The organism is Leptolyngbya sp. UWPOB_LEPTO1 (assembly GCF_017302695.1).
Classification (GTDB): Bacteria; Cyanobacteriota; Cyanobacteriia; order Leptolyngbyales; family Leptolyngbyaceae; genus Leptolyngbya; species Leptolyngbya boryana.
In genome coordinates, this window is sequence record NZ_JAFLCJ010000014.1 from 1 (window position 1) to 57671 (window position 57671).

A 57671-nucleotide genomic window follows, 5' to 3' on the forward strand; every position below is an offset into this window, starting at 1 on the left:
TCCTCAGCTCCAACCTCCCCGAGCTGATCCCCTATCTCGCCTTTGTCCTGTTCCGGATTCCGCTGCCGCTGACCATTCTCCAGATCCTGGCAGTCGACCTCGGCACCGACATGCTGCCGGCGCTTCTGCCCAAACCCTCCTCACCCCCTCCTCCAACCGTCTCCTCTTCCCCACCAAACCTGGAGAAGTCCAAGTCCGTTCCGTCCAACCGATTACCCTCCAACAAGCGCTAGACCTTGCAGAACGCAACAACCGCGATTTAGAAATCGCCCGTCTGCAAGTTGAACAAAGCCGTGCTGCCATTCGAGAAGCGCGTGCAGGAAACTTTCCCACACTTGCACTGACATCCAACCTCACCCGTTCTGGAAGTGCTTTCATCACTCAAGACACCCAACAAAATAGCTTTCTAGAGCAACTGGGCATCCAAAGTCAGAGCGGCAGCTCCACACGAACAGCGTTCGGTCTGGGCGCACAGCTAAACTACGACATTTTTACGTCAGGGCTACGTCCAGCTCAGATTGAAGCAGCAGAACGGCGATCTCGCACGGCTGAATTGCAATTGGAACAAACTCGCGAAGAACTGCGGCTGCAAGTTTCCAATGATTACTACAACTTGCAGAATGCAGACTCTCAAGTTGCGATTAACGAAGCAGCAGTCCGAAATGCAGAAGCTAACCTGCGAGACTCGAGAGCGCAAGAAACAGCCGGACTAGGAACTCGATTTGACACCTTGCGTGCAGAAGTTAACTTAGCCAATGCTCAGCAGCAACTTCGCAACTCCCAAGCGACCCAGGAGATCAATCGCCGACAACTGGCTCAGCGGCTCAGTTTATCTGAAACCGCGACGCTGACCGCGGCTGATCCAGTTCAGCCTGCAGGAACGTGGACGATTCCATTGGAAGATAGCATCGTCTTGGCTTATAAAAATCGAGCAGAACTCGAAGAACAGCTTGTGCAGCGTGAAATTAGCCAAGCTCAAATTCGGGCTGCACGAGCGCAAAATGGAGTCACTCTTGGCTTTGTCGCCTCGTATGATTTCAGTCGCTCTGGAACCGTTGATACCGATGCTAATAATTCCGACAATTACAGCCTAGGACTGCAAGCACGTTGGAATCTTTTTGATGGCGGGGCAACTAATGCTCAAATTAGCCAGCGAGAACGCGATCTCGAGATTGCCGAAGCCCGATTTGCTCAAAACCGCAATCAAATCCGCTTCCAAGTCGAGCAAGCTTTCGCGAACCTCCAAGCCAACTTTGCCAATATCAATACGACTCAGCAATCGGTCGCCCAGGCAGAAGAAGCGCTGAGATTGGCAATTCTGCGCTTCCAGGCTGGAGTCGGTACACAAACCGATCGAATTAGTGCTGAAGCAGCCCTGACTCAAGCTCAGGGAAACCGTGTTAGCGCCATCATCGGTTACAACCAAGCCCTCGCTCAACTACGACGTGCTGTGAGTAACATTCGCCCATAAGTGGCGCGATTTTCTAAATACCCGTCACAATAAAAGCTTGAGCCTTCTCGATCGCTATTGTCTCCCTAAATCGTCCCATGACTCACTCTCTACTTAATCTCTTCTGGATGCGTGCCTTAATGATTTCAGGGTTGGGCTGGCTCGTCGGACTCGGTGCGATCCGTTCTGTCCACGCTCAAGCCCCAACCGATCCTTTGCCTGCGGTCAAACCTGCTGCTCCTGCTGCGGTTGAGATTGCGCCACCCGTTCAAGTTGCCCCTGCGGTTGAAGTTGCCCCTGTGGAGGGGGATACGTTTATTGACAAAACCGACTATGACTTAGGTGCAACTGAACGATCGACTCCGACTCCGACCGTGATTGCGAAACCTCCAGCGTCGATCGTGTCTCCTCGGTATCGTGCGCCTGCTGAATCGGTGAGTATGGCTCCGGTTGAAGTGGGCGGCTTTAACTTGTCCGTCACGGGAATTAACTGGGCAGGAGCAGCACAATCCAACCCGATTGGCTCCGCTTACGGCACTGTTCAAAATTATTACAATCGCAGTGTTCGCCCGATCGGACGCATTGGGAACGGTGATCTCAGGTTAATTTTTCCGTTAGCGATTCCGGCTCCGATCACATCCATGTTTGGTTGGCGAGTTCATCCAATCACGGGCAATACGAGATTACACACAGGAACTGATATTGGAGCAGCATTGGGTACTCCTGTTTTAGCCGCGTTAACAGGTCGCGTCATTCTCTCTGATTTCTTTGGGGGCTATGGTTTATCGGTTGCGCTAGAACACAATGCAGGCGCACAACAGACACTCTATGCTCACTTATCAGAGATCTTTGTCAAACCGGGCGATATTGTGAAACAGGGTACGGTGATTGGGCGAGTGGGGAGTACAGGCAATTCGACTGGACCTCACTTGCACTTTGAGGTGCGCCAGCAGACGACCGAAGGTTGGGTGGCAATGGATGCAGGAGTCGTCTTAGAAACGGCGATGGCAGAATTAGTGAAATCGATGCAGGTGGCTCAAAAGCCTGTTCAGTCGAACCGTCAATAGGCGCATTTGCTAGCCCGACGTGGAATGGGGAGATAGGGAGACTAAATTCAGATTGCTCCCTATCTCCCCATCTTTCTATCTGATTGATTGCCGTGAACTACTCGGTGAAAAGAGATCTGCTCTACAGCATCGTTCATTCCCTCAACTCTCGAACATCGAAGAGTTGAGGTTGTCGCTGTAATTTCCGAACTCAAGGGATATGTCTTAAGCCTTCTCACGCTACACATGCCCCGAATTACTGAGGCTTCTGATACATTGAAAAGCCCTTGCCATAACTTCTAGAAGATTGTTTAATCGATTGAAATTGTGAACGTTTAGTGAACAAATCAACCGAGCATTGTGTCCTGAATTTAAAGATGAGACCTGAATTTTGTAGAAGGCGATGAGAGGTAGGTCTGCAACTATAGCAATTGATTGTGAGTGTAAATATGTCTATCCGATTGTGTTTTAAAATCGTACTCTTGTCCGCTGGATTGTGTCTGCTTTCTTCTACGGCATCTCTGAGTCATGCGACTCCGCTGCTGCTTGCTCAATCTTCTCGACAAGCAACAGCATCAGCAGAATCAAAGGTTAATCAAGGATTACAACAAATTCAGCAAGGAAGATTGAATGAAGCGATCGCTTCATTTCGCGAAGCAGCTAAGCTCAATCCGCGTCTTGCTGCGGCTCACTATAATTTGGGGTTAGCATTACGTCAAGCTGGACAACTTCAGCCCTCAGCCGATGCGTTTCATCAAGCCACCAAAGCCGATCCAAATTTTGCACTAGCATTTGCAAATCTGGGTGCTGCGTTGCTAGAAGGCAATAATATCAAGCAAGCAAGAGACTACTTAGCAAGAGCAATCGAACTTGATCCGAAGTCGGGTGTGGCTCAGTATAATCTGGGCTTAGTTCTGATGCAGGAGAAGAACTATGATGCTGCAGTGCAAGCGTTTCAGAAATCAGCCAATCTAAGTTTGAATGCTCCGGAGCCTTTATTTCAGATCGGACAAGCCTATCAGCAGCAAGGAAAATTGAATGAAGCGATGTCTGCGTTTCAGCAAGCGATTCAGCGCAATCCGAACTATGTCGAAGCACACTATAGCTTAGGTTTAGTCTCTTACTATCAGGGTAAACTAGACCAAGCTTTGAATGGGTTTCGCAAAGCAACCCAGATCAATCCGAAGTTTGCAACGGGTTACTATGCCGCAGGTTTAGTATTTGTTCGGCAGAAGAATTTGCCTGAAGCTGAACGGGTGTTGCGATATGCCAGAGATCTCTTTTCTAGTCAAGGGAATACAGCTTGGGCGAAGAAGACAGAACAGCAGCTTGAGCAAGTGAAACGGATTGAACGCGGGGAGATGCGCCCACAATAGATACGCCCAAAGATGTGTGAGGAAAGTTTCGGTTTCTCCTCGACTAGGCTTAACTCGATACGTGAGCGATGCGTGGGCTGAGCGTAGTCGCAACTCAACCCCACGATTCACTCGATCGCGCTAAACAAATCGATGCTGAAATTCACAGATCAAATCTACTCGACCTTTGCGCAACATTGCCGGATCAAGCCGTTCCGTCGTATTGCAAGTCATCAGCACGACTAATTTTTGCTCTAGCTCAAAGTTACCAACGCTCACCACACTCTGATACAACGTTCCATCGAGCAAGCTCAAAATATGCTCTGTCTTATTACTCGCCTGAGCAATCTCCGTTGAGCGATCCTGTGCTAAGTTATCTGCCTCATTGATAATCAGACAAATCCGCTCTAGATAAGCAGGCGGCACAAAATTCTCGACTGCATCGTGATCCAAAATGAAAATCACGTAGCCTAATGGCACGAGAATTTCTTTCGCGATCGCTTGCGTCCAAGCAGTCTTTCCAGTTCCCGGATCACCATGCACTAAGACGGCGAGACGATCTTGCGTCATGACCGTTTGCTGCACCGCATCACTAAAGGCTTGAATCTCCTCTGGAAAGTCACGGGTACTAAACTGAGCATGAATTTGACCTACACGGTTCTGATACCCACTTAGCATCACTGCTAAGCCATAGGTCGCCTTTTGAATCAACGGAGCCATATTCTTCGCCATCAGCGTCCAGTACCGCCGACCGCGATCGACATAGTCAATTTGCAACCACGCATCATGGCTTGACCAATAGGCATAAACGGTACTCACTACATCAAGACGTTCCCACTGATCAAATCGATCGGGTGGAAAGTAAAACCAGCGATCGAGATAGTTCTGAGTAATCAAATCTGGACGACCTAAGATTTCCAGCATTTTCCGAATTGCCGTTTCCTGCAATCGATTCAAAGCATAATCGATCGGAATGCTGCTACGGCTCACAACTTGCCGCATCGGAGTTTCTACACTCAAGCTATCGATATAGTGGTGATCCGGACAGGGTGGCTCAGGCGTGAGATAGTTCCAAACCTGATCTAGTTCTCCACGCGTATAAGACGAGCAAAGATTGATTACATTTGACCACCAAGCTTGATAGCTCCGTCCTAGAGAATCTGTAATCGTACTCACTGCACCCATCATGCGGCGATTCAGTTCATCCCCGTCGTTCTGTACAAGGTGCAAAAAATAATTCCAGTCAAAATCTCGATTCAGCGGTCGCCATCCCGCTGCTAGTAAGTTTTGCCCTTGCTGTTGACTATGCTGAAATTGATTGTATTGATTGAAGTTGAAGTCTGACATAAGATTTCAGAACGATTTTAAATTGGGTTCGACCCAAGTAGAACGAGCAAGCGGTGAAAACAAACAATCGCGGCTGTAATATTCAAACAACACTGCCGGATCAGCGTAGTGATGAATGAGTTGATTGGCTAAGTTCAGTAAAGAATCATGAATATCAACATGATTGAGATCGGTTTGAATGAGGTGAATCCAAAATAACGTAATTGTTTCGTGATAGCCGCCAGTTGGAGTTGATTCAATCCCGTGTGCATGATTATAGCGTTGGATGCCAAAGCGGATTTTCTCTACTGCAGTGCGAGGAGATCGAATTAAATACCACAATGCAACGGTTAAATGTGCTGTATGTGTCCAGTGTTCTCTCGCTAAACGACAATCCTCAAACGCTCGAACCAATTCAGTAATTTCATCTTCTGACGTATACATGAGCAAACTACTGATATACTACATATATAATACAATTACTGTCAACGGGTTTCGGATACAATCCTGAAGTCTTTTAGTCATCAGTTGCAATGGTCAAACCTCGAATTTGGCGATCGACATTCATCGGGCTTCTCATGGTGATGAGCGTGATCGTTACCAATTGTGCCTCACAAAATACAACTCCGACGGCTCCGGGAGTTTTAGTCTATGCAGCCAGTGGGCAGCCGACCAATTTAGAACCCGGAAATATCACTGACGGAAATTCTCTGATTGTTCAGAATCAAATCTACAATCGCTTGATCCAATTCAAGCCTGGAACTGCGGACTTAGAGCCGAGTTTAGCAACGTCTTGGAGCGTCTCAAAAGATGGTAAAACTTGGACATTCAAGCTGCGCAAAGGTGTGAAATTCCATGACGGCACCGAGTTTAATGCACAAGCAGTGAAGTTTAATGTCGATCGCTGGTGGGATAAAAAGAATCCGAATGGATTTCGCAATGCGGGCAAAAGCTACGAAATTTGGGGTCAGATTTTTGGCGGTTACAAAGGTGAACCTGATTCACTCGTTCAGGATGTCAAAGTGATCAATCCTTTGACGATTCAATTCGTTTTGAAACAGCCGTTTGCTGCTTTTCCAACCGCGATCGCATCTTCTTACTTTGGCATTGCGAGTCCAACTGCAATTCAGAAAGCAGGGGCGAACTATGGAACACCTGCAAGCGGAGCAATTGGAACAGGGGCATTTGTATTCAAAGGGTGGCAAAGTGGCGATCGCATTACGCTTGAGAAAAATCCGAACTATTGGAAGCCAAACTTACCTCAGTCAAATCAGCTTGTGATGCGGTTTGTAACGGATTCTGGCGCAAGACTTGCACAAGTTAGAGCAGGACAAGTTGATTTTACAGTTGAGCTAGCACCTGATCAAAAGCAAGAAATTGAGCAAGATCAGAATTTAGCAGTGATGAATCGTCCTTCGTTTAATGTCGGCTACTTAGCATTAAATCCGAGCTTTAAGCAGCTTTCTGATGTGCGAGTGCGACAAGCGATCGCACATGCCATTAACCGAGAAGCGCTGGTGCAAGCGTTTTGGAAAGGATCAGCCCAAACAACGCCGCATTTTCTTCCGCCGTCTCTGGATTGGGCAACGTCACCTAAGGTCAAAGGCTATGACTACAATCCTGACAAAGCAAAAGAGTTACTCAAACAAGCAGGATTTGCCAATGGCTTTGAGATCGACTTGTGGTACATGCCTGTAGCACGCCCTTATTTTCCCACACCAAAAGCGATCGCAGAAGCGTTTGCCGCCGACCTACAAGCTGTGGGAATTAAAGCAAATCTGAAAACAAAAGATTGGGCAGCTTATCTTGCCGATCGCAATAAAAAACCGGGCTATCCAATGTTTATGTTGGGCTGGACAGGAGATTATGGTGATCCAGATACATTTTACTATCCACACTTTGGCCCAGGTAGCACAACCGATTTAGGCAACTGGAAAAACGATCGAGTCATTCAACTGCTGAATCAAGCTCGATTGACAGGCGATCGGACTCGTCGTGCAAAACTTTATGCTGAAGTAGATGAAATTATTCAGCGCGAAGCGGTGCGATTATCGATCGTGCATTCTGATCCGTTATTAGTGCAGCGAAAATCGATCGCCGGATGGACACCTAGCCCATTAGGAACTGAGCCATTTGAAGCGATTCGCAAACAATAATTTTGGTACGAACCAAAACTGCCATCAGTCGAGGATTCGGGGCAACATAGACCCCGTATAAATTCCCACCTCAGCCATCAATGGAGTGTGATTCTAAGCTAAAATCTGAATGCGCACCTGTTTCATAGTCCGAAATCATGCTCTTAGAACTTTCAGGTCGAACGAAATATGCACTCTTAGCGATGTTGGAATTGGCTTCAGTCTATGAGACAGGGGAAACATTACAGATTCGACAGATTGCAGCATCACAGAATATTCCCGATCGCTATTTAGAGCAGTTACTCGCGACCCTAAGACGAGCTACTCTTATTTCGAGTGAGCGGGGCAAAAAAGGGGGATATTTTCTCTCTCGCCATCCTCGCAGAATCACAATTTTGGAGATTGTGAACTGTATGGAAGGAGAAGAACCTGCAACGTCTGCTGAAGGTAGTTCTGAATCTGCTGCAATGCAAGCAATCACTGGCTTTTGGCAAAAGGTTAAACAAGCAGCTGATGAGGTTTTAGAAACTCATTCCTTACAAGATCTGCTAGAGCAGCGCAATCATTTTCAGCAGCCGATTACAATGTATTACATCTAAACGGCTGCCTTCAGTTGATAGAGTGTCTATTTCAAAAATCGATTTCAATCGATCGTTGAACCCGTAGTTAGAAACATCAGCCTCAGTCCAGGTGCAAAATCGGGCGTCAGAACTTGTGTCTGACATGCCTGTAACAGCCTATGCAACAGAGGTTTACAAAGCACACTTATTTATTCACTTAACTCAATCAGACTCACCCTCTAGTTCGTAGTCGATCGTACTGAAATCTTAGGTCAAGTCTCAGCTAATGAATAGAGAAAACATTAGATGTTTTCTTGTGTTTTCTCACGTCTGACCTATCTCTACGTTTGCCCTACTCTCTAGAAACTTAAGCATGAGTACTACCACCAGTAACCCTCCTATCTCGAATGAAGTTGCCTTACGAATCGCTCTAGCTGCTAGAGTTTTGCCTGAAATTTCGCTCACTGAGTTGATTGAAGCACTCCAAGATAATGTTGGAGAAGTTTTGAATGAAGCAGCACTCAGCCGCATTACAGTTACAAACTTAAAAACTGCCTTTGGACAGACTTATGATCTAGATGGTGAAGAAGAAGGCGAAGATGCGAATGCAGGCGACATTGCTGCGCTCAAAGAAGCGGTTCGGATTCTCTGGGGTGCAAAAGATGAAGCTGAGGCACTTCCGACGATCGAGCCTTATCAAGATGGTGAAATGCCACACTCTGTTCGGATTGCAGTTGCTTCTAACAATCGCGAACTGCTTGATGGTCACTTCGGATCTTGTTTGCGGTACTTGGTCTACCAACTTTCTGCTACAACGCTTAAATTAATTGATATTCGCTCAGCACTCGAAGCTGATCTATCCGACGATCGCAATGGATTTCGCATCAATCTGATTCGAGATTGCCAGGTTGTGTATATTGTCTCAATCGGTGGCCCTGCTGCTGCCAAGGTTGTGCAAGCCGCTATTTATCCCATGAAGATGATTGAAGGCGGTGAAGCAAGAGCGATTCTCGCTGATTTACAAACCGTCATTGCAACGGCTCCGCCGCCTTGGATAGCAAAAGTTTTAGGGGTTGCGGAAGGCAATCGTGTTAAAAATTACAAGGCAACCTAACTGTGCGAATCTGATGGAGTAGTTCCAAATGAATCTGCAATACAAAAGTTAATCGTGCTCCACAGTTTACCTTGGGGACTTTGAAAATTCGAGAATTCTCGAATTTTGAGGAATCTTTGAACTTTCAAGTCCTCCAAAATGGAACATTTAGCTTAGTAGATAGTAGAGTGCGATCGCAGTTAGCTCAGTAGATGATGAATGTGCGATCGCGCTCTTTGCCAGCAAACTGCTCCCGGCTTAGAAATCTTATCTATCTGCAAGTCAATCTGTATCTTTCATTCGTATCTAAGCTAACTGCTCGATCTTATATTTCTTCATGATTTTTGTAATCGTACATTCGTCGATTCTAAGTTTATTGAGCGAGGTACATCAGATACTTCAATTGCGTAACTTGAACGAGCCTCTAACAAGCCTATCTACTAGATGAATTACTTCTTAGCTGCACGACAAAGAAGTAATTCATCTGGCAAAGAAATGTTTCAGATTCCTTCTAGCTCTAACAAATGCGCTTAAATAAGCAACTATGGTAGATTCATTGCTCTGAGCACAACCTGAGAGCAGATTTTTCAAAAGCTCAGTAGTCGAATAAGTAAGTTTGTATCTTAGTAAACCTACTGGGAGAGACTAGCTTGTCACTTTCATTCGATTCTGACTCAGGATTCAACAGTAAAAGCCTTGTACATCAAAAATCAGGGGGATTATGGAAACAACTGGACGTACTGAAGCCGCACAAGCTCCGCTCCACGCAGTATCCGCTCAACCAGAATCAAAAATAGCTCGAATTACACGATCACTGAAAAAACTAGGATTGATCCTTCCGAGTTCTGCTTGGCTCAGTCTTGCAGGTCTTGTACTCGCTGCATCAACCTTAATCACTCATGTTCCATCTGCTCAAGCTGCGCAATATGTTAGAGTGAGCAGCGGAATTTCTGCCCTAAACGTTCGGAACGGCCCTGGAACGGGATATAGCTTAAACGGCAGACCACTTTATCCGGGCGAAACTGTGCGCGTTGTCCAGCAGTCAGGAGGATGGTATCAATTACCCGATGGCGGATGGTTCTCAGCAGCGTATACAACGACGGGTTCTGGCGGCAGTTCTGGCGGAGTTGGCGGCGGTGGTAGCGCAATTACAACCAGAGTAACTACGACAACGACAGTCAACGTTCGGAACGGCCCTGGAACAGGGTATAGCTTAAACGGCAGACCACTTTATCCGGGCGAAACTGTGCGCGTTGTCCAGCAGTCAGGAGGTTGGTATCAATTACCCGACGGAGGATGGTTCTCGGCAGCGTATACAACGACGGGTTCTGGCGGCAGTTCTGGCGGAGTTGGCGGTGGTGGAAGCCCTATCAGCGGCGGAACGCCCATCAATCGAACTGTAAGAGCGACTACTTGGGTAAACGTCCGGAATGGCCCTGGGGTGAACTATAGCTTGAATGGCAGACCGCTGAATGCAGGTGAAACTGTACGAGTCGTGCGTCAGTCGGGAGGTTGGTATCAATTACCCGACGGAGGATGGTTCTCGGCAGCGTATGCTCAGTAGTTCGTTCTAGTAATAGGAGATTCAGGAGCAATTGCTCCTGAATTTTTGCGTTAAAAGCGTAAGGGCGATCGCATACTCTGATGTTCAGAGTCCGTCATGCTAGTTGCACGATCGAGAAAAGGCATTGGATCGACAGCGTAAGTATGATCATCTGCACCTTGGCGAATCTCATAGTGCAGATGTGGCCCAGTTGAATTTCCATTATTGCCAATGTCAGCAATTCGTTGACCGGGGTTCACAGTTTGACCGGGTTTAACATAAGCTTTACTGATGTGGGCTAGCAGGTGAATTTGCCCCTGCTGATCACGGATCTTGATATGCCATCCATAGCCCCATTCATAGCTCGTTTCATCTTGTTCGCGACCAACATAGAACACAACACCGCAAACTGGGCTATTAATTGGATCACCAATTCTTCCGTCGAAATCTACACCCGTATGTAACCGAGTTTGACCTAGATTAAACGAATCGGGAACTTGTCCAAAGCCTTGATTAATGACTGGGATCGGAACGGGATAGACAGGGGCGCAATTCGCAGATTGAGTTGGAGATGGGAGCGGTGCTGTTCGGCTGAGATTGGCTCTGGGCTGTGAAGATGCAGCGAGAATCCGAACGAGATCGCCTCGAACCCAGCCCTCGATGCCAGAGCGATTAGATTGCATTCTGTACCAGGTGTAGCCATCTCTGCCTTGAATTTGGTCAAGAATTTGAATCCCATCCCCTGCGACAGCGAAGCCTGCGAGAGTCGCAGAAGTCGAAGGGCGAGTTCGGACATTGATTTGCCCGGTGCGATCGCTAGCGATGAGTTCGGCAGGTTGGGCCGCGATCGAGGCTCCTTGCCAGTCGAACGTTACGATCAAAACAAGGCTCAACAGAGACAGAATCAAGCTTTTCGCTAAGATTCGCTTGGGGCGATTCAGTTTCATAAGGGATGCATTCTGGGGGTAGGGACAAGGGCGAGCAAAAACACATTTATCTTCACCCCATTCTCGTCATTCAACACCAGATCGGGAAATTTAGTCTAAATCTGTGGGATCACTCATCCGTTGAGGTTGACCAATCTGAAGGCGACTTTTTCTGTCAAGTTCAACATTCTTTAGGTTTTGAAGCCTCCCCCGCTCATACACTATGAGAACACACATTTAACCTGAAGCCTGTAATGCACCCGCGTGTTATCTGTCTCGGCGAAATTCTCTTCGATCGCATTTCCAACCAGCCAGGACTCCCCCTCGAAGCAGTCACCACTTGGACAGATTATCCGGGTGGTGCTCCTGCCAATGTCGCCTGTGCCTTAACTAAACTTGGCACACCCAGCGCATTCGTTGGAGCCGTTGGAGATGATGACTTAGGTCGATCTCTGACCGAGTTACTCAATACGCTCAAAGTCGATACGAGCGGTGTGCAAATCTATCCCGCTCCAACTCGGACAGTCCTGGTGTTGCGATCACAAACCAACGATCGTAGTTTCGTCGCGTTCGGCGAGAACCGCGATACGAGCGAATTTGCAGATACACAACTTCAAGGCGATCTCATTCCGGTCGAATTGTTTCAACATGCAGATTATCTGGTGCTTGGAACTTTATTGATGGCTTATCCGCGCAGTCGAGTCGCGATCGAGCGGGCTTTACAACTTGCCGAACAGTTTTTTGTCAAAGTCGTCTTAGACGTCAATTGGCGACCTGTGTTTTGGAAAGACCAGAACATTGCACCTGCACTGATTCATGACTTAATCAAGCGGGCAGATTTTCTCAAAATGGCAGAAGAAGAAGCCGCATGGTTATTTGATACAACTGATCCGGGTGTGATTGCTCATCGCGTCGAATCCCTAGAAGGCGTGCTAGTAACCGCAGGCGAAAAAGGATGTAGCTACTGCCTCAATCAGCGAGAAGGAAAGATTCCAGCTTTCTCGATCGACGTTGAAGACACAACAGGCGCAGGCGATAGCTTCTTAGCTGGATTTGTACATCAACTTTGCCAGCACCAACTGTCTGAAATTAGCCAAGATGCAGAACATATTGTCAAATATGCCAGTGCTGCGGGTGCGTTAACGACCTTAAAAGCAGGCGCGATCGCCGCTCAACCGACCGGGGCAGAAGTCGATGCTTTCTTATTTTTAGATCAACAGGCGAGCTAAGTGATGGGAATCGAAATTGAGCGAAAATTCTTAGTGATTGGAGATGAATGGCGCGCGCTTGCACCAGGCACTCTCTATCGACAAGGCTACATTCCAACGCTAGAAAGTACAGTGAGAATTCGGATTATTGACGATCGAGGATTTATCACGATTAAAGGCATGACTCAAGGCATTTCGCGATCGGAGTTTGAGTATGAAATTCCGCTCACGGATGCTGCACAAATGTTAGATACACTCTGCAAACCGCCACTGATTGAAAAATATCGGCACAAAATTTCACTGAATGGCTTAGTTTGGGAAGTCGATGAGTTCTTAGGGCAGAATCAAGGATTAATCATGGCAGAGGTTGAACTAAAAAGCGCCGATCAGTCGATCAATCTGCCCGAATGGATTGGAGAAGATGTTTCTCACGACCCGCGCTATTACAACTCCAATTTAGCGAAGCATCCGTTTAGTACGTGGTAACGCTCTGCACTAGCAAAACACACTCAATTTCAATTCCTGAGCCAGTTTTTCAACTAGAAAAAGTCCAGCAACAGAATTTCCAATCCGATCGATCGCTGGACTATAGCAAGCGATCACGCCTTGTTTTGGCACGATGGCGAGCAGCGCTCCACTCACGCCCGACTTCATCGGCAAGCCAACCTTTACAGCGAAAATTCCAGACACTTCATACAATCCGCAGGTCAACATCAGGGCTGAAACCGTCTGCTGGTGCAAGTGAGAAATTTCTGGATGCGGTTTTGCCAGCAATAACCCCAGTTGTGCTAAATCTGCGATCGTTCCTGACAAACAGCAAAGCTGATTATACGTATCCAGCGCCAGATCTGAACGATCCAGCAAGTCACTCTGAACAAGTAAATCCGCGATCGCACGATTGGTTTCATTCGGCAGCGATCGTACCGAATTCAGCGCGTTTTGATCCAATTCAATTTGAGTGTGAGCGAGATCGTTCAACCATTTGCAAAATGCGGCACAGCGGTCTGAACCGGAAGCTTTGGGCATCAGACCTGTAAGCGCGATCGCGCCGCTATTGATCATAGGATTGCGAGGACGGCTATGATCCGCTTTCAGTTGCACGATCGAATGAAATGGCAAATCCGAAGGTTGCATCCCCACTTGCTGAAAGACGCGCTCAGCACCGACCTGCTCTAGAAGATAAAGCAGCAAAAACGGCTTAATGACGCTCATCAGCACAAAAGGCTGAGCGACATCACCCGCGGCTAGCGTTTGAGTTTCAGCCAAAACTTGAGCCGCAAGCAGGCGCGAATCAACCTGCGCCAACTGCGGAATATAATCTGGAAGCCGTCCTTGCAGCGTAAACCGTCGTGCTTGGATAACCCAAGCATCGAAATCAGCTTGTGTGAGAACTGCCAGAGTCATGAGGAACCGAAGTTTAGAGAAGAAGCCAACAGGAGTATAGCCTCATTCGTTCTGCTTTCCTTAGACTTGATTAAATTCTTCGGTGCGTTCGCTGTAATCGATCGGTAAAACAACCATCAAGTTTTCATTGGGGCGAGGAATATAGTGCGATGATAGAAACAGTTTGTCGCCTTCTTTGTAAGCCGTCATTTTTTTGGCAGCTTCTAATCCAGCTTCAACGGAGATTTTGACTTCTGAAACATCGCCTCGAACGACGATCGTAATATAAGCGCCGCTAACACGTTCCATTTCAACTAATGTCACTCGTGCGGCTTTGACCATGACATCTGCAACCGCAAGCGCCGGGGGTAAACCCCGCACTTCTACCATTCCGACTGCCTTAGCCATCCTCTAAACTCCCTTCCATATTGCGCGCAATATATAGATTATTACAGTTTGGTCTATGGATGGCGAAACTCGGGTCGTTGCTTCCGCTGTTCATTCTGATTAGAAAATCTAATCTATTTGCGCCGTTTGCGATGCACTAAGCCACCGAGCATAATGGCAATTCCTGAACCGAGCAGAGTAGAAGGTTCTGGAACAGCGGTTGCATCGACTGCAAGCCGAGCAGCACGAGCTGTAGAGTTAGCGAAGGGGATCGCTCTAGGAGTGAGATCGACTCTGGTGATGCGAACAGAAGCACTGGCTGAGGTGGTGTTATCTCCGAAGAAAACGAAATTTGGTAAATTGTACGGCAAGCCTTCGGGTGAGTAGTTACGCAGGCTTCCGGTGAGAATGGGAGTCTGGAAATTGCCGTTTGCGAAGAGTCCATAGTAATTGCCTTGCACAGAGAGGTCGTAGCGAACAGCACGCACTGGATTAAATGAAGTGCCTTCTGCATGAGTAAATCGAGGCGGTTTGGTCGCTCCGTCGTTTTGTGCCCAGATGCGATCGCTCAATTTCGCATCACTTGCCCAGAATCCCAGTTCGATACCGCGCCGATCAGAACTCAAAGCGATAATGCTAAATCCTGATCGAGCAGGATTTTGATGGGCTTCAGACAATAGTTGGAGATTGAAGCCCAATGTATATCCTTTGGTACGATCGAGGGTGCGAAAAATTGAATATCCGCCTTGGAGAGTGTTGGATGCTCTTGTGTTGAAGGTTGTCCCACCATTGCTGACGATTTCAGTGCCGGGAGGTGTCACGCTTGTCCAACCTTGTTTGGCAAATGAGGTATTACGTGAACCATCGTATAGATTTAGAGTCTGTGCTTGTACCTGGGTTGCGGCGAGTGTCAAACTCAAGCCTGCAAGGATTCCGACTGCTGTTCTCATTCTTCTTTCCCTCTAAGTAATGATTCGGGATAGAAGCGCCCTGCCAGTAGCAGAATACACCTAAAAAACAGGGATTTTATAATTCTTGAGAAATTGATGCGATCGCAGTTTAGTTTTCCGCTTGCTTCGCATTGTGCATTCGTATGTTTAGTGCGAAAGCACTCGTGCTACAAACGTTAAGTCTGTTGATGTTTGAGCTTGAACCAAAGCGATCGTAGTTTCCAAAACTTACTACTTTCCATCGCTTCAATTCGCGTTCTTAAAGCAGCATTCTCCGCTTGCAACTGCATTTCTCGCTGAATCTGCTGTTCCACAAAATTTTGATGTCCGACAATCTGAGGAATCGCTTGACGATTATGCGATCGACCTTTGATCCAAAATGCCTGATCTGGTCCGACTCGCTCTAAAACAGGCTTCTCATGATGTCGGTCGCAGAAATCATAAAACGCCTCTCGACACCCTTCCCAATAGCCAAAATCATCCAGAACAATACAGCCACCCGTCACAATGCGAGGATAAAACGTTTCTAAAACCAACGTCACCGAATCGTACCAATCCGCATCACAATGCAGCAACGCGACCTTCTCAGGCAATTCCGCTTGGAAAGTCGTTTCAAACCACCCTTTTCTAATCGTATACGACTGCTCATCCGTACCCACCGTGTGCAAAATCGTTTTGAGATCCTCAATCGTGCCCACACATTCCCCGACCCAAACCTTCGCATCATCCCCATCTTTTGCAGTTGTCGGTGGCATTCCTGCAAAACTGTCGTACAGCCAGAGATGTCGGTCTTCCAGAAACGTTGAAATTACGGCTGCTGAGCCGCCCTTGTAAGTTCCACACTCCACAAAGTCACCGTCGATCTGATTCAAATTCAGGTATTCGCAAAGTGCAGCCAGATTCGTCAGACGATCGGAAGTACACAGGGTATAAGGTTGAACTTGCTGAAGTAACAATGGGTCAAGAGACATAAAGCATTAGAGTTCGATAAGCGTTTCGTCTGGAGTTGAACTAGAGCGGTAAATCTCAAAAGTAGGATTGAGATTCACAATGCCTGCCCAGAGAATCGCATTGGGGTTTTGGAGAATTTTGAGCACAGCAGTATTATGAAGCATCGTCAAAACTCGTTTGAATTGATGTTCACTGAAGCCACCCTCTGCGATGCCGATTGTAATCGTATAATCTCCAGCCAGTAGAGGTAGATGAAACTGAAATCGAGCTTCGATCGAGCTACCTGCTTCGACCGCTCCAATGCTGTGCTTCATGCAGAATGTATTCGACTCAAACACGACTTCTCCTGTACGATTTCGCATTCGGAATCCTACATGCGGATCTTCCATGCGCTCTAGAAAGGTGAGTCCGATCGCCAGCTGAACGTTAGAATCACTAAAGGCAGATTGGATCACGTGATTGTCCGCATCGAGAAACTGCACATACTTCAATTGCACTGATGTTGAAGTGATAGCAGCATCAGTACTCGCTTGGGGCATTTGAATCGCAATGCGCTCCGGAGCTTGATCTTGTTTTTGGAGAAGCTTCGCTTCGTACAGGTCAACGACTTGCCGGGGAGTTGCATCGAGAATGACTCTGCCATGTTCTAGCAAAATCGCGCGATCGCACAACTTGCACACGGCACTCGAATCATGCGAGACAAAGAGTAACGTTACGCCTGCTTCTCGTAACTCCCTCAGTCGAATAAAGCATTTCTGCTGAAAGTAGACATCTCCTACTGCCAGCGCTTCATCAACAATGAGAATATCCGGATCAGTATTGACAGCCACGGCAAACGCTAACCGGACAAACATACCGCTCGAATAGGTTTTCACGGGCTGATCGATGAAGTCTCCAATGTCGGCAAACTCAACGATCGTGTCAAATTTCTGCTCAATCTCAGCCTGACTCAGCCCTAAAATCCTGCCGTTAAAAAAGACATTCTGCCGTCCTGTAAACTCTGGATTAAAACCACTTCCAAGTTCTAGCAATGCGGAAATTCGACCATTGACAGTTAACTGTCCGGCGGTCGGAGTCAAGGTCTGAGTAATCACCTGCAGCAGCGTGCTTTTTCCGGCTCCATTCTGCCCGACAATGCCGATCGTTTCGCCTCTGAAAATTTCTAAATCAATCTCTTGGATTGCCCAAAATGGTACAGCCCGACTTTTCCCAGGCAGCAAGATCTCTTTTAAGCGATCGACCGGACGCGCATACCGCTTAAAACACTTTGAAACACCTTTGAGAGAAATTGCAACCTCAGCCATAGAGTTCATCCTACACAACATCAGCAAACGCTGGACGCAATCGCCGATAAACGAATAGCCCAATGGCAAACGTGAGCATGGAAACGCCCCACAACACGCCCAATTCTTCCCAATGATGCATCCGACCGACCAACACTAAATCACGATACACTTCGACGATCGTGGTCATCGGATTCAACCAGAACACCAAAAATCGCCATCCTTCAGGAATGAGTGAAGATGGATAAACGATCGGAGTCAAGTAAAACCACAAATTCAGAATCACCGTAATCGTTTGCGGAATGTCTCTCAAAAACACCGTCAATCCTGCTACGAGATACCCTAAACCCGCTGTGAGCAGCAATTGAGGAATCCAAATGATCGGAAATAACAGCACCGAAGTGTGAATCAGTTTGGCGGTAAATGCCACAAATGTAATCAGTAAGATAATTCCAAACGAGCTTTCGACCAATGCTGTACAAATGGGCACCAGCGGCAGCAGCCCTAGCGGAAATACGACTTTCTTGATCAAATTCGGCTGACTAATCACCGACGTGGTTGCCCCTGTGAATCCTGCGACAAAGGCTGTCCAAGGAATCAGCCCCGCAAACATCCACAGCCCAAACGTAAAGTCATTCGCAGGCAACCCCCGAAAATTGAGTTTGATTTGCAGAACAATCGAAAATAAGTATGTATATACTAATAGCTGCGCAAGTTGATTTAAGATCGCCCAAAAATTTCCGAGGATTGATCCTTTATATTTTGCTTCTAGATCGCGTTTAACCAAGGTTTTGAGCAGATCAAACTTGATCCAAAAAGATTGAGGAATCGGCAATCGGCGCACTGCTCGATCGCGTTGCCGTGTGCTGAAAGTAACGAATTTACGCGCCACGATTTTCAATGGATTTTTCACACCTCTCACCCTAGTTCAACGCAATTGCGTCTTCGTCAGGATATCAGTTTAGGCGCACATGTTCGATCGCGTGCAAAATTGCCGATCGTTGCTCATCGTCATATTGCCATCGGCGTAAAAAATCTCGATAGGTTCCATCTGACTCGATCGAGGTTTTTAATTCCATGAGCTGACGATCGACGCTTTTCGACATCATGCGGCGAATTAAATAAGTGCTGCGCCGCTGTACTCTGGCTGAACCCTCTGCCAATTCTGGCTTTTGATTGCGCGTATGGGTCAAGATCATGGCGGTTGACATGGCTAAATTCTTCGTCAGCAGATCCGCGACTTTCTCTTCAGCAGGAAGCAATCCTAGTACAACGTGAAAGCCAATTTCATCCATCAATTCCCGATCGTCGCTTAAATAAGTGACAAAAAAACCGCGTGCGCCGTTCTCAGTTTGTACTAACGCAGTTATGATCCTTTCAAGTTCAGGTTCCGAGACGTGACCCTGTTCGACCTCGGCAAGGAGTGATTGGGTTAGCTCGATCGCGCCTTCAAACGAGATCGAGTCGGGAATTGCAAAGCGAGAAGGAATCTCCATATTCACGATCTCTCTAAAGTTGATGGTTCTCAACAATTATGGCGATCATTTCCTCTAAAAAACAGCCCAACGATCGAGATAAAGCTGCTGCGCCCGCTGACAAGGTGAGCGTCATGGCGCAAGCTGTCTCCCAAGCTGTCTCCCATGGCAAGCCTGAGAAGACAACCATTCTTCAAGCTGAGCCGGAGCCTGAAGAACGCAGCAAACAAGAAGAAAAAATCCGTCCCCAATGTCTGACGGAATATATTGGACAGAAAGATCTAAAAGATGTTTTAGATATTGCGATTCGCGCCGCTAAGTCTCGCCAAGAGCCATTAGATCACCTTTTACTCTACGGCCCTCCCGGACTGGGTAAAACCACAATGTCGCTGATTTTGGCGCAAGAAATGGGCGTGAAATGTAAGATTGCCAGCGCTCCTGCGCTCGAACGCCCGCGCGACATTATGGGTTTACTGATTAGCCTGCAACCGGGGGATGTGCTGTTCATTGATGAAATTCATCGCCTTGCCAAAGTCGCTGAAGAATTGCTCTACCCGGCAATGGAAGATTTTCGGGTAGACATTCCTCTCGGCAAAGGGAAAAGTGCCAAAATGCAATCGATGAGCTTGCCGCCTTTTACTCTAGTAGGAGCCACAACGCGAGTCGGTGCGTTGACTTCGCCATTGCGCGATCGCTTTGGCTTAATCCAACGCCTGCGATTTTACGAAATCGATGAACTGACTGAAATCGTCTTGCGTACGGCTGCACTGCTGAAAATGAACATTACCCAGTCGGGTGGAGAAGAGATTGCTCGCCGCGCCCGTGGAACCCCTCGGATTGCCAATCGCTTGCTCAAACGAGTCCGCGACTTTGCTGAAGTGAAAGCCTTTCGAGAAATCGATCGAGACATTGCCGCCGAAGCCCTGCAACTGTTCAACGTCGATCCTTGTGGTTTAGATTGGACGGATCGCCGCTTGCTCAGTTTCATGATCGAACGACACAACGGTGGTCCCGTCGGACTTGAAACGCTAGCTGCGTCCACGGGTGAAGACGCTCAAACGATCGAGGAAGTTTACGAACCCTATCTGATGCAAATCGGGTATCTTAGCCGTACCCCACGGGGTCGAGTGGCAACTGCGGCTGCTTGGAAACATTTGGGCTATACCCCACCCGACACTCATCAAATGACACTTTTACCGTAGGAGATGTTCATGATTCGCTGTTTGCTCAAATCTCTGTTGATGGTTGCGATCGCGTTTTTCATCGCTTGGCAACCTGTTCTTGCTGAAGAAGAACCCATAACTGCTGCAACTCTGTTTGAGCAACTTTCGACTCTAAAACAGCAAGCCTTTGAATCGACCAACAAAGGTGACTTTACCAAAGCTGAAGCATATTGGTCAGAACTGCTAGAATTGCTGCCAGATAATCCCGCCATTTGGAGCAATCGCGGCAATTCCAAAGTGAGTCAAAACAAGTTAGAAAGTGCGATCGCAGATTTCAATAAAGCGATCGAGCTTGATCCGAATGCCCCTGATCCATATCTGAATCGGGGCGCTGCAATGGAAGGATTGGGAAAATTTGAAAGCGCGATCGCCGATTACAACAAAGTTCTCGAACTTGATCCCAATGATCCGGCTGCCTATAACAATCGAGGCAGTGCTGAAGCCGCATTAGGACAGTGGGAAGTGGCAGTAAAAGATTTTCAAAAAGCAGCGGATGCTGCTCCAGACTATGCGTTTGCTCGTGCCAACTATGCATTAGCTCAGTACCAACTTGGCAACATTGAAGATGCCATTCGGACAATGCGAAATTTAGTTCGCAAGTATCCAAAATTTGCCGATATGCGGGCAGCGCTCACGGCTGCACTGTGGGTTGAAGGCAAGCAGGGCGAAGCAGAGAGCCAGTGGGTTTCAGCAGTCGGATTAGATAAGCGGTACAAAGACATTGAATGGGTGAAAAACGTGCGCCGCTGGCCGCCAACCATGTCGAGTGCTTTGGAGAAGTTTCTCAGCCTCAAATCTTAGAACAATGGCTCTACTTTGAAACTATATAAGCTCAAAAATTCGATGGTTGAGCAGTATTGCGAACTCTGAACTATCCGCAACTCAACTTGAGCATAAGGTTAAGAGTTCACCACGATCAATCTGATGGGGAGAGCGGAGAAAGACCTAAAATCATAGTCCTGCTCCCCATCGTCCCACCTCTCCACTCTACAAAGTCAGCATCGTCAACTAGCCGTTCTCACCGCAGGCAACCTCAGATATCGGAAGACCATGAATTATTCGGATGCAATATTTAAAGAAATGTAATGAAAGTTGCAAAAAATCCGATCCGTTCATTCTATGGAATTGGGAGCCTTTAGGTTAGACGAGATCTCTAGGTTAGGGAGGAAGCGCGATCGTGCCACCCATGTTGCAGATTCAACTTCTTGGTGGGTTTGACTTATCCTACGGCGACCAATCGTGGACGAGGGCGATTTCAGAACGGCTTCAGTCTTTGCTGGCTTATCTAGCATTGAATCGGCAAAGGGCACAATCTCGCCAACACTTAGCCTATCTATTTTGGGGAGACTCGAGCGATCCGCAGGCTCGAACTAACCTACGTAAAGAGTTATACAATCTGCGGCAAAACCTACCCAATGTAGAACAGATTGTACGGATCGAGCCAAAAACGCTCTCATGGTCGCCAACTATTCCTTTTGCGCTAGATGTGATGGAATTTGAGAATGCGGTAGCACAAAACCAACTTGAACGTGCGATCGCGCTCTATCGAGGTCAATTATTGCCCAGTTGCGACGATGACTGGATTTTCCCAGAACGAGATCGATTGCAGCAATTGTATGTTCGAGCCTTAGAGCAATTGATCGAACAACTCAAAAACCAGCAAGACTATCGTTTAGCTTTAAACTACGCACAACAGCTATCACGGGTCGATCCGCTCAACGAATCGACCTACTGCACCTTGATGCAATTGCATGATTTGAGTGGCGATCGCGCTAATGCACTGCAGGTTTATCACCACTGTATGACGATGCTGCGCGAGGAGTTAGGCGTTGATCCGAGTCCTACCACTCGTAGATTCTATGAACAATTGCTACTAGAAGAAGAATCACCCATCGGCTCATCTCCAATTCAGCCAAGGGTACATCTCCCCCTATCGCTGCCGTCACAATCCGCCTTGCCAATGGTCGGACGGAACCACGAGTGGCATTTAATTCAAGAATGGTCAGCGATCGCTGACCCCCAAGTTCTACTCCTCACTGGTGAACCTGGGATTGGCAAAACTCGACTTCTAGAAGAACTTCGAGAAACAACCCCTTTTGCGCTCTGGGGACGGGGATTTGCGGCTGAAATGCTACGACCCTACGGCATCTGGATCGATGCATTGCGATCGGTACGGCTCCTCAATCCTGTCCCAGCAGAATTAGGCTTCTTACTGCCCGAAATCGGACAACCGAGCAAAGCCCCACCGGATCGAAGCCATTTGTTTGATGCGGTCGTGCAATTGCTAGCAAACTGGGCAGCACAAACCCCCTTACTGGTGATGCTCGATGATATTCAGTGGATAGATGAAGGCTCATCCGCCTTACTGCACTATGCGAGTCGCTTGTTGACTCATCTCCCGGTTAAATTTGCTTGTACGGCTCGTTCTGGAGAACTCTCCAAAAATGCCGCGATTTCGCAAGTTCTTCGATCGCTTCGACGGGAGCAACGTTTAAATACGATTGAACTCCAACCCTTCGATCGGGGTAACACAGCAGCCTTGATTCATGCAGCCAATACCGATCATCCATTTGAGATGTCTCTAGAACTCATCGATCGAGTTTTTCGAGATAGTGGCGGCAATCCTCTCTTTGTGCTGGAGATAGCACGAGCATTGTCTCAGCGGCAATCTCATGCAACGGATTTGGCAGCGTTGATTCGCGATCGCTTAGACCAATTAGAGGACAAAGCGCGTGACCTTTTACCCTGGGCAGCCGCGCTCGGACGAAGTTTCAAGCCTGCAATGGTCGCTCAGGTGGCAGACTATCCGTTGCCGGAGTTATTCAGCGCGATCGCGCAACTAGAGCAACAAAGCATTATCCGTCCCAGTGCGACAGGTGAAAATGAACTAGGCTATGACTTTGCCCATGATGTCGTGCGCCAAGTTGTGTATCAACACATTTCAGAGCCGCGCCGCCAGTTGATGCATTGGCAGATTGCTCACCGGCTCAACCAAATCGCAACGCTAGATCATTCTTTCGCAGGAGATATTACTCATCATGCGGTGCTAGGAGGAGATCATGCACTCGCTGCCTCTCATGCCTTGCCTGCCGCAGAACGCTGCTTAAAATTATTTGCTTATGCGGAAGCAACAGTTCTCGCAGAGCGGGGGGTGCAGTCGTGTCAATGGCTCGATCAGCGCTCTCGTATTCCCTTACAGTTGAGGTTACTCCGAGTCTGGGCGATCGCAGGTGTCAAGCACGATCTCGCTGTGCAGATCGAAACTCAGGTTCATCAACTGATGGCAGAAGCAAATCGATTAGGCTTGAATGACGATGCCGCAATCGGACACGAAACTTTAAACGTTCTATATTACGAGCAGGGCAATTACGTTCAACTGCATCAACATTCCCTGCGATCAACAGAAGTGAGTCGTGCCGCTAGCCCTGCGACAGCCGCTAGAGTGTTAGCGCTGAGTGGCTCCTGCTTGACAGAATTGGGACAGGATATGATTCGGGCAGAAGCACTCCTCCTAGAAGCCCAATCCTTGGCGAATCGGGTCGGACTAGAGCAGTGTGATATCCATAGTGGATTAGGAGGGATTGAACTACACAAGGCGAACTATGATGCAGCGCGAACTTTCTTGCAACAGGCATTGCAACTCGCGCAACGCGATCGTGATCGTTGGCGAGAATGTAACTGTTTAATGGGGTTAATCATGACCGAATTAGAAGCAGGCGATCCGAGCGCTGCTTTGTCTTACTGTTCAACGATGACGCATCTTGTTGCCCAGATTGAAGGCAAAGAGAGTGAAAACGCTATAGCAGCAGCCTTAGCAGCGCTTGCCCATTATCAGCTTCAGCGCCCCGAAGCCAATTTAGAAGCCGCGATCGTCAAACTGCAACAACTGGATATCAAGCGAATGCTAGCTTACATCCTGATTGGAGCAGCAGAAGTAGATTTTGCTCAGGAACGATTTGAATTAGCGGCTCTTCGAGCCGAGGAAGCTTTACAAGCGGCGCAAACGATGAAGCATCCGAGCGAGATTGCGATCGCTGGAGCGCTGCTGATTCAAAGTGTTTTAGCATTAAAGCACGCCGAACGGGCAATAGGAGTATTTGAAACCTTACACCATCGGATTGATCGCCGTTTGCTCAGTGTCCGCGCTCAAACTCAGGTTGATTGCATGACGCAACAACTACAGCCCTTAATGAAAAAACGTAAACTTTCTAGTTGAGGTCGTTATGTCACTCGTGATTGTTGAAACTGTTGCCGAACAACCACTGACCGATGCTTACTTAGAAGAAGCCGTTGAAATTGCGTTGCCCTGTCTACAAGCTCGTGGGATCACCTGGCTTCATTCCCTCCTGTCTCGCGATCGTGCTCAAATGATCTGTCTTTACGATTCTCCCGATGCTGCGACTGTGCGGAACGCCTACGCTCATCTAGGAGTTCAAAAACGGGCAATCTGGTCAGGGGAAATGATTCCAAACCGTTCTCGCCCTCAACCCAACTCGGCGGATCGCTCTGTCATCGAAGCACACTCTCCTGCTTCGAGCGCACCAGACTGGAACAGAATTCACCAACAATTTTCTCAATGCTGCAGAGAGTTAGGAGTGAACTGGTTACGCTCCTATTTGTCGCTCGATCGTACTTCTGCGGTCTATGAACTAGAGGGATTGGATGCAGAAACGATTCGCGACGTTTCTCGAAAATTGGGCACTTCCTTTGATCGCATCTGGTCGGCTCACCTGCTGATGCCCTAACCCAGAAGGGTTTTAGAGTTGGAACGCTTTGGCAACGGTTTAGGAACGGCGAGATCGCTACCTTTAAGTTCAGATGAATTTTCAAGGAGCGTCCGATGACAACCCAAACTTTTGATACCACCAAAGCAGAAGCCTTTGCAGGAAGAATGTTCGAGATTTTCAACAGTGCCGCTTTGTCGCTGATGATGTCGATCGGACATCGGACTCAATTGTTTGACACAATGGCAGAATTGCCGCCCTCGACCAGTCAGCAAGTTGCTGCGGCTGCTGGGCTGAACGAACGCTATGTGCGCGAATGGCTCGGTGCAATGGTCACAGGTGGATTCGTAACCTACAATCCACTGACTCAAACCTATGTGCTGCCTATAGAGTATGCTGCTTTTTTGACGCGATCTGCTACACCGAACAATCTGGCTCTTGTTGCTCAATACATCCCGGTGCTTGCCTCGGTCGAAGAGCAAGTAATCGAGTGTTTCTATAAAGGTGGCGGTGTTCCCTATTCTGAGTTCCAGCGATTTCACGAGGTGATGGCGGAAGACAGTAGTCAATCGACAGTAACAGCACTATTCGATCAGATCTTACCGCTCGTTCCGGGACTGACTGAAGCACTAGAACAAGGCATTGATGTCCTCGATCTCGGGTGTGGGAGTGGACGGGCACTGAGCACCCTTGCCGCGAACTTCCCCAAGAGTCGCTTTACGGGCTATGACTTTTCGGAGGTGACGATCGCGACTGCAAACCATGAAGCGCGATCGCAAAATCTCAGCAATATTCGATTTCAAGTGCAAGATGCCGCTACTTTGAACGAGCACGATCGCTACGATCTAATCACAACGTTTGATGCAATTCACGACCAAGCACGACCGGACATCGTGCTACGCAATATCTATCAAGCCCTACGAAGCGATGGGGTTTACTTGATGCAAGACATTCATGCTTCCAGCCAGGTCGAGGGCAACCTAGAGCATCCGATCGCACCCTGGCTTTATACCATTTCTTGTATGCATTGTATGACGGTTTCTTTGGCTTATGGCGGTATGGGTCTGGGAACGGTGTGGGGCAATGAGCAAGCATTAAAAATGTTAGCTGAAGCGGGATTCAAGCGGGTCGAACTCAAACAAGTGCCCCAAGATTTTCTGAACGATTACTACATCACTTACAAGCAATAGCCCTATGTGCCAACTCTGCGGACTTGCAGCACGGTATGCCCGTGTTCGCCAGGATTCTCTTGTTCAAAATCTTAGTCAATTTGCAACTGTAATTCAAACAAAAGCATCGACTGAGACAAAGCCAAATCAACCAGTCACTAACCTAGGAGAAAACTAGGAGACTCCTGTTTGACCCCACTAGTTTTGCAGGGTGAGACAAATTTAGGTGAATTAGGCATCAACACCCTGCAATCTCGTTATGCCACAACGTCAAGTTCACCTGAGTGTGAGCGCAATGGGACTTGCACTTATTTGTTGCCTTTCAACATATTTGTTGCCTTTCAACACCGCGTCGGGTGGCAACATGTGGAAGTCACCGAACACCGGACGAATGCTGATTTTGCTCGTTGGCTTTAACGCCTAGTCGAGGAATAGTTTCTCATGGCTATCAAGATTCGCTTAGTTCTCGGCAATCTCAATGATCAGAAAGCCACCCTGGACTGGCACTTTACGAGTACTGATGCCAAGCGTCTTTATCCAGAAATTCACCTCTCATCATCAACGGGGCAGACGATTAGGTGCTGAGATTTTTAGGGGGCTTCGCGTATATCAATTTCTGTTTCTGATTTTGTTACGCTGACATTCAGAACCCGGAGTCTTTGCCATTGTAGCTATTATCCGTAGATTGAAATTCATTGCTTATGATTCGTTTTACCCGGTTCTCTGTTCTCCTCACACTACTAACAGTTACAGGATTGCAGTCTTATCCAGCGATCGAGCTTCCAGCCGTTGCTCAAACTTCTATTTGCACTCCAGATCAAACGTTAGATACTGATGAATATGCGCTGCGCGATCAGGCTCGTGTTGCACTAGACAATGGTGATCTGGCAACAACGGTGCGAACTTTAAGAGAAGCTTTGTTGATCACACCGCGAACGCAATATCCTCATAATACAGTCGAGCAGTGGCTTTTAGAAGACAACAACGGGACTCGAATTGAGCAGTTGCTGAAATTTTCTGACAAAAAACAGACGACGCAAATCTTAGATCAGCTTTATCAAATTACGCAACGGCTGAAACCAAACCATAGCTCAATTAAAACTCGTGCCTTCGCTGCGATCGCAAAATCCTACATTGTTCTCAATCAGTTCCCATCTGCGATCAATGCTCTCAATCAAGCTCGTGATGCTGTGCGTTTTGTTCAGGGGACAACTGAAAAAGCAGATCGGTTACTCGATATTGCCGCAGGATATGCTGCATTGCCTCAACCGCAAATCGCTCAAACCAGTCTCACCCAAGCTGAGAAAGCAATTCAGCAGATTCAGCAATCCGATCGAGCTGTCCGACTCGTTCGACTCGCAACACTTCATGCTGAAGATGAGAATTTTACGCAAGCAAAAGCGATCGCGGCTAAGCTGCCTAAAAATTCAGAATCACACGCGATCGTATTTAGAGCAATTGCTGAGAACTACATCAGAATTAAGCAATTAGGCAATGCAGATCAAGCGATTCAAACCATTACACATCCGATGCAAAAAGCGATCGCACTTGGAAAAGTTGCCGTAGCTTATGAGCATGCTCAACAACCAGGAATAGCGACAAAACGGTTTGATCAGGCAATGGCGATTGCTGCCACTCCAAACCTAGTGAGTGGTTTCTATACTTCAGAAATGCTGAGAAGAGATCTCGTCGTCAATCTAGTCGAGGTAGGTCGAAGAGATGCAGCAAGACAGCTTGCTATCAATTCTGAGATGCCATCTTTCAAGAAAGAAGCTTACAAGGTCATTCTTTTGGCTGATGTTCGTGCAAATGAGCCAGTCAAAGCGAAGAAACTGCTTTCTCAGCAATTGACTGAGATCCTGAATCAGCAAGATAGCAGTTGGCACAGATTTGAACTTGTTAATCTGATAAACACTGCGACTGAAGCGGAGCAGTTTGATTGGTTTATCCAAGAATGGAATCGCATTTCAAAGGTTGATTTTGGTCTGACGGATCAAGATGTTGAGAGAATCACGACATCTCATGCTCAGAAAGGTCGGCATCTGCAAGCTTTGCAGTGGACAGAAAAGTTGCCGATCGCGAATCGCCCAGTTTTGCAGATTCGATTGAAATCTGCGATCGCGCTAGCTGCTCATCAATCTGGACAAACAGCTTGGGCAAAGAACTTGCTTCAGACCACTGAGCAGCAAATTAGCGCATTGATCAAAGCATCCCGTGACCGACTTCAGCGTGAGGGCGGCGACACGAACGAGCCAGATGACATTGAATACATTGGTGTCGGAGTACTTGCCCTTTCTTACGCTCAGATAGGAGATACTGGAACGACTCAGAGATTGCTCGATCGCGTTGTTAAGAGCAAGATGAATCAGAATGATATGCAGCTAGGTGGACGAATAGACAATCCGTTTGAACTGTTTCGAGAAGCCAATCAGATAGATGGAGCCTTTCAGCTTGCAAACGGTTCTGTGTTGCCTGAAAAGCGCTTTCAACGCCTACAGACAGTTGCAGGAATGGCATTAGCGCAAAATCGATTTGATATGGCAACTTCCATTGTGCCTCGATTAAATTCAGCCAGTGGTCAAACTCAATTACTGCTGGCGATCGCTCAACGCTACACCCAACTCAAACAGACCGATAAAGCGCTTCCTTTCCTCGCTCAAGCCTTCAAAGTTGCTCAAACGATTCCAGGAGAAGAATCTCAGTTTGATCGATTGGGTGCAGAGGGGGGAACGGTGATCGAGATGGAGAATGATCGCGGAAGTTTGATTGAAGCGATCGCGGTTCAGTACGCTCGATTGAAGCAACCCGCTCAGGCTTTGAAAGTTGCGAATACTTTGAAAGAGAAGAAGACTCGCGATCAAGCACTCGAAAAGGTGAGATGTGCAATTTCAAGCTAGTCGAGAAAATTTCCCTGGGTTTTCAGTTCGTTGCGGTTTAGCCTAGGAATTCTATCCACGGGCTAAACCCACTTTGCTGAGGAAAACTATTCTGATTCAAAGTTACGCGATCGCGGTTTGCATTTGCTCACGATCGCAAAATCCTATACCGATTCAACGTAATCTCCTCGACCAATGCACAAACTTTTCCCGGTCACACTTCTCAGTCTGCAACTCGTTGGTCTGCCTTCGATGAGTCTGGCGCAGGTTAAGCCAGCCTGCATCAGTCCCTATGGTGGAGACGATCGCGCGATTCCGTTAAGTGATCCTGAATTGGCGAAAAGTCAGCAAGGAAAAGAAATGGCAGAAATTGCGATCGCATTTCTCAAAGCAGGTCAACCAGAACGCGCCGCTCAGGTCAACGAGCAGATGCGATCGCGCTTCAAGCTCGCCCCTAAAGATCTCTCAACCTTAGTCATGATTCAGTCTCTTATCGCTGGAGATCAAGCTGCTGCAACGGCACATGTGCCTAAGCTCAACCTGACTGGATTTGGAGATATTGATGCGATCTTTCTCGCGGCGCGGACTCTACCTGTTCAAGATCAAGCCGATTGGATACTGAACGTGGTCGATCAACTCCCGATCAAAAACGGCAAATTGCTGTGGTGGATTGTACTAGCGGAGTTATATCCCAATCAACCTATCACTCTAAAAATTGCAGCAAAGATTCGCTCTGTGCTGACCCAAGACGATCAACTTTCCGAATGGGTGAATTTAGCAGTCGTCTATCGTCAAGCAGGAGATTTTCAGGCAGCCCGATCTCTACTCGAATCCCTAGCAGATCAAGCGCGATCGGAACCTCGCAACCTATCTAATCGGCTCAGGATGATTCAAGAATTTGCTCGCATCGGACAGCGCGATCGCGCACGGGCTGAACTCATGAAACTCAACATCGAAACAGGATCAAATAGCCTGTCTGTGAACCCTGACTTGACCCATCACTTAAGCCTTGCTTATGCTGCTATTGGAGATTTAAGCACAGTTGAAAATTTGATTCAAAAGCTCCCAGTTCAAGCTGATCCGGATTCCTTTAGCTTCCATCGTCAAGATTCAACCCGATCCGCGATCGCGCGACAATTTGCAGAACAAAAAAATGTTCAACAAAGCCAACGATTTCTACTCTCGATCAAAGATGCGAAGCTACAACAAGAGACGGCTCAACGGATCATCCAGCGTTTCCTTCAAACAGAACAATGGGCATCCGCAGCGGCAATTTCATCATTAGCAGAACCGAAATTACAAGCGATGGTGGCTTACAAAGCAGCACTGGCAAATCAATCCGCACTCAGCGATCGTGTGATCCCAACCATGCGCGGCAACAATGGAGATCTGATTCGCCTACTTCAGACTACATCCGCACTCAATCAGGTCGGATACCAAACGAAAGCACGCACCTTACTGCAAGAAGCCTTATCTTTAGCAACTCAGCAAAACATTCAGCCCCTTTTGCCGACGATTGCAGTTCAGTTTGCAGAAGCGGGCGATTTTGAGCAGGCAAATCAACTGCTCGATCGACAATTGCGAAGCTTTGAGCAACGATCGCAAAAACCGAAATTTCCAGCGTTTGAACCTTTGCTACCCGTCTCACCCACTCCTCCTGACGAATCCGCTTTATGGCGATTTTTTGAGTATGTCCGGCTGAGTGCCTCATCCTTTCGACCCGAAAAACCTACTCCGCAAGTTACCGCAATTCCAGTTCAGCCCTCGATCGCAGGAACAGCAGCCATTAACCTCGGCAGTTTTGCAACCTTCTATAGTCGCGCCCGCAATTTTACAAAAGCAGATCAACTGATCCAAAAGATTCCCGACCAGTACTGTACTTTCAAAGCATCAATCATTCAATTTGCTGTGTTAGAAGCCATTGCAGCAAATCAGCCAGAGGTAGCGCAGTCCCTTTTAGCGCAACTTTCTCGGTCTGCTCAGCATCAAGATTTTGTTCGGGCAAATTTAATTGCGATCGCGAATCTCTATCTCACGCAAAAGCAATCTGAAAAAGCAATTCCTCTTTTAGAACGATCCTTGAATCTGATCCAAAAATAGGAGAATCTGAAGGCGCAAAATGGAGAGAGGAGAGAGATGGGGAGAACCCAACCTTAGATTACTCCCTATCCCCCTATCAGCTTAATTGCTGTGAACTACGAGTCGTACTAAAGATTCCATCTCCAGTTAATCACTTCAGGTTGATCAATCCCATGTTCATACGCATACTGGCGACATTGAATTTGCATGTTTTTGAACTTTTCTTTCGCATGAGCGCCCGTTGTTCTGAGTCTGGGAACGCGATCGATAACATCCATTGCGAGACTAAAGCGATCGATATTATTGTTAATCGCCAGTTCCAGAGGTGTGTTGATATTGCCTTTCTCTTTGTAGCCTCGGACATGCAGATTTGCGTGATTCGTCCGACGGTAAGCCAGACGGTGAATCAACCAAGGATAGCCGTGGAAGTTGAAAATGATCGGTTTATCAGTTGTGAACAGACTGTCAAAATCTCGATCGCTTAATCCATGCGGATGCTCTGTATCGGGTTGAAGCTTAAACAGATCAACGACGTTCACAAATCGGATCTTCACATCCGCAAATTCTTGCCGCAGTAACGCTGTCGCAGCTAATGCTTCCTGAGTGGGAATATCTCCCGCTGTTGCCATCACAACATCGGGTTCTGTTCCCTGGTCATTACTCGCCCAATCCCAGATGCCAAGTCCCTTTGTACAATGCTTAATCGCTGTATCCATATCCATATACTGGAAGTGGAGTTGCTTGTCAGAAACAATCACATTGATATAGTTGGTACTTCGCAAACAATGATCGGCTACAGAAAGCAACGAATTGACATCGGGCGGTAAGTAAATCCGAGTCACAGAAGGACTCTTGTTAACAACGAGATCTAGAAAGCCTGGATCTTGGTGAGTAAAGCCGTTATGGTCTTGCCGCCACACTGTAGACGTAATTAAAAGATTCAATGATGCAATGTCTTCGCGCCAAGAGAGATGATTGCAAATTTCTAACCATTTCGCATGTTGGTTAAACATCGAATCGATCACATGCACGAATGCTTCATACGTTGAGAAGAATCCATGTCGTCCCGTGAGGAGATAGCCTTCGAGCCAGCCTTCTAAGGTATGCTCGCTCAACATTTCCATCACGCGCCCGTCTGGAGAGAGTTCGCCGCCGTCTTCGTCTTCAGGCAAATAATCTGCAATCCAGAATTTCTTACTGACTTCGTAAATTGCATTCAGCTTGTTAGAAGTCGTTTCATCCGGCCCGAAGACTCGGAAGTTGTTCGGGTTCATCTTCATGATGTCCCGCAGAAATTTGCCTAACGGCACAGTATTTCCAACTTCGAGCTGTCCTGGTTTGGGCACGTCAATCGCATAGTCGCGGAAGTTTGGCATTTTTAAAGCCCGACGCAGAATCCCACCATTAGCATGAGGATTCGCACTCATGCGATGCGTCCCAGTCGGAGCCATATCCTTAAGTTCAGCGAGTAGCTTGCCATTTTGATCAAAGAGTTCCTCTGGTTTGTAGCTTCTCATCCAAGCTTCTAGCTGTTGAAGATGCTCCGGATTGTGCTGCATTTCAGATAAGGGAACTTGGTGCGATCGCCAAAATCCTTCGACTTTATGCCCATCGACTGTCTGAGGTCCTGTCCAGCCTTTGGGAGTCCGAAAAATAATCATCGGAAAGCGAGGGCGTTGAGCGACATCGCTGCTGCGAGCTTGTTGCTGAATGGCTTTAATTTCGTTCACACAATGCTCTAAGGTCGCAGCCATTGCCTGATGCATGGTTTCGGGATCACTTCCCTCCACAAAGTAAGGCTTATAGCCGTAGCCACTGAACAAATCTTCGAGTTCTTCGTGACTGACACGCGACAGAATTGTGGGATTGTTAATCTTGTAGCCATTCAAGTGCAGAATTGGCAAGACCGCGCCATCGCGTGCCGGATTGATAAACTTGTTCGAGTGCCAAGCAGTCGCGAGCGGGCCTGTTTCCGATTCACCATCGCCGACGACAACTACACTGATCAAGTCTGGATTGTCAAAGACAGTTCCATAGGCGTGAGAGACACTGTACCCTAGCTCACCCCCCTCGTGAATTGATCCAGGGGTTTCAGGCGTGCAATGGCTGCCGATGCCGCCCGGAAAAGAGAACTGTTTGAAGAAGCGCAGCAGTCCTTCGGTATCTTCGCTTTTATCTGAGAAGACTTCCGAATAGGTTCCTTCTAGATAGATGGGAGCTAGCACACCCGGCGCACCGTGCCCAGGACCTGCCAAGAAAATCATATCGAGATCAAACTTCTTGATCAGGCGATTGCAATGAGTATAGATAAAGCTTAGACCTGGACTCGATCCCCAGTGACCGAGCAGACGATTTTTGATATGTTCAGGCTTGAGAGGTTCTTGCAGAAGCGGATTGTCACGCAAGTAAATCATGCCGACTGCAAGATAGTTGCAGGCTTGCCAAAACGCATGAATTTTGCGCGCTTCTTCGGTGCTGAGCGGCGATCCTTGAACGGTCGATCGTGCTTCACCATACGGACTAATCGACCGTTCTGCTGCGGGAGTGGTTACCATCGCTTTCTACTCCTTAAATTACTCTGTGAGAGACATCTGACCTTGGAAGCCAGTAATAATGCGATCGCCATTTTTGAGGACGTGAATTTCAATTTGATCGCTCGCCCAAGTTAAGCGATCATGCAATTCCGGATTAAAGACATGCACTCTCTGATTGCTTGAAGACACAAGAGAGTCAGGACTATGAATCGCTAATGATTCAACATAAGCACCATCAATCATTAAATCGAGTTCTGCAAGCAGATCTTGAGCGCCTGCTGGAGCAAACTCGGATCGCAATTGCTCTAAGGTGAATCCAGTAAACGACATCACATTCAATCCAGCCGCTTTCACTTGGCGCGCCAGACTTGCAAGCGCAGGAGCTTGCCAGAACGGTTCTCCACCGGAAAAAGTCACACCTTGATTGCGATCGTTGCTCAAAATCTTCTCGACTAGACTCTCAATCGTGACCAGTTGATTGGCTTCAAACGACCAAGAAGCTGGATTAAAGCATCCTGGACATTCGCGTAAGCATCCTTGCACCCAAATCACCGCTCGGCATCCAGGCCCGTTTACGGCTGACTCATCGACATAGCCCATAATGTTGAGATATCCAGGGGGAATCTCGAGCAGTTCTTGATAAGCATCAGGTTTGGTGTGCATAGTCTTTCACCTCAATGGATTAAAGCGGGATAACGAACTGGAACATCAAGCACAGCTTGAATGCGATCGCGAAACTGCTTCAGCACTTCTTCGCTCACGGGTTTAAGCGATCGCACTGGATAAGACTGAAGCAGTTCATGGTTGCCCCGCGCATCTAATTGATGTTCTAGCGGTTTAGGGCGCGTGGGCGTATTGAGTTGAATTTCTTGGGGGCATAGTTCTTGTAGGTGGGTAATGTAGTTGATTTGGTCTTGATCGCGCCAGGGAGAAAGCAGCATTGTTTGAATGGCAAGCTGTCCTCGGTAGCGTTGTCGAAATTGCTTCAAACCTGACCAAATTTTGTCGAGAGTCAAATTTTGAACGGGGCGGTTAATGCCTTGAAATTGTTGATCAGAGACGGCATCAATTTTGACAGCGACGAAATCGGCGATCGCTAGCTCTGCACGCACCGATGGATCTTCAAGGAGACTGCCATTCGTCAGCACTCCGACTGGTTTCTCAGTTAGAATCCGAGCGAGCGTAATAATTTCGCCCAGATTTTGAGCCAGCGTAGGTTCACCACTGCCGCTCAACGTGATGACATCAATATTCCAAGGCTGAAAGCAGAGGAGATCCTGCCGAATTCGCTCTGTCGGGACAAAGATTTTGCGAGTCGCGTTTTGCTGCTCGATTTCTCCCAGTTGACAGTAAACACAGTTAAATGAGCAAGTTGAAACTGAACCAATCGGATCGATGCCGAGCGATCGACCGAAACGCCAAGATTTTACAGGTCCATAAACTGAAGCGAATTGCGCGGTTTGCATGGAATTTCTCCTTACTCGTCGATCGTGAATGAAATCTCTGCTTTCATCACGCCTTCTTCTGCATCCCGTCTGAGCTGAAATCCCAGTTTCTCACAGACGCGCTGCATCGCTCTGTTTTCGCAAAGAATCTCAGCACGAATGCGCTCAAGATGCTCATGCCGTCCGACCTTCAGCAAGCAGTTGAGCAACATGGTTCCAAGCCCTTGACGCTGATAGCGATCGTTGACCATCATTCCAAACTCTGCATCATTCGTCGCATGTAGTTTACTCAGCCTTGCAATTGCTAAAATCTCAGATGCTCCGGTTTGAGCATCTTTCCTTTCAGCGACTAGAGCAAGTTCGCGATCGTAGTCAATAAAACACAGTCGAGTCAGACGTTCGTGAGCAATCCGCTGTTTTAGCCCAATCATATGGAAGTAGCGAAAATACACGCTTTCCTCTGACAAAGTTTGATGGAATTGAATCAGCAAAGGCTCATCTTCAGGGCGAATCGGGCGAATCGTCACCTCTTTTTGATCAGATAGCTTGTACTTCCAAGTAAACTGACTGGGATAAGGACGAACTGCTAATTTCGGGAGTTCAGCTTCAGTCACATCCGGATCATGTAGAACAATCCTTGCATCCAAAGCCAAGAGCTTATCAGCCGAAGCAAGCAAAGGATTAATTTCAATCTCTTTAATCCATCGCTGCTCAACGACTAACTGACTAAACCGAACTAAGAGTTGCTCTAGGGCGGCGAGATCGACCGCTTTACGTCCTCGTACTCCCTGCAATGCTCGATAGATATGCGTTTGCTCCATCATTCGCCGGGCGAGCGTTGTATTCAAGGGGGGAAGTGCGATCGCGCGATCGCGATACACTTCAACGAGTTGCCCTCCAGAGCCGAATAGCATCACAGACCCAAATTGGGGATCAAGGCTGCTGCCAATGATTAATTCGTACCCCTCTCTTTGAATCATCGGTTGTACGGTGACTCCAAGAAAAGCTTGTGAGTCCTGGGTGCGTTGTAAAACGGTTGCCGCGATCGCTTGATAAGCCTCACGAACTGCCTCTGCATTCAGCAAGTTTAATTGCACACCTCCGACATCGGTTTTGTGGGTAATCGTTTCTGAATACAGTTTCAGCACGACTGGATAGCCTAGCTTTTCAGCCACTTGAACTGCTGCTTCCGCACTCCGAGCCACCTGAGTTTCAACAGTTGGAATGCCATAAGCCGCAAGAAATTGCTTGGATTCAAACTCTGTGAGTAGGGTTCTTCGTGCGGTTCTCGCGTTTTGAATGATCTGTTCAATTTCGAGCCGATTTACTGTCTCAGCTTCGGCTAAAGTTGGCGTTTCGTAGATGCCGCGCAGATTGTAGCTATATCGCCACATATAGTTAAACAATCGCGCCGCAGTATCCGGGTAAGCAAAGGTTGGAATCTTGGCTTGATTGAGCAACTCTGCTCCGGCTGCAATTTCTGAATTTCCCATCCAACTGGTAAGAATGGGTTTACCCAGTTGAGAGTAGGACTGCAATTGCTGAGCCGTTCGAGTTGGGTCAGTCATTGCTTGCGGCGTGAGAATGACAAGCAATCCATCACTATTGGGATCTTGAGCAGCAATCTCTAATGCTTTGGCATAACGTTCAGGTTCCGCATCTCCAAGAATATCGATGGGATTGTGATGACTCCAATGTGCAGGAAGATGCTGATTGAGTGCCTCAATCGTTTCGGGTGATAGCTCGGCTAAAGTTCCACCATTTGTCACTAAAGCATCGGTTGCAAGCACACCGGGGCCACCTGCATTTGTGATAATCGTCAGTCGTGAACCTTTCGGACGAGGCTGTTTTGCTAGCACTTCTGCCATATCAAACAAGTCAGAAATGCTATCGACTCTCAGAACACCACAGCGCCGCAGTGCAGCATTAAACACATCATCGCTACCCGCCATTGCTCCGGTATGAGACGTGGCAGCTTTAGCCGCTGCTTCAGTTCGTCCGGCTTTAATCACAATAATCGGTTTAGTCAGTGCAACTTCTCGTGCGGCAGAAAGAAACGATCGTGGATCACCGATCGATTCCATATAGATCACGATGCTCTCAGTGTGGGGATCATCGCCGAGATAGTAAATCAAATCGCCCCAATCGACATCGAGCATTGAGCCGATCGAGATAAATGAGCTAAAGCCCACATTTTCATGAAAGCTCCAATCCAAAATCGCACTACACAAAGCACCACTCTGGCTGATAAAGCCAACTTTTCCAGGTTTTGCGATCGAATTTGCAAAGGTTGCATTCAAACCCAAATGAGGATTCATGACACCGAGACAGTTTGGACCAATCAATCTCAACTGACCTCGTTTCAGATGGGCGCGAATTTGTTGTTCTAGCTCGACACCCGCTGAGCCAACTTCACGAAAACCAGCCGAAAGGATAATCACACCCTTGACATTTGCATCAACACATTCGCCCACGAGATCAGGAACCGTCGGCGCAGGCGTGGCAATAATTGCGAGATCAACTGCTTCGGGAACGTCCGAGATCGTGGGATACGCTTTAATTCCCAAAACGCTCGGTCGTTGCGGATTTACTGGAAAAATTGTGCCTCCAAATGGATGACTCATCAAGTTCCAGAGTACCGTTCTTCCTACACTGCCATCTCGCTCAGTTGCACCAATGATCGCAATCGTTTTCGGTGAGAAGATTGCATCCAGCGGATGATATCCAGAGCGCCAAATGTCATGAACGCGATCGCTCTGACAATTTGCGAAAGAAACAATAGTCATGCAATCCCCCTTACGGTGCTACTAGAGCTTGGTTTTCAGCCTGTCCTAGCGTAGTTGCATTGCCTTCATAGGCTTGAATGTACAAAGCTTTGAGGTCTTCAATCAGTGGATAGCGCGGGTTTGCACCTGTACATTGATCATCAAACGCTTGCTCTGCCATCCATTCCACTTGTGCATAGAAAGCTCGATCGTCTTCGGACAGCGCTGCTTTAATCGTTTTTGGAATGTCAAGCTGCTCTTTGAGATCTTCGATCGCGGCAATCAATTTCTCAATCTTTTCTTCATCCGTTGCGCCCGTAATGCCCACATACTCAGCAATCACCGCATAGCGCCATTTCACATTCGGATATTTGTACTGTGGAAAAATTGCTTGCTTGAACGGAACATCGGTGGCATTGTACCGAATCACATGGGAGATGAGTAAGGCATTCGCAAGCCCATGCGGGACATGGAAAGTCGAACCGAGTTTATGTGCCATTGAATGACAAATGCCTAAGAATGCATTCGCAAACGCCATCCCTGCCATCGTTGACGCATAATGCACTTTCTCGCGAGCTTTGGGATTGTTTGCGCCTTCTTTGTAAGCCGCAGGTAAATACTTCAGAAGTAAGCGAATTGCTTCTAAAGCTAGCCCATTCGTAAACTCTGACGCAAAGACTGACACATAAGCTTCGAGGGCATGGGTCAAGGCATCGATACCGCCGTACGCAGTCAGGCGTTTTGGCATCTGCATCACGAGATCAGGATCGACGATCGCCATATTCGGCGTGAGCGCATAATCGGCAAGCGGATATTTAATCCCAGTGTGCTGGTCTGTAACAACAGCAAACGGTGTGACTTCCGAACCCGTTCCTGACGTGGTTGGAATGCAAACCATGCTCGCTTTTTGCCCTAAAGGTTGGACTTCATAAACACGCTTGCGAATATCCATGAAGCGAGTTGCTAAGCCTTCAAACTCGGTATCCGGTTGCTCATACATCAGCCACATGACTTTTGCAGCATCCATCGGCGAACCTCCACCAATGGCAATGATCACATCGGGCTGAAAGAGGTTGATTTGAGCTAAGCCTTTCTCGATCGTTTCTAAAGATGGATCAGGTTCGACATCATAGAAAGTTTGATGTGTAATGCCAATTCCTTCTAGAACCTGCGTCACTTTTTCCGAAACGCCCAGTTCAAATAGCGGCTTATCCGTAATCACAAAAGCTCGATGTTTTCCAGTTAGTTCCTTGAGAGCTACAGGTAAGCACCCATCCCGGAAGTAAACTTTCGGGGGAACGCGGAACCACAGCATATTTTCACGCCGCTGCGATACGGTTTTAATGTTCAGCAAGTGATGAGCCGCAACGTTTTCAGACACAGTATTGCCGCCCCAACTGCCGCATCCCAATGTCAGCGATGGATCAAGCCGGAAATTGTATAAATCTCCGATCGCACCTTGAGACGCAGGAGTATTGATCAACACCCGCGAGGTTCGCAACACATTCTCAAAGTGTCGAATATGCTCGGTGTTTGCGGGCTGAGTATAGAGAACTGAAGTATGTCCTAATCCGCCAAACTCCACAATTTTCTCAGCTTTCAGCACAGCATCTTCAAAATCACTGGCTCGATACACTGCCAGAATCGGCGAAAGTTTTTCATAAGACAGCGGTTCTTGCGTGCCGATTTCTTCCACTTCTGCCATCAGCACTTTCGGAATGCCTGCTTCAAATTGCAGATCTGCGAGTTCAGCCAAGCGAGTAACCGACTGTCCAACAATTTTCGGATTCAAATGACCGTTTTCGAGGACGCAGTTTCTGAGGCGATCGCGTTCTGCTGCATCGAGGAAATATGCACCGCGATCGATAAATTCCTGCTTCACGGCTTCATACACGGCATCGACAATCACAACCGATTGTTCGCTCGCGCAAATCATGCCGTTGTCAAACGTCTTACTGAGTAAAATCGATGAGACTGCCATTTTAATGTTTGCCGTTTCATCAATGATGGCTGGCGTGTTTCCAGCACCGACTCCTAACGATGGATGACCGGATGAATAAGCGGCTTTGACCATTCCAGGGCCGCCAGTTGCGATGATCAATTTAATATCTGGGTGCTGCATTAAAGCCTGCGATCGCTCAATCGTCGGTTCTTCGATCCAACCGATCAAGCCTTCAGGTGCGCCTGCTGCGATCGCAGCATCAAGCACAATTTTGGCAGCCGCAGCAGTACATTGTTTCGCTCTGGGATGAGGGGAAAAAATAATGGCGTTGCGGGTTTTGAGTGCCAGCAACGCCTTGAAAATCGTCGTCGAAGTGGGATTCGTGACGGGCACAATTCCAGCGAGGATGCCAATCGGTTCGGCAATTCTTTGATAGCCGAAGGCAGGGTCATCTTCTAGAATGCCGCAGGTCTGCTCGTGCTTGTACTTGTTATAGATAAATTCCGATGCAAAGTGATTCTTGATCACTTTGTCTTCGACAATTCCCATGCCTGTTTCTGCAACGGCACGCTTCGCTAACGGAATTCTCGCTTCGTTTGCAGCTTGCGCTGCTTTTTTGAAAATCAGATCAACCTGCTCTTGTGTGTAGGTTGCATAGACAGCTTGAGCCGCTTTGACTTGCTGAATCAGAGTTTCGAGATCTTGTGGTTTTTCGGCGACAATGTTCATAAATTCCGTCCCGATGAGAGTAGCGATTATTTTAGGTTGAGCAAGTTACATAGCATTGAGATTGCGACTTTTGAAAATGTCGATCGCGGCTTGAACTTGCTCTGAAGTTGGGTTTGGGGTGTCTTTTAGCTGATAGTCATAGCCTAATTGCTCCCATTTGTACTCGCCCATTTTATGAAACGGTAAAACATCAACTCTTTCGATATTGGTGAGCGTTGCTAGAAAATCTGCTAGCCCAGCAATATTCTGGGGATCATCTGTTAAACCAGGTACAAGCACAAATCGAATCCAAACCGGTTTGTGAATCTGATTCAGATACCGAGCAAGAGTTAAAGTTGGTTCGATATTAACACCCGTTACTTTGTGGTAAGTGCTTGCATCGAATGATTTAATATCTAGTAACACAAGGTCGGTATACTCGAGCACAGGCTTTGCAACATTCAACTCACAAAATCCAGATGTATCAAGCGCTGTATGGATCTTGAGTTCGTGACATCGTTTAAAGATCTCTCGAACAAATTGGGGCTGAAAAAGCGGTTCCCCTCCGCAGGCGTTGACTCCACCGCCAGAAGCCTGCATGTAGGGAATATATTTTTGGATCTCCTCGATCAGTTCATCGACCGTTACTAGCTTTCCATCTTCGAGATGGCGACAGTCGGGATTGCAACAGTATAGACAGCGAAGAGGACACCCAGAGGTAAAGATAATAAAGCGGATGCCGGGACCATCGGCTGTGCCACAGGTTTCGATTGAGTGGATGTAGCCTGCTGTTTTTGAGAGCGTATTCGTCATAGGTGCTACTTTCTCGGATCAAATAAATGGTTCTGGTGGCACAGTTTTACGAATCCCTTGGGACATCTGCGACACGGCTGGATTATCCCATTCTAAAAGCGATCGTGGAATGTTCGCTCTAACACATCTAACTGCTGTTCTCGCGTCAGTTTGATGAAGTTCACGGCATAGCCTGACACGCGAATCGTGAGTTGAGGATACAGTTCTGGATGATCCATTGCGTCTAGCAGCATTTCACGATCGAGCACATTCACATTGATGTGATGTCCGCCTTGATGGAAATAGCCATCTAACATTCCAGTCAGGTTATTGACGCGATCCCCAACAGTTCTGCCGAGAGCCGTAGGCACAATCGAGAATGTGTTAGAAATTCCGTCTTGTGACTCTGAATAAGGCAGTTTGGCGACAGAAGCCAAAGAAGCGATCGCTCCCTTACTATCTCGTCCGTGCATCGGATTGGCTCCGGGTGCAAACGGCGCGCCTGCTTTTCGACCATCGGGTGTGTTTCCGGTTTTCTTGCCGTAAACGACATTCGACGTAATCGTTAACACCGATTGGGTCGGAACAGCATCCCGGTAAGTTTTATGTTTCCGAAGTTCGCTCATAAATTCTGTTACCAGACTGACCGCAATCTGATCGACTCGATCGTCATTGTTGCCATACTTCGGAAAATCACCTTCAATTTCATAATCAACGGCAAGTCCGGCATTGTTGCGTAGAACTTTGACTTTTGCATATTTGATGGCAGAAAGCGCATCGGTCGCAACAGAGAGTCCGGCAATTCCGCATGCCATGGTTCGGAGAATGTCTCTGTCATGTAATGCCATTTCTAGGCGTTCATAACAGTACTTGTCGTGCATGTAGTGAATCACATTCAAAGTATTGATGTAAGCTTTGGCTAACCAAGCCATCATTGCCTTGAATTTACTCAGCACTTCTTCATACTCTAGGAAGTCCGACGTGATTGGTTCAGCAGCAGGAGCAATTTGCTCACCCGATTTTTCATCTTTTCCGCCATTGATCGCATAGAGCAAACATTTAGCAAGATTGACTCTAGCTCCGAAAAACTGCATTTGCTTGCCGACGCGCATTGCCGAGACACAACACGCGATCGCGTAGTCATCTCCCCAATACGGGCGCATCACATCATCGTTCTCGTACTGAATTGCGCTTGTTGCGATCGAGGTTTTAGTACAAAATTCCTTAAACGCTCTCGGCAATTGTTCTGACCAGAGTACGGTGAGATTCGGTTCGGGTGCAGCACCTAAATTCTCAAGGGTGTGTAAAAATCGGAAGCTGGTCTTAGTAACCAAGGGACGACCATCTTCGCCCATGCCGCCGATACTTTCAGTCACCCAAGTGGGATCGCCTGAGAACAGGTCGTTATAGTCTGGAGTCCGCAGGAAACGCACCATGCGGAGCTTCATGACAAAGTGATCGATCAGTTCTTGCAGCTCTGATTCCGTGACCCGTCCTTGAGCCAGATCCCGTTCGCAATAAATGTCCAGGAAGGTCGAAATTCGCCCGATCGACATCGCTGCCCCATTTTGCTCTTTCACGGCTGCCAGATAGCCAAAATAAAGCCACTGAATCGCCTCTTGAGCAGTTTGTGCAGGTTGGCTAATGTCGAAGCCGTAAGCGGCTGCCATTTCTTTGAGTTCAAACAGAGCGCGGATTTGCTCGGAAAGTTCTTCACGGGTGCGGATCACCGTTTCATCAATCGAATCAACTTCGAGCGATTTGAGTTGAGCTTTTTTGTCGTCAATTAAGCGATCGACTCCATATAAAGCAACTCGCCGATAGTCTCCAATGATGCGACCTCGACCATAGGCATCCGGCAAGCCTGTAATGATGCCAGAATGCCGCGCTAAGCGCATTTCTTGAGTGTAAGCGTCAAACACGCCATCATTATGAGTCTTACGGAAATGAAAGATCGCTTCGGTGTTGGGATCAAGCTCGTAGCCATAAGCTTTGAGCGCAGCTTTCACAACTCGAATTCCACCAAAGGGCATGATTGCCCGCTTTAGAGGGTGATCTGTTTGTAAACCGACGATCTTTTCTAAATCGCGATCGACATATCCGGGAACATGAGATGTAATCGACGAAACCGTTGCTGTATCTACGTCTAAAATGCCTTTCTCACGCTCTAGCTTCATCAAATCTTTGACTTGATTCCAAATCTTTTGTGTTGTTTCAGTTGCACCTGCTAGAAACGAATCATCTCCGGTGTAAGGTGTGTAATTGGTTTGGATGAAATTGCGAACATCAATTTCTTGCATCCAATTGCCTGATTGAAAATCTTGCCATTGTTTCACCATATCTATCTCACCTCTGGTGAAGGATTTTGGAAAAGAAGGAATGCTCTGAAGCATTGCTATCAACTCTTTTCTCTCGCACTCTGAGTATATTACAATTCACAAAGTTAATCGCAACTGAAATGTTAAATAAATCGCTAACCATGATAGAAACATAACAAAAATCGATTCGGAATAAATTCTCAAATAAAAACAGCATTCGTTTAGATTTTGGAATGCTGTAAATGACACCATCTTTCTTGAATTTAAACCAATTGAATGCTTTAAACATCCCGAATCGTCAGATATAGAGACATCGTGCCACTGTTTCTAGCCCATTGAAATACGGCATCAAATCATCGCTATTTTTTGACTAATCCCAATCACCAAATCACATATAGGTCGGCAAATTATTTCCCAGTCCTCGTCAGATCGAACGCACAAAGACTGCCAGACTCGACAGTCCCCGATTGAGCAAAACTCAACACCCTCATCCTAGTCTGTTGAAATCGATTTACAAGGTGATTACAGCCAATACCGCATAGTAACTGAAAGTAAAAGATTCGCTCTCCAGCGGCGGTTTGTACAACTGTAAAGAAAGTCTTAAGTTTTTAGGATGAATAGTACAGTGTATTCAACTGTGATGTTTAAGATAGAGACGGATTGCACCAGGTTGAATTTGATGGATAACGCTAAGTTGAATTTGATAGATAACGCTAAAGATTGCCTTGAAGTCACATGTCCGATTCAATTCGTCGTCGATCTCCTGGGGAATAAGTGGTCAATTTTAGTGCTGCGAGAGCTATTTACAGGCAACCGTCGAACGCATGAACTGTTAGCGGCGATGCCAGGAATTAGTACTAAGACTCTGATGGTTCGACTACGAGAACTGGAAGAATATGGGTTAATCGATCGTCAAGTCTTCGCAGAGGTTCCGCCTCATGTTGAATATTCTCTGACGGCCAAGGGTCGTCAAATTCAGCCGGTGATGATCGCCCTGCATCAAGTGGGCACTCAGTGGTTAGAACAAACACCTTGCTCTTGTCCGTTGGAGCAATTTAATCCGGTAGAAAATGCTTGTCCCTCTTCCTAAAAATACTTGCTCCTTGTCCTAGCGCGAGGCTGTGAGTACCAAATGATCGGGCTGAGTACAGGTTTAATAACTCTAATGGGAGTGGGTTAAACCTACTCATTTTGAGGCGCATGATATAAAGTGATATCCACGACTGACGGCATCATCATGCTATCGGAACCCCTTTTGGTGCAGGAATTTATCCATTTGATGAGGCGTACCTATCCTCAACCGAGCAAGGTGTTGCGTCATTGCTACATTAAGCTAGTCACCGTTCATTGGGGACAGCCTCCAAGCCGATTAGACTACTTTGCAATTTATTGTCCGAATACTTTGTTTGAGACTGTTTCTGAACAGAAGGAAGCATTTGGGCATATCTCTCGCTACATGGGACTTGCAGATCCAGTTTGCATCAATGCGAATCGGTTACTCCGCGATCCGATGTCGAAATTGAAAAAAGAAGCGCCTCGATTCTGGTTGGAATTGCACTGGTTACTTCCTGCCCAACTCCCTGAAACCTCATGAAAACTGGCATTTTTTGCACTTACGAGAACTATCATCAGAATGCACAACGCGCGATCGCGGATCAAGTCGTGATCGTTCAACATGCGGAACAATTAGGGTTTGAGGAAGCTTGGGTGACAGAACATCATTTTGATGAATTCCATGTCAGTCCATCAATTTTACCGTTGCTCGCTCATTTAGCTGCGGTTACAAGTCGAATTCACTTAGGGTCTGCTGCGGTTTTACTCGCATTCCATCATCCGATTCAAATCGCAGAAGATATCGCAACCTTAGATAACTTATGCCAGGGACGATTTGCTTTTGGAATTGCAAAAGGCGGCCCATTTCCAGAGCAGAACAAGCATTTTGCGACTCCGATGTCAGAAGCAAGGGCTAAAACGTTGGAATCGATGGAGCTAGTTTGGAAGTTGCTATATGAGTCAGAGGTGTCGTTTCAAGGGCAGTTTTATCAATGCGATCGCGTTACTATCTATCCGAAACCCGTTCAACAACCGATGCCTGTCTGGATCGCCAGTGGCGATGATGATGCGATCGCGTTTGCAGCGAAACATAATTTTGGATTGATGGGAGGCGCGCCATTCTCGATCCAAAAGTTAAAAACAACACTTGCGAAGTATCGTCAACTCAATGCCAGTGGCTCTGAGAAATTGATGCTAGCTCGATTCTTTTATGTCGCACGAACAGATGAAGAAGCAATCAGCGAAGCTCTGCCGTTTATAGATAAATTTAGTAGCCGAATGCAAGGATTAGCAACTCAGATTCAGAAGAGCGGAAATGCTCAGAACTTTACTCAGTTGAGCCAACAATCGAATCCATTTGATGCTGATTTTCTGATTCAAAATTCGATCATTGGTAGCGTGAAAACCTGCCAGGATAAGGTGAGACAACTTCAGGAGGAGTTGAATGTCGATACGATCGCGCTTCAGCCTGTCGCACTCAATTTAGTCAAGAATCAGGAGAGTCTGACGCGATATTGGCAGGAAGTCCGCGGTTAAATTCGCTGATTCTACTTGCTCAAACGCTTTTAACCTAGCCGCCCCCAACGTCGTGAGAGCGCATCATAAACAATCGCAACGGGTCAAGATGCACGAACCAAGGCAACGGCTGATCCTTCACCATCACCCATCGCTCCTTAAAGACTTCTGCCTGCACATGATAGTCCATAGGATGCAGGGGCGGGCTGTTTAACTTGAGATAAATCGTTGTTCGATGCGGCGTTTCCCGTGTTTTTGTTACCCAGCAAGGAAACGTATTCATCTGATTCGCGTCATCTGAAAACGTCAAATGATGGGCACGAATGCCTACACAAGCAAAGTCATCTGGAATCGGCTCCACCACATCTAATTGGCATCCCCACTCACGCGCTTCAATCCGAGTCGCGCTAATCTGATGCGCCTGAGAAAAGTTCTTACATCCTGTAATTTGTGCCACTGTGTAAGTTTCTGGTCGATCGAAGATTGCCTCTTTGCGATCGTACGCCATTTGCTTTCCATCTGAGACGACTAAAATCTTCTGGCAGATTCCATACACTTCTTCTAAGTTATGCGTCACAAATAATGTCGTACCCGAATAGGTTGCTAATGCTTCTGCTAGCTGCTCTTGTAAATGACTTCGCAGATAAGTATCTAATGCCGAAAAAGGCTCATCTAAAATCAAGATTTCTGGCTCGATTGCTAATGCTCGCGCTAATGCAACTCGTTGCTGTTGTCCTCCAGAAATTTGCTGCGGATAGCGATCCTCAAGCCCTTGTAAATGGAGTTTCTCCATCTGTTCTGCTAATCTCGATCGCTGGTCTGTTCGTTTCAAATGCTGCAATCCATAAACAATGTTCTGCGCTACGGTTAAATGGGGAAATAAAGCATAGTTCTGAAACACAAATCCGACTCGGCGATCGCGAATCGGAACATTAATCCCCCGCTTAGAATCAAATAACACGCGATCGTTCAAGACAATTCGCCCTTGATCGGGTGTTTCGATTCCCGCAATACAGCGCAGCGTCATGCTTTTACCAGAGCCAGAACCCCCCAAAATTCCCAGTGTGTTCTGGTCTAGATCAAAAGCAATCTTAAGCGGATAGCTCGTTAGTTGTTTTTGGATGTTTACGAACAACGGCATAGCGAGATCTCCGGTTTGAATGTTCTAATCGACGTGCCCAGAGCAGCAAGAAAAATGTCCACAAGGTCATCACTGCAACCATTTGATGTGCGCGATCGTATTCTTGATTTTGCACCGCATCATAAATCGCTAAAGGTAACGTTTGCGTCCGTCCTGGGATACTTGCTGCAACCATTAAGGTGGCTCCAAATTCTCCCATTGCTCTTGCTACCGATAAGATAAAGCCTGCTAGAATTCCAGGTTTCGCCATCGGTAGGGTCACACGCCATAAGACTTCTAATTCCGAAGATCCCAAAGTTCGAGCAACGGCTTCAAGCTCAGGATGAATCGATGCGATCGCCGATCGAGACGATTCAATCATCAACGGCAACGCAACGATTGCAGATGCGATCGCGGCAGCCTGCCAAGTAAATAGAATATCAATCCCGAACCATTCATAAAGTGGACTACCTCGACCGAATGCCATGAGTAGATAAAACCCGACAACACTCGGAGGGAGAACTAACGGCAAATTGAGAATTGTCGAAACAATCGTTTCACCTGGAAATCGAACTCGTGCAAGAACGATCGCCGCACCTAATCCAACCATTAAAATTAGGAGAGTTGCGACGATCGTGACTTGAATTGATAAGAGATAAGGGGAGAGGTTCATTCTGCTGCGATTTTTTCACCGGGTAGAACGAAGCCATATTTTTGCATGGTTGGTCTTCCTTTTTGACTATCAATGAATTTTGCAAACTCTTGCCCTAGTCCTGGATGTTGAGCACGTTTGGGCACTGCCATCATTTGGTCAAGTGGTTTGTGCAACTCTTCAGGAATCAGTTGCCATTTTCCGGATTTATGCACACTCAAAGAAAGAGCAACGAGTGCAACATCAACATTGCCCGTTTCAGCATATTGCTGTGCTTGACGAATATTTTCTGCTAATACTAATTTCGGTTGAATTTCTTGCCAAATCCCAATTGATTCTAATGCTTGCTGAGCAGCAATTCCGTAAGGTGCGTGGTTCGGATTGGCGATCGCAATACGTTGAATTTCAGGACGCGTCAGATCTTTTAAATCTTTGAGTGCTAATTCCCGATTTGGCTTCGTCCAGATGACAAGCCGACCTCGACCATACAGTAATTTTGTCTCTGACTGAATTAATCCTTTTTGGTCTAATGCTTCAATGAATGATTTATTGGCTGCTGCGAATAAATCGGGTGAAGCTCCTCGCTCAATTTGTTGAGCAAGTTGCCCGGTCGATCCAAAGTTCAAGGCAACTTTATTTCCGGTCTCCTGTTCCCACTGCGTTGCCAAGTCTTGAAAGGCATATTTCAGATCTGCTGCTGCTGAAACAGTAATAGTGGTCGGAGTTTGTACAGCAGGCTTGGATTGGCAACCTACTACAATCGTGCAGGACAGCAGAAGTAGCGATGCAAAAGCAAAGAATCGTCTTCTATTCATGGCGAAGTCATAGAACATGTTTAAAGAGTATCTTTGATTGATCACTGAATTTCAATGATTCTTTAACTCTTGAACCTCAATTCGTTGACTAGAAAATATAGAGCAAAATTTTTCTCGAAAAATCAGCTCAATCTACAATCCACTTAATCTAGGTAGGCTGAAAGACTTTCAATTCCCTATCCCATGCTGAAGGATCTATGAGACAGTTCAAAAGATTAAAACTAGCTAAAGAATCATTGAAGCGATAAAGGATCAATCAACTCTAATCAATCGCAACCATTACATCTGAAGATTTAACCACAGCATACACTGCTTTTCCAATGTCTAAAGCTAAGCCCTCGGCTGAGGATTTCGTAATCACTGAAACGACTTCAACTCCGGGTGCAATCTCAATTACAATCTCTGTATTGATTGCTCCTGGAACTACCTGTTTAACTGTTCCTTTTAGGGAATTACGAGCACTGATCTGCATAAACTCACTCCTACTAGAAAGATAATGAATTCAGAGCTTAGCTGAGTACAATTGGGCAAGCTGATGCGGTTGATACAATTAATTCAGAGATTCGTGGGTGTAGCAGTTCTTCGGACAAACCCGCGAACAAGCTTCGCAACCAATACATTTATCGCGATTCGCGATCGTCATTACCTTACGTTCGATCTCTTCATCGTCTTCATCCTCGACCCATTCTCCCTCGTCATTCAGAGCTTTGAGTGCTAGGACATCACGACCACAAGCTTTAAAACATCGACCACAGCCAATACATTTTGTCTGATTGATGGATTGTACAAACTGCGGTATCCAAGCCGTTCCACCAAACGTCACATTCGTTAAAGTTGCCACTGTGTTCTCCTCGTAAGCTAGATTATCGATTGAGCCGAACATAAATTGCTTCTTGAAGCGGATCGCTGAGTGCGACTTGATCCGCTCCAACTCTCAGAAGAAATCGAGGTGATCGCTGTTCAACGGTCACTCTTGTTCCCAAAGTGATGTTCATCGATCGTAATTTCTGAGCTACAAAATCGCCTCTTGAACTATCAATTCGACTCACAACTCCTTGTTCTTGAGGCTTTAGAAGCTTGAGTGAGGAACCTTCGATCGTAAATCCTGTCATTCTTCTGTCCTCTACTAAACTAGGTAAGCTTCTTGATGAGTACGAATCGTGCAATCAGTGCGAGGATAAGTTACACAGAGCAAGACAAACCCTTTAGCAACTTGTTCCTCATCGAGGAAGGTTTGATCGTCTTGGTTAATTTCTCCTTCGACAACTTTGCCAACACAGCTTGAACATGCTCCGGAATGGCAAGAGAACGGCAAGTCAAGTTCTGCATCTTCCGCAGCTTCTAAAACTGTCGTATCTTCATCGACAGGAAGTGTGATGTCGAGGTTGCGCTTTTTGTTGATCAGTCGAACTTGGTAAGTAGCCATAATTTGAACCTCTGAGAGAGTAGTACTTCGATTGTTTTTTAGATCTCGCCGAATTGCTCTCGCGATATCGGGAGATCGAGTGAGTTAACTACAAGGAACCGCTGCCGGAGTGCAATCTCCTGCTTGGAAAGATTGTCCACACCCGCAAGTATCTGTCGCATTCGGATTACTAAACTTAAATCCGCTATCCATCAAACCTTCTACAAAATCAACCACGACTCCATTAATCAAAGCAGCAGCCTGTGGATCGATATAGATTTTGACTCGCCCTTGCTGCTCAATCACATCATCGGGTTTCGGCTCATTCGCAATGTCCAGCGTGTACTGATAGCCACTACAGCCCCCATCTGATACCCCAACTCGAATGCCTTTTGTATCCGAAGGATTTGCTGTACCTTGCAAGAATGCACGTAGGCGAAGTTCTGCTCTTTCCGTCAAAGTAACCGTCATGAATATTCTCCTCATTGTTCTAAATCGGTCTAGACAAGTTGAAAATGCGATCGCACATCTAAATCTCGAAGTTGTGACTCCAACGATCGGCTAACGTGCTGCCGCCAAGGTGCATGATTGCCACAGACAGGGCAATGCGGATCGCGATAAATCCGACGCTTCGCAAACTCTAATCGTCCTAAATTCATCGTCAACAGTTCAGATACCAAAGGCTTCTCGAACCCCGTTATCAGCTTGATCGCTTCTAATGCTGCTAAACAAGCTAACGTCCCAGAGACTGCACCCACGACCGCAAAGCCGCGCCGATCCCACTCTGGCTTTTCTGGAAACAAACAGGTAAGACAGCCTGTTTGCCCCGGCAAAATGGTTGTCAAATAAGCTTCCATGCCATCCATCGCCGCTTCTACCATCGGCTTCCGGTATCTCACACAAGCTTCGTTTAACAAGTCCCGTTCTGCAAAATTGTGAGCGCAATCCAGGGTGATATCCGTCGATCGAACTAAGTGATCCACATTGTCCGGAGTAATATAGTCGAACACTGCTTCGACTTCGACATCGGGATTGATTTTCTCCAAAGTTTCTTTTGCTTTGAACACTCGCGGTTGTCCCACAGTGTCATGCGTCATGAGAACTTGGCGATTCATATCATCGAGTCGCAACTCACCCCCACGAACTAAAATGAGTTTTCCAATGCCTGCAACTGCTAGGTACAGAGCTGCTGTACCTCCCAGTCCGCCGACTCCAGTGACTAATGCTGTAAATGATTTCAGTCGTCGCTGTGCATCTTCATCAAAGCCGGGAAGCATCATCTGACGGCGATAGCGTTCTAGTTCTGTAGGGGTTAGGTCTAACACGATCAGTTACCTTCAGATTCAAAAAGGACAGGGCAAGGGTTAGGGAGGATCAAATCTATTGGGCTAGAGAAGTAAGTAGATGGGCGTGATTCAATATCAGTTCGGCGAGTCCTCTCGCTTCGTTGCTCACCCGCCCCGGAATGAATTCGGGGCTAACCGTGCGCAGTCCACTGAACCGGACTAACAGCCAATCTCAACGTCTTCTACTGAACTGAACTAACAGCTAATCTCAACGTCTTCTTCAGTGGGTTTCAACCCACTTCGCACAGTTAGCCCGAACTTCCAGTTCAGGGCGAGACACAAACGCAGCAACTATCTTCAAGTGAATTGCACCGATCTACTTATGATCCCTCTGAATGCATCTGGATTAGAAAGGCAGAGAGATCACACTCAGCAAAGCTTCAATCTGCTGAAAGCTCCGACAACATGACAACGCCTTTCGGTTTTTCATTGAAAACCTTGAACAGTTTCGTTTCCAAGGGTGAAGTTGTCAGGAACGTTTCATAAGCTTGAATCAAAGCATCTCGATACTGTGCCAAACGCTCTGCATCATCAATCTCTGGGAAATTTGCATCAATTTCTGCCATAAACTGCGAGAGCTTTTTCAGAATGTGTAACCGATTCACATTTACAACCTTGGCATCATAAGGTAGCTGAAAAAACTCAAAATATGCCTCAGCATCAGTAATGTGCTTAAACTCAGCCAGCGTTAACGTCGTCATTTTGCTTGCTCCTGTTGCTTTAACTGTTGCTTGAGATCATGGATTTCTCGAAAAATCTCATAAGTTGAAGTTGCGACTTCGATTAAGGTTTCATAATCAGTTGGCAACCCTTCAGCGAGATCGTGCAAGTCCATTTTCATTTGACCTGCTTTGCTATTGAGGCGTTTGATTTGCGTCTTGAGTTCTTCAACGCTGGTCGTCGTTGGCATCGCTCTATCCTTTCGCTGCATCAGGGAATTTTTGAATTGCGTTCACGCCATTCTGGACAATCTTTTCGCCTTCTAGGGCAGTCTTTTCGAGCGTGTCAAATCCAAATCGTTGAGCATCCCGCAAGGTTCTAGCAACGACAAGCAACCGACCACAGAAAACTAATGCCCAGCCAAAGCCTTCATGACTTAGATCAATCACAACTTGGCAAAGCTGCCCCGTTTCTTCTTCCACACGAGTTGCGATCGCGCGATAGAACGCTAAAATTCTTCCTTTCGTAATCGGGTCAACCTCGCCATCGACCGAGATCTCACGCTTTTGTGCCTTGGTGACCACATAGGGCTTCAGGAGCAACTCATCACTCCAAGCGCGATAAGTTCCATACGAATCATTGGCGCGGATTTGATTGACGATCGCTTTCAAAAATGGACTACTTGCGACTTCAAATGTCGATTCAACTTCTGTAACGCTCATACAATTGCTTCCTCTGCTTCAAGTTCTTCAAATGATTGTGATTTTTGCTGGAGTGCTTTGCGTAACCACGGTGGTGGATTGCCTTTCAACGTTTGCACCAACCGGGTCAGCACATCGTTAATTTCTTCTTCTTCTGACTTTGCTTTGACAGGGGTAATGCGCTTCTTAATCAGTCGGGCTGCCGCACTGCCACCAATCGATGAAACATAAACGATCGTGCAATCTGCTAGGGCTTCTACTTTGGGAGCAAGTTTGTCTTCATTACCGTCTTCTTTGAGGTCACCCCCAAATCTCAACGTCTCAACAAACTCATATCCATCTGCCGAAATCTCATACACATCAATCTTACTGGCTGAGCCAAAATGAGCATTGATGTGAACTTGATCTTGGGTTGTAAAAGCAATCTTCATGATGATCACTCCTAAAATTTACTAAAGCTACTACGCGCCAGCAGCATGTGCTTCTTCTACTTCTAAAAGCAAGTTTCCAATGTTGAACAATAGCTGCGTTGTGCCTTGATAGCCAACTTTGCTAAACTGCCCATTCCCTAAGCGATCGAAGATCGGAAATCCTTGTCGATACAATGGAATTCCTAACCGCTTCGACACCGCTTTTCCATGCGAATTGGTGATGAGCAAATCTGCCCCAACGGCTAACTGCTCAAAATCTTCTAAGTCGCCAATCGTGACTGAATCGATTGCCAGCTGTTCTAACAAGGGCGATTTTGTCGTCGTGACAGCCGCTTGAATTTCACAGCCCATTGACTCTAAGAACTGTGCTGTAGACCAGAGCAAATCAGGCTCTAATGCGATCGCGACTTTTTTCCGCCCAAAGTAGAAGTGCGTATCTAACATCGCATCCTGTAATTGCCGACGCTGATGAGAGAACTTCGCAGGCACTTCAGCCCCGCTCAAATCTGCTAAGCATTGAATAAATTCATCGACGACACCTAATCCAGTTAAGCGATCGAACACTTCAAACGGAATGTCAAATCGCTCTTGCAGAATTTCCGCGGCTTTCGTCATACTGTCTCCGACTGCCAAAGTAAAGACAGAACTGCCCATTTCGCGCAATTCGGCAAGCGTCGTGCCACCGCCAGTTACAGCGCCATAAGAGTCGTCTAAATGTCCATCCAAAGACGCAGAGAGATCAGGAACCACGATCGGAGTCAGCCCAAATGCTGTGATCATATCTTTGATTTCTTGCACATCACCTGGAGTAAAGGCAGAACTCACTAAGAGATTCACTTGATCTGATCGCACTTCTCCCGGTTGCGGAAGTTCAGTCACAATGCTTTCTACTGCTGCCGCATATCCGTCTTGTAATGCACCTTTATAGTCAGGAGTCGAGGTGAATACGATCGGCAAATCAAACAGCTCTGGATGACGCTTGCGAATGTTTTTCAGAATCCCATCCATATCATCCCCGCGAGTCTCGGTCAGCCCAGTGGTACAGAGTCCAATGATGCTCGGCTTAGATTTCTCAACTAAAGTCAAAATTGCTTGTTCAACATTGTCTTCACCACCCAGAACCGTACTCACTTCAGTCATTGCTGTCGTTGAGAGCGGGATTGCTTCCCGGTAGTGACGAACGAGCATCACTTTTGCAAATGCTGTACAGCCTTGAGAGCCATGAAATAGCGGCATTACACCTTTCAGCCCCAAATAAGCTAGCGCGGCTCCAAGCGGCTGACTTTGCTTTAATGGATTTACCGCTACAGATTTTTTAGGAGTCGTGATTACAGCCATTACAAAACCTCCAATCGTTGAGTTTCCCAGGGAGCAGGTTGACGGACTTGTTGCCAAACAGGACTATGCAGAGCTTCGTCAATTTCTCTCGCCATCTCGATCATGCCGACATAGCCTGCATAAGGATGATGACGCTCTTGGTTGATATCTAAAAAAGGAATTCGAGCTTTCAAAGCGGTGTACTGATTTCGTCCGCCTGCAATCAGCATGTCTGCTTTTGTCTGAGCAATCACTCGGAGTAATTCCTGAGCATTGCCTTTTTCTAGCATGATGCCGTCTTTGCCTAGCAATTCCTTAATTTTAGATTTATCTTCTTCAGTACTTTTCTTCGTACTGGTTGCCATCACTTCCATGCCTAAATCTTTTGCTGCGGAAATGATTGACCAACTTTTCACGCCACCTGTGTAAAGCACAACTCGCTTACCTTTGAGGCGTGCTCGATAAGGTGCTAGAGCTTCATCTAATTTCGCAGTTTCATCAGCGATTAGTAATTCGACTCGCTCTTGAAGGTTCGCATCTCCGATCTTGGCTGCAATGTTGCGTAAGCATCGATTCATATCAGCAATACCGTAGAAAGATTCTTCAATGTAAGGAATGCCATAGCGTTCCTCCATCTTTCTCCCCATATTGATCAATGCTTTTGAGCAGATCATGACATTGAGCTTGGCTCGATGTGCGTAGGTAATTTCTTTATACCGGGCATCTCCGGTAATCTTAGCAAGCACTCGAATTCCAAGCTTTTCAAAGAGTGGAAGCACGCCCCACATCTCACCTGCAATGTTATACTCACCGATTAAGTTAATGTCGTAAGGCGTAGTATATTCTGGCTCACCTGTACCAACAACATAGTCAAGCAGAGATTCACCACCGATCCGATTGCCTAAGTTCTTACTGCCAACAAATCCAGGTGAATTGACAGGCACAACTGGAACGCCGAACTTTTCAGCCGCTTTCTGACACACTGCATCTAGGTCATCTCCGATCAGTGCAGTCACACAAGTCGAATAGACGAAGACGGCAGCAGGTTGGTAGCGTTGTTGAACTTCAGCGATCGCTTTATACAGCCGTTTCTCTCCTCCAAAAATGACATCATTTTCAGTAATATCAGTGGTAAAGCCCATCTTGTAGAGCGTCTCTCCTGAAGAAAGACTGCCTCGACTGCCCCAAGAATTGCCCGCACAGGCAATCGGGCCATGAACCAGATGGGCAACATCTGCGATCGGAACGAGAGCAATCATGGCTCCATCAAAAGCACATCCTCCCTGAGCGGCTCCGGGCTGAGCGACTTGAGTGCATGACTTATTCTTTTTTTGGTCTTTTTTGTGGTTGTGTTCACAACCCGTTTCACTCAATAGTTCGTTGATCTTGCCTTGGGTCATTCTCATGGCTCAAGCCCTTGTAATTTAGTGAGGTGGTTCAACTAGCAGAGATACTGTTAGCAAAGATACTGTGCAACATCTTCTTCGCAAATATCCGTTAAGTAGCTCAGTGCTCGGAAGCGAAGTAAAACGACTTCGTTATAAAGAGGATTGAGCTTACAAAGCGCTGGAATGTGAAAAGTTCGCCCGAATAGAGTCACATCACGCTCGAAAGGACAAGCACAGGGAACCACCTTACAGATAAGATGTGCAACTCTGTAACTGCGAATCGTGAAGTTATTGATCAAGCGGCGCAAAGGTAGGAGGAGGTCAGGCAGACCTTTTGGGCTTTGAGGAGACGGGTGTGTTGCAGTCATAGGACAACGTCATGGTGAGGTGATTAGGAATAGGTTTTTTCGTCAGTTTGAAGATTCGCCCCCTAAACTCCCAAACCTTCGAGAATTTAGGGGTTGCCAAAGCCATAAGACCTATCGAGTGAACGCAAATGTCAAGCTATCTTCAGCTAAGAAGTGAGCTAAATGAAACGCTCGATCCTCTGTAGCAAGCAACATCTGCTCATACAGATATCGAGTTGCGCGATCGCCAACACTTTCAGCCTGAGCCGCCTGACGGCGCAGAACATTGATAATTGCCTGCTCTGCCTGCAAGTCGTTGCTGACCATCTGCCGAGCCGAGAAGATTCCATCCGGCTCAGGAGTAAAGCAGCACAGTTCGGCTAATTTAGAGAACGTTGCGGCAGGAGTTCCGCCGAGTCCATTCAGCCGCTCGCCAATCTGATGCACATATCCCGCAGCAGCATCGTAACCTTCATTGAAAAACTCGTGTAATGAGTAGAATTCAGCACCTTCTACAACAAAATGGTGCTTCTGATATTGCAGATAAAGTGCCTGAAAACTTGCTAATGCAATATTCAAACCTTCACAGATTGGAACGGTTACATCCTGCCCAAAACCAACTGGATTCTCTGCGACTTGACCAAAGGACTGAACGAGCGTTGCTGTCATTGTTTTACTCCCTTACTTATAAGGTGGACTTGATGGTTGAAATCTCGTTTCATCTAAACTCGTCTTACACACTTTCCATCCAGCATCGCTCTAACCATCCGAGCAATTCACTCCGGGATGCGGCAAATTGCTGAACTGTACTCCGAACTAAAAAAGCAGCGATCGCATCATCTACTTCGACCCAAAGTGAGCCATCCTCTGGACACCAAGCAGGTATCCTTAATTCTTGTAAGCGATGATAGATTCGCCAGCGATCGGTTCGGGAAATGTTGACGACCTGAGCAGCCGTGATGCTAGGACTTCGAGTGTGCTGAAACATAGATTTGAAGGGTTAGGAATTGGTGAGGGTAGGGCGGAGCGATTGCAGTTGCTCCTCAAGCTGTTCGATGCGATCGTATAAATTCCGAATGACAACTGCTTGTGCATCAGGCAATTGATGATGTTCAAGCGGCTGAAAGGTCTTATTACAGCCCCGACAGATATTCCGACCAGGAATGCCCACAACGGTACAGGCTGAAGGAACATCTCGAAGGACAATCGAGCCTGCCCCAACTCGCACATGATCACCGACTGTAATGTTCCCGAGTACTTTCGCACCCGCCCCAA

General features: G+C 47.1%; 57 protein-coding genes (1 of these 57 running past the window's edge). 21 read left to right on the plus strand and 36 right to left on the minus strand.

Translation table 11 applies throughout. The features are described from left to right. The 3 genes from J0L70_RS19930 to J0L70_RS19940 all read left to right on the plus strand — a co-directional run. A partial coding sequence (locus J0L70_RS19930) for a TolC family protein (RefSeq protein WP_287455647.1) occupies positions 1-1471 on the plus strand: 1471 nt, incomplete at its 5' end. Positions 1472-1548: 77 nt separating this feature from the next. Further along, positions 1549-2517 (plus strand): M23 family metallopeptidase, encoded by a 969-nt coding sequence (locus J0L70_RS19935; RefSeq protein WP_268242655.1) that lies wholly within the window; start codon positions 1549-1551, stop codon positions 2515-2517. Positions 2518-2945: 428 nt separating this feature from the next. Continuing rightward, positions 2946-3872 (plus strand): tetratricopeptide repeat protein, encoded by a 927-nt coding sequence (locus tag J0L70_RS19940; RefSeq protein ID WP_287455648.1) that lies wholly within the window; start codon positions 2946-2948, stop codon positions 3870-3872. 120 nt (positions 3873-3992) lie between these two features. Here the strand turns inward: J0L70_RS19940 and J0L70_RS19945 are convergent, their stop codons facing one another. Beyond that, positions 3993-5198: an AAA family ATPase gene (locus J0L70_RS19945; RefSeq protein WP_017288975.1), complete on the minus strand. Its 1206-nt coding sequence runs from the start codon at positions 5196-5198 to the stop codon at positions 3993-3995. 6 nt (positions 5199-5204) lie between these two features. Next, on the minus strand, positions 5205-5621 hold the full coding sequence (locus J0L70_RS19950) for a hypothetical protein (RefSeq protein WP_287455649.1): 417 nt from the start codon (positions 5619-5621) through the stop codon (positions 5205-5207). Positions 5622-5710: 89 nt separating this feature from the next. Here J0L70_RS19950 and J0L70_RS19955 point away from each other — a divergent pair, with 89 nt between their 5' ends. The 4 genes from J0L70_RS19955 to J0L70_RS19970 all read left to right on the plus strand — a co-directional run bounded on the left by J0L70_RS19955 (position 5711) and on the right by J0L70_RS19970 (position 10529). Continuing rightward, positions 5711-7333, plus strand: coding sequence for an ABC transporter substrate-binding protein (locus tag J0L70_RS19955; protein ID WP_287455650.1), 1623 nt, complete (start codon positions 5711-5713; stop codon positions 7331-7333). A 137-nt stretch (positions 7334-7470) separates the two neighbouring features. Next, positions 7471-7911 carry an RrF2 family transcriptional regulator gene (locus J0L70_RS19960; protein ID WP_017288978.1) on the plus strand — a complete coding sequence of 147 codons (441 nt, stop codon included), beginning with the start codon at positions 7471-7473 and terminating at the stop codon, positions 7909-7911. A 334-nt stretch (positions 7912-8245) separates the two neighbouring features. Continuing rightward, a complete protein-coding gene (locus J0L70_RS19965; RefSeq protein ID WP_287455651.1) occupies positions 8246-8986 on the plus strand; it encodes a dinitrogenase iron-molybdenum cofactor biosynthesis protein in 741 nt (246 codons plus the stop codon). 700 nt (positions 8987-9686) lie between these two features. Further along, a complete protein-coding gene (locus tag J0L70_RS19970; RefSeq protein ID WP_287455652.1) occupies positions 9687-10529 on the plus strand; it encodes an SH3 domain-containing protein in 843 nt (280 codons plus the stop codon). A 50-nt stretch (positions 10530-10579) separates the two neighbouring features. Here J0L70_RS19970 and J0L70_RS19975 read toward each other — a convergent pair whose 3' ends face one another. Beyond that, positions 10580-11455 (minus strand): M23 family metallopeptidase, encoded by an 876-nt coding sequence (locus J0L70_RS19975; protein WP_287455653.1) that lies wholly within the window; start codon positions 11453-11455, stop codon positions 10580-10582. 233 nt (positions 11456-11688) lie between these two features. On the opposite strand from J0L70_RS19975, the gene J0L70_RS19980 reads away from it, so the two are divergent. Next, positions 11689-12663 carry a carbohydrate kinase family protein gene (locus tag J0L70_RS19980; RefSeq protein ID WP_287455654.1) on the plus strand — a complete coding sequence of 325 codons (975 nt, stop codon included), beginning with the start codon at positions 11689-11691 and terminating at the stop codon, positions 12661-12663. Between the two features lie 3 nt (positions 12664-12666). Further along, positions 12667-13128 (plus strand): CYTH domain-containing protein, encoded by a 462-nt coding sequence (locus tag J0L70_RS19985; protein WP_287455655.1) that lies wholly within the window; start codon positions 12667-12669, stop codon positions 13126-13128. Positions 13129-13137: 9 nt separating this feature from the next. Here the strand turns inward: J0L70_RS19985 and J0L70_RS19990 are convergent, their stop codons facing one another. From J0L70_RS19990 to J0L70_RS20020, 7 genes are all read right to left on the minus strand, one after another. After that, positions 13138-14046: a glutaminase gene (locus J0L70_RS19990; protein ID WP_017288982.1), complete on the minus strand. Its 909-nt coding sequence runs from the start codon at positions 14044-14046 to the stop codon at positions 13138-13140. A gap of 60 nt (positions 14047-14106) precedes the next feature. After that, entirely contained in the window at positions 14107-14433 is a 327-nt protein-coding gene (locus tag J0L70_RS19995; protein ID WP_017288983.1) for a carbon dioxide-concentrating mechanism protein CcmK, read from the minus strand. A gap of 113 nt (positions 14434-14546) precedes the next feature. Further along, a complete protein-coding gene (locus tag J0L70_RS20000) occupies positions 14547-15362 on the minus strand; it encodes a PEP-CTERM sorting domain-containing protein (protein ID WP_287455656.1) in 816 nt (271 codons plus the stop codon). Positions 15363-15538: 176 nt separating this feature from the next. After that, positions 15539-16333, minus strand: coding sequence for a TylF/MycF/NovP-related O-methyltransferase (locus tag J0L70_RS20005; RefSeq protein ID WP_017288985.1), 795 nt, complete (start codon positions 16331-16333; stop codon positions 15539-15541). A 6-nt stretch (positions 16334-16339) separates the two neighbouring features. Further along, on the minus strand, positions 16340-17617 hold the full coding sequence (locus tag J0L70_RS20010; protein WP_287455657.1) for an ABC transporter ATP-binding protein: 1278 nt from the start codon (positions 17615-17617) through the stop codon (positions 16340-16342). A 10-nt stretch (positions 17618-17627) separates the two neighbouring features. Further along, a complete protein-coding gene (locus J0L70_RS20015) occupies positions 17628-18509 on the minus strand; it encodes an ABC transporter permease (RefSeq protein WP_017288987.1) in 882 nt (293 codons plus the stop codon). Between the two features lie 43 nt (positions 18510-18552). Continuing rightward, on the minus strand, positions 18553-19092 hold the full coding sequence (locus J0L70_RS20020; RefSeq protein ID WP_017288988.1) for a sll1618 family protein: 540 nt from the start codon (positions 19090-19092) through the stop codon (positions 18553-18555). A gap of 38 nt (positions 19093-19130) precedes the next feature. On the opposite strand from J0L70_RS20020, the gene ruvB reads away from it, so the two are divergent. The 9 genes from ruvB (at position 19131) to J0L70_RS20065 (ending at position 31163) form a co-directional block, all read left to right on the plus strand. Further along, on the plus strand, positions 19131-20273 hold the full coding sequence (ruvB, locus tag J0L70_RS20025) for a Holliday junction branch migration DNA helicase RuvB (RefSeq protein ID WP_017288989.1): 1143 nt from the start codon (positions 19131-19133) through the stop codon (positions 20271-20273). A gap of 9 nt (positions 20274-20282) precedes the next feature. Further along, positions 20283-21095 (plus strand): tetratricopeptide repeat protein, encoded by an 813-nt coding sequence (locus J0L70_RS20030; protein ID WP_287455658.1) that lies wholly within the window; start codon positions 20283-20285, stop codon positions 21093-21095. 385 nt (positions 21096-21480) lie between these two features. Further along, entirely contained in the window at positions 21481-24510 is a 3030-nt protein-coding gene (locus J0L70_RS20035) for an ATP-binding protein (protein ID WP_287455741.1), read from the plus strand. Positions 24511-24517: 7 nt separating this feature from the next. Further along, a complete protein-coding gene (locus J0L70_RS20040; RefSeq protein WP_287455659.1) occupies positions 24518-25039 on the plus strand; it encodes a nickel-binding protein in 522 nt (173 codons plus the stop codon). Between the two features lie 95 nt (positions 25040-25134). Continuing rightward, on the plus strand, positions 25135-26208 hold the full coding sequence (locus J0L70_RS20045; protein WP_287455660.1) for a class I SAM-dependent methyltransferase: 1074 nt from the start codon (positions 25135-25137) through the stop codon (positions 26206-26208). A 168-nt stretch (positions 26209-26376) separates the two neighbouring features. Next, complete coding sequence (locus J0L70_RS20050) at positions 26377-26604, plus strand: hypothetical protein (protein ID WP_144056231.1); 228 nt, start codon at positions 26377-26379, stop codon at positions 26602-26604. 24 nt (positions 26605-26628) lie between these two features. Further along, a complete protein-coding gene (locus tag J0L70_RS20055) occupies positions 26629-26772 on the plus strand; it encodes a hypothetical protein (protein WP_154660836.1) in 144 nt (47 codons plus the stop codon). A gap of 116 nt (positions 26773-26888) precedes the next feature. Beyond that, positions 26889-29084: a hypothetical protein gene (locus J0L70_RS20060; RefSeq protein WP_287455661.1), complete on the plus strand. Its 2196-nt coding sequence runs from the start codon at positions 26889-26891 to the stop codon at positions 29082-29084. A 174-nt stretch (positions 29085-29258) separates the two neighbouring features. Continuing rightward, a complete protein-coding gene (locus J0L70_RS20065) occupies positions 29259-31163 on the plus strand; it encodes a tetratricopeptide repeat protein (RefSeq protein WP_287455662.1) in 1905 nt (634 codons plus the stop codon). Positions 31164-31270: 107 nt separating this feature from the next. Here the strand turns inward: J0L70_RS20065 and J0L70_RS20070 are convergent, their stop codons facing one another. From J0L70_RS20070 to pflB, 7 genes are all read right to left on the minus strand, one after another. Further along, on the minus strand, positions 31271-33697 hold the full coding sequence (locus J0L70_RS20070; protein WP_017288996.1) for a phosphoketolase family protein: 2427 nt from the start codon (positions 33695-33697) through the stop codon (positions 31271-31273). Between the two features lie 18 nt (positions 33698-33715). After that, positions 33716-34339 (minus strand): 4Fe-4S single cluster domain-containing protein, encoded by a 624-nt coding sequence (locus J0L70_RS20075; RefSeq protein WP_017288997.1) that lies wholly within the window; start codon positions 34337-34339, stop codon positions 33716-33718. 11 nt (positions 34340-34350) lie between these two features. Beyond that, the gene (locus J0L70_RS20080; RefSeq protein WP_287455663.1) at positions 34351-35142 is read right to left on the minus strand and encodes a radical SAM protein; all 792 of its coding nucleotides are present in this window, start codon (positions 35140-35142) and stop codon (positions 34351-34353) included. An 11-nt stretch (positions 35143-35153) separates the two neighbouring features. Beyond that, positions 35154-37907 carry a bifunctional acetate--CoA ligase family protein/GNAT family N-acetyltransferase gene (locus tag J0L70_RS20085; RefSeq protein ID WP_287455664.1) on the minus strand — a complete coding sequence of 918 codons (2754 nt, stop codon included), beginning with the start codon at positions 37905-37907 and terminating at the stop codon, positions 35154-35156. A gap of 10 nt (positions 37908-37917) precedes the next feature. After that, on the minus strand, positions 37918-40557 hold the full coding sequence (gene adhE / locus J0L70_RS20090) for a bifunctional acetaldehyde-CoA/alcohol dehydrogenase (protein ID WP_287455665.1): 2640 nt from the start codon (positions 40555-40557) through the stop codon (positions 37918-37920). Positions 40558-40602: 45 nt separating this feature from the next. Continuing rightward, positions 40603-41349: a pyruvate formate-lyase-activating protein gene (pflA, locus tag J0L70_RS20095; RefSeq protein ID WP_017289001.1), complete on the minus strand. Its 747-nt coding sequence runs from the start codon at positions 41347-41349 to the stop codon at positions 40603-40605. A 92-nt stretch (positions 41350-41441) separates the two neighbouring features. Beyond that, positions 41442-43667 (minus strand): formate C-acetyltransferase, encoded by a 2226-nt coding sequence (pflB, locus tag J0L70_RS20100; protein WP_287455666.1) that lies wholly within the window; start codon positions 43665-43667, stop codon positions 41442-41444. A gap of 658 nt (positions 43668-44325) precedes the next feature. On the opposite strand from pflB, the gene J0L70_RS20105 reads away from it, so the two are divergent. The 3 genes from J0L70_RS20105 (at position 44326) to J0L70_RS20115 (ending at position 46235) form a co-directional block, all read left to right on the plus strand. Continuing rightward, positions 44326-44736: a winged helix-turn-helix transcriptional regulator gene (locus J0L70_RS20105; protein WP_017289004.1), complete on the plus strand. Its 411-nt coding sequence runs from the start codon at positions 44326-44328 to the stop codon at positions 44734-44736. 147 nt (positions 44737-44883) lie between these two features. Beyond that, positions 44884-45240 (plus strand): hypothetical protein, encoded by a 357-nt coding sequence (locus tag J0L70_RS20110; protein ID WP_287455667.1) that lies wholly within the window; start codon positions 44884-44886, stop codon positions 45238-45240. Then, positions 45237-46235, plus strand: coding sequence for an LLM class flavin-dependent oxidoreductase (locus J0L70_RS20115; RefSeq protein WP_287455668.1), 999 nt, complete (start codon positions 45237-45239; stop codon positions 46233-46235). Before J0L70_RS20110 ends, J0L70_RS20115 begins: the two co-directional genes overlap by 4 nt. Before the next feature lie 34 nt (positions 46236-46269). Here the strand turns inward: J0L70_RS20115 and J0L70_RS20120 are convergent, their stop codons facing one another. From J0L70_RS20120 to cysE, 19 genes are all read right to left on the minus strand, one after another. Then, a complete protein-coding gene (locus J0L70_RS20120; protein ID WP_287455669.1) occupies positions 46270-47355 on the minus strand; it encodes a sulfate/molybdate ABC transporter ATP-binding protein in 1086 nt (361 codons plus the stop codon). After that, entirely contained in the window at positions 47306-48007 is a 702-nt protein-coding gene (gene modB / locus J0L70_RS20125) for a molybdate ABC transporter permease subunit (RefSeq protein WP_017289008.1), read from the minus strand. The genes J0L70_RS20120 and modB overlap by 50 nt, the downstream gene beginning before the upstream one ends. Beyond that, positions 48004-48801 (minus strand): molybdate ABC transporter substrate-binding protein, encoded by a 798-nt coding sequence (gene modA / locus J0L70_RS20130; RefSeq protein ID WP_287455670.1) that lies wholly within the window; start codon positions 48799-48801, stop codon positions 48004-48006. Before modA ends, modB begins: the two co-directional genes overlap by 4 nt. 262 nt (positions 48802-49063) lie before the next feature. Further along, positions 49064-49273, minus strand: coding sequence for a TOBE domain-containing protein (locus J0L70_RS20135; protein WP_017289010.1), 210 nt, complete (start codon positions 49271-49273; stop codon positions 49064-49066). Between the two features lie 78 nt (positions 49274-49351). After that, the gene (gene fdxB, locus J0L70_RS20140; RefSeq protein WP_026148743.1) at positions 49352-49642 is read right to left on the minus strand and encodes a ferredoxin III, nif-specific; all 291 of its coding nucleotides are present in this window, start codon (positions 49640-49642) and stop codon (positions 49352-49354) included. 22 nt (positions 49643-49664) lie between these two features. Then, positions 49665-49913 carry a FeoA family protein gene (locus tag J0L70_RS20145; protein WP_190653237.1) on the minus strand — a complete coding sequence of 83 codons (249 nt, stop codon included), beginning with the start codon at positions 49911-49913 and terminating at the stop codon, positions 49665-49667. A gap of 14 nt (positions 49914-49927) precedes the next feature. Continuing rightward, on the minus strand, positions 49928-50227 hold the full coding sequence (gene fdxH, locus J0L70_RS20150; protein WP_287455671.1) for a ferredoxin FdxH: 300 nt from the start codon (positions 50225-50227) through the stop codon (positions 49928-49930). A gap of 84 nt (positions 50228-50311) precedes the next feature. Continuing rightward, entirely contained in the window at positions 50312-50677 is a 366-nt protein-coding gene (locus tag J0L70_RS20155) for an iron-sulfur cluster assembly accessory protein (protein WP_190653238.1), read from the minus strand. A gap of 29 nt (positions 50678-50706) precedes the next feature. Then, entirely contained in the window at positions 50707-51531 is an 825-nt protein-coding gene (locus J0L70_RS20160) for a HesA/MoeB/ThiF family protein (protein WP_017289015.1), read from the minus strand. Between the two features lie 401 nt (positions 51532-51932). Next, positions 51933-52253 carry a nitrogenase-stabilizing/protective protein NifW gene (gene nifW, locus J0L70_RS20165; RefSeq protein ID WP_287455672.1) on the minus strand — a complete coding sequence of 107 codons (321 nt, stop codon included), beginning with the start codon at positions 52251-52253 and terminating at the stop codon, positions 51933-51935. Then, positions 52250-52462, minus strand: coding sequence for a CCE_0567 family metalloprotein (locus J0L70_RS20170; protein ID WP_026148744.1), 213 nt, complete (start codon positions 52460-52462; stop codon positions 52250-52252). The genes nifW and J0L70_RS20170 overlap by 4 nt, the downstream gene beginning before the upstream one ends. 4 nt (positions 52463-52466) lie before the next feature. Next, positions 52467-52934, minus strand: coding sequence for a NifX-associated nitrogen fixation protein (locus J0L70_RS20175; RefSeq protein ID WP_017289018.1), 468 nt, complete (start codon positions 52932-52934; stop codon positions 52467-52469). Beyond that, the gene (nifX, locus tag J0L70_RS20180) at positions 52931-53344 is read right to left on the minus strand and encodes a nitrogen fixation protein NifX (RefSeq protein WP_017289019.1); all 414 of its coding nucleotides are present in this window, start codon (positions 53342-53344) and stop codon (positions 52931-52933) included. The genes J0L70_RS20175 and nifX overlap by 4 nt, the downstream gene beginning before the upstream one ends. A 30-nt stretch (positions 53345-53374) precedes the next feature. Then, positions 53375-54682: a nitrogenase iron-molybdenum cofactor biosynthesis protein NifN gene (gene nifN / locus J0L70_RS20185; RefSeq protein WP_287455673.1), complete on the minus strand. Its 1308-nt coding sequence runs from the start codon at positions 54680-54682 to the stop codon at positions 53375-53377. Beyond that, a complete protein-coding gene (nifE, locus tag J0L70_RS20190) occupies positions 54682-56067 on the minus strand; it encodes a nitrogenase iron-molybdenum cofactor biosynthesis protein NifE (RefSeq protein WP_036044710.1) in 1386 nt (461 codons plus the stop codon). The genes nifN and nifE overlap by 1 nt, the downstream gene beginning before the upstream one ends. 50 nt (positions 56068-56117) lie before the next feature. Beyond that, entirely contained in the window at positions 56118-56417 is a 300-nt protein-coding gene (locus tag J0L70_RS20195) for a Mo-dependent nitrogenase C-terminal domain-containing protein (protein ID WP_190653241.1), read from the minus strand. Positions 56418-56528: 111 nt separating this feature from the next. After that, positions 56529-57065, minus strand: coding sequence for a DNA starvation/stress protection protein DpsA (gene dpsA, locus J0L70_RS20200; protein ID WP_017289023.1), 537 nt, complete (start codon positions 57063-57065; stop codon positions 56529-56531). A gap of 64 nt (positions 57066-57129) precedes the next feature. Then, positions 57130-57384 (minus strand): Asr1405/Asl0597 family protein, encoded by a 255-nt coding sequence (locus J0L70_RS20205; RefSeq protein ID WP_287455674.1) that lies wholly within the window; start codon positions 57382-57384, stop codon positions 57130-57132. Positions 57385-57396: 12 nt separating this feature from the next. Continuing rightward, positions 57397-57671, minus strand: partial view of a serine O-acetyltransferase gene (gene cysE / locus J0L70_RS20210; RefSeq protein ID WP_017289025.1) — the end only. Its footprint extends 439 nt past the window's final position; only the last 275 of its 714 coding nucleotides appear in the window; its start codon lies beyond the right edge, outside the window; the stop codon is at positions 57397-57399.

Coding starts and splice junctions, on each gene's coding strand:
- J0L70_RS20195 (WP_190653241.1), bottom strand. CDS start 56,417: ATGACTGCAACACACCCGTCTCCTCAAAGCCCAAAAGGTCTGCCTGAC.
- dpsA (WP_017289023.1), bottom strand. CDS start 57,065: ATGACAGCAACGCTCGTTCAGTCCTTTGGTCAAGTCGCAGAGAATCCA.
- J0L70_RS20035 (WP_287455741.1), top strand. CDS start 21,481: ATGTTGCAGATTCAACTTCTTGGTGGGTTTGACTTATCCTACGGCGAC.
- nifN (WP_287455673.1), bottom strand. CDS start 54,682: ATGGCTGTAATCACGACTCCTAAAAAATCTGTAGCGGTAAATCCATTA.
- J0L70_RS20020 (WP_017288988.1), bottom strand. CDS start 19,092: ATGGAGATTCCTTCTCGCTTTGCAATTCCCGACTCGATCTCGTTTGAA.
- J0L70_RS20170 (WP_026148744.1), bottom strand. CDS start 52,462: ATGCCAACGACGACCAGCGTTGAAGAACTCAAGACGCAAATCAAACGC.
- J0L70_RS19945 (WP_017288975.1), bottom strand. CDS start 5,198: ATGTCAGACTTCAACTTCAATCAATACAATCAATTTCAGCATAGTCAA.
- J0L70_RS19995 (WP_017288983.1), bottom strand. CDS start 14,433: ATGGCTAAGGCAGTCGGAATGGTAGAAGTGCGGGGTTTACCCCCGGCG.
- nifE (WP_036044710.1), bottom strand. CDS start 56,067: ATGAGAATGACCCAAGGCAAGATCAACGAACTATTGAGTGAAACGGGT.
- J0L70_RS20010 (WP_287455657.1), bottom strand. CDS start 17,617: ATGGCTGAGGTTGCAATTTCTCTCAAAGGTGTTTCAAAGTGTTTTAAG.
- J0L70_RS20205 (WP_287455674.1), bottom strand. CDS start 57,384: ATGTTTCAGCACACTCGAAGTCCTAGCATCACGGCTGCTCAGGTCGTC.
- J0L70_RS20060 (WP_287455661.1), top strand. CDS start 26,889: ATGATTCGTTTTACCCGGTTCTCTGTTCTCCTCACACTACTAACAGTT.
- pflA (WP_017289001.1), bottom strand. CDS start 41,349: ATGACGAATACGCTCTCAAAAACAGCAGGCTACATCCACTCAATCGAA.
- J0L70_RS20110 (WP_287455667.1), top strand. CDS start 44,884: ATGCTATCGGAACCCCTTTTGGTGCAGGAATTTATCCATTTGATGAGG.
- J0L70_RS19960 (WP_017288978.1), top strand. CDS start 7,471: ATGCTCTTAGAACTTTCAGGTCGAACGAAATATGCACTCTTAGCGATG.
- J0L70_RS20155 (WP_190653238.1), bottom strand. CDS start 50,677: ATGACGGTTACTTTGACGGAAAGAGCAGAACTTCGCCTACGTGCATTC.
- adhE (WP_287455665.1), bottom strand. CDS start 40,557: ATGAACATTGTCGCCGAAAAACCACAAGATCTCGAAACTCTGATTCAG.
- J0L70_RS20055 (WP_154660836.1), top strand. CDS start 26,629: ATGGCTATCAAGATTCGCTTAGTTCTCGGCAATCTCAATGATCAGAAA.
- J0L70_RS20120 (WP_287455669.1), bottom strand. CDS start 47,355: ATGCCGTTGTTCGTAAACATCCAAAAACAACTAACGAGCTATCCGCTT.
- J0L70_RS19950 (WP_287455649.1), bottom strand. CDS start 5,621: ATGTATACGTCAGAAGATGAAATTACTGAATTGGTTCGAGCGTTTGAG.
- J0L70_RS20040 (WP_287455659.1), top strand. CDS start 24,518: ATGTCACTCGTGATTGTTGAAACTGTTGCCGAACAACCACTGACCGAT.
- J0L70_RS20030 (WP_287455658.1), top strand. CDS start 20,283: ATGATTCGCTGTTTGCTCAAATCTCTGTTGATGGTTGCGATCGCGTTT.
- J0L70_RS20115 (WP_287455668.1), top strand. CDS start 45,237: ATGAAAACTGGCATTTTTTGCACTTACGAGAACTATCATCAGAATGCA.
- nifW (WP_287455672.1), bottom strand. CDS start 52,253: ATGACGACGTTAACGCTGGCTGAGTTTAAGCACATTACTGATGCTGAG.
- nifX (WP_017289019.1), bottom strand. CDS start 53,344: ATGAAGATTGCTTTTACAACCCAAGATCAAGTTCACATCAATGCTCAT.
- J0L70_RS20000 (WP_287455656.1), bottom strand. CDS start 15,362: ATGAGAACAGCAGTCGGAATCCTTGCAGGCTTGAGTTTGACACTCGCC.
- J0L70_RS19965 (WP_287455651.1), top strand. CDS start 8,246: ATGAGTACTACCACCAGTAACCCTCCTATCTCGAATGAAGTTGCCTTA.
- fdxH (WP_287455671.1), bottom strand. CDS start 50,227: ATGGCTACTTACCAAGTTCGACTGATCAACAAAAAGCGCAACCTCGAC.
- modB (WP_017289008.1), bottom strand. CDS start 48,007: ATGAACCTCTCCCCTTATCTCTTATCAATTCAAGTCACGATCGTCGCA.
- pflB (WP_287455666.1), bottom strand. CDS start 43,667: ATGGTGAAACAATGGCAAGATTTTCAATCAGGCAATTGGATGCAAGAA.
- J0L70_RS19975 (WP_287455653.1), bottom strand. CDS start 11,455: ATGAAACTGAATCGCCCCAAGCGAATCTTAGCGAAAAGCTTGATTCTG.
- J0L70_RS20085 (WP_287455664.1), bottom strand. CDS start 37,907: ATGACTATTGTTTCTTTCGCAAATTGTCAGAGCGATCGCGTTCATGAC.
- J0L70_RS19970 (WP_287455652.1), top strand. CDS start 9,687: ATGGAAACAACTGGACGTACTGAAGCCGCACAAGCTCCGCTCCACGCA.
- J0L70_RS19935 (WP_268242655.1), top strand. CDS start 1,549: ATGACTCACTCTCTACTTAATCTCTTCTGGATGCGTGCCTTAATGATT.
- J0L70_RS20105 (WP_017289004.1), top strand. CDS start 44,326: ATGGATAACGCTAAGTTGAATTTGATAGATAACGCTAAAGATTGCCTT.
- J0L70_RS20005 (WP_017288985.1), bottom strand. CDS start 16,333: ATGTCTCTTGACCCATTGTTACTTCAGCAAGTTCAACCTTATACCCTG.
- J0L70_RS20075 (WP_017288997.1), bottom strand. CDS start 34,339: ATGCACACCAAACCTGATGCTTATCAAGAACTGCTCGAGATTCCCCCT.
- J0L70_RS20070 (WP_017288996.1), bottom strand. CDS start 33,697: ATGGTAACCACTCCCGCAGCAGAACGGTCGATTAGTCCGTATGGTGAA.
- J0L70_RS19985 (WP_287455655.1), top strand. CDS start 12,667: ATGGGAATCGAAATTGAGCGAAAATTCTTAGTGATTGGAGATGAATGG.
- ruvB (WP_017288989.1), top strand. CDS start 19,131: ATGGCGATCATTTCCTCTAAAAAACAGCCCAACGATCGAGATAAAGCT.
- J0L70_RS20045 (WP_287455660.1), top strand. CDS start 25,135: ATGACAACCCAAACTTTTGATACCACCAAAGCAGAAGCCTTTGCAGGA.
- J0L70_RS20065 (WP_287455662.1), top strand. CDS start 29,259: ATGCACAAACTTTTCCCGGTCACACTTCTCAGTCTGCAACTCGTTGGT.
- modA (WP_287455670.1), bottom strand. CDS start 48,801: ATGAATAGAAGACGATTCTTTGCTTTTGCATCGCTACTTCTGCTGTCC.
- J0L70_RS20080 (WP_287455663.1), bottom strand. CDS start 35,142: ATGCAAACCGCGCAATTCGCTTCAGTTTATGGACCTGTAAAATCTTGG.
- J0L70_RS19980 (WP_287455654.1), top strand. CDS start 11,689: ATGCACCCGCGTGTTATCTGTCTCGGCGAAATTCTCTTCGATCGCATT.
- J0L70_RS19955 (WP_287455650.1), top strand. CDS start 5,711: ATGGTCAAACCTCGAATTTGGCGATCGACATTCATCGGGCTTCTCATG.
- J0L70_RS20135 (WP_017289010.1), bottom strand. CDS start 49,273: ATGCAGATCAGTGCTCGTAATTCCCTAAAAGGAACAGTTAAACAGGTA.
- J0L70_RS19940 (WP_287455648.1), top strand. CDS start 2,946: ATGTCTATCCGATTGTGTTTTAAAATCGTACTCTTGTCCGCTGGATTG.
- J0L70_RS20175 (WP_017289018.1), bottom strand. CDS start 52,934: ATGAGCGTTACAGAAGTTGAATCGACATTTGAAGTCGCAAGTAGTCCA.
- J0L70_RS19990 (WP_017288982.1), bottom strand. CDS start 14,046: ATGACTCTGGCAGTTCTCACACAAGCTGATTTCGATGCTTGGGTTATC.
- J0L70_RS20145 (WP_190653237.1), bottom strand. CDS start 49,913: ATGACAGGATTTACGATCGAAGGTTCCTCACTCAAGCTTCTAAAGCCT.